The following is a 54420-nucleotide window of genomic DNA, read 5'->3' as shown; positions in this document are numbered from 1 at the left end:
AGGAGAAGCCGGGCCGGGTGTCGACGAGCACGATGTGGTCGCCCAGGTCGCAGTGGGTCAGGCGGCTGCGCGGGTAGGCGTCCGTCCAGGCGGCGACGGCCGCGCGCAGGCGGTCGAGGCAGTCCGCGTCGATGCCACGGCGCGGGGAGTCGAAGACGTAGACGAGGTCGGCGAGCTCGGCTTCGGGCAGATCGTAGATGTGCCGGTACTGCGCGGCCGGGCGGAGCTCCCCGAAACCCAGCTCGGGCCGGTCGAAGTACGGGCTGAAGCGCTCGACCTTCAGCCGGGTGGCGTTCGACGGCGGCATGAGGTGGACCAGGGCGGGCACCTGGTCGATCACGCTGTCGTAGTCGGCCTCGGACTCTTCCGGGAAGCCGTAGAGGTAGTTCCAGTTCAGGTTGATGCCGACGGTCTCCGCGTCACGCAGCAGCCGGACGTTCAGACAGCCGGTCACTCCCTTGTCCATCAGGGTGAGCACCCGGCTGCTGAGGTTCTCGATTCCGGGCTGCATGTAGTCGATGCCGGCCGCGCGCAGGATCTCCAGCTGGTCGCGGCGCAGGTTCGACTTGATCTCGTAGCCGATCCGCAGGTCGTAGCCGAACTCCTGGAGGCGCGGCGCCATCGACGTCAGGTAGGCCATGTCGAGGATGTTGTCGGTCACCCACACGTCGAGGACCCGATGCCGTTCGACCAGGCTGAGGATCTCCGCCACGAACCGGCCGGGATCCTTGCTGCGGAACTGCATGAGCGAGCCGTTCAGCCCGCAGAACGTACAGTGGTGTTTCTCGCCCCACCAGCAGCCGCGCGAGCCTTCGACGGTGAGCCGCGGTTCCACCCAGGTGCCCGCCAGGGACCTGGCGTGCTGTTCGAAGTAGTCGCCGAAGTCGGGCGGGACCAGCGCGTCGGGCGGTAGCGGCCGCGCCTCCACCGCGTTCACGACGGACTCGCCGCTCGGCCCGCGCCAGCACAGTCCGGCGATCTCGCTCACGTCGCCCCCGTCCCCGCCGTCGGCGCCGATCGCGGAGAGCAGTTGCGGGAAGGCCAGCTCGCCCTCGCCGCGTACGACGAAATCGATGAACGGGAAATTGCGGTGCATCGCCGCGCCCTGCGGACCCTCGCAGTTCGCGCCCCCGAACACCGTGACGGCATCCGGCGCCTGTCTCTTGACCGCGCGCGCCGCCGCGAGGGCCGCGGCGTTCTGCGCGAAGGTGGCGGTGAAGCCGACCACGTCCGGTGTCATGGCCGCGATCCGGGCGGCGGTCTCCTCGATGAACAGCGGCGCGAGCTCATGGAGTCGCGTCGCCTTGGCGAGCATCGGCTCCGGCACGCTGCCCCCGAGGAACTCGGCGAACTCCGTCACCTTCCACCGAGGCCGCTCGTTCAGCGCCGCCGAGAAGATCCACTCGCTGTGACCGGAGAAGTAGGAGCTCACGAAGGTGTCGTACTCCTCGAACGTGAAGCCCACGTGCTCGTTCACCCAGTCGATGTAGTCGAGCTTGGCATGGACGACGTCCACCTCGGCGTCCGGGTACACGTCGAGGACCCGGCGCTTGAGCACGCCGAGCGAGAGCGACGGCGCGTCGATCGACGACCACGGCATGTCCACCAACACGATGTGCATGGGTTTATCCCTCATCTCCAGGTCGTACGTCCTACCGGGTCACCACAGGCCGCGCCGGGACAGCGCGCGACGTGCCGCGTCGCTCTCGGCCGTCGGTCCGGCCGCGAACGCCGTGGCCACACGCTCGGAGATCACGCCGCGAGTGACGCCGGCCGGCGTGGCGAAGTACGCGTACGGCACGCTTGCTTGGCCGGCGCCCGGTGTGGCCTCGCCCCAGGAAACGAGGGAGGCCGGCGCGTACCGGCGCAGGGCGGCGTGACCGCGGCCGGTCTCGACGATCCCCTCGCTCTCGATGACGAACGACAGCGGCTGCTCGCACGCCAGCGCCGCGAACAGGGCGATCATCAGCTCGTGGCCCACGGTCTCCCGCAGGATCGCGGCGTCAGCGACCCGCTCCTCTGTCAGGTCGAGCAGGAACGCGGCGAACGCCTCCTCCACCGACACCCCGGCCCCCGAGTACGGGATCAGCCGGAACCTGCTGAAACGCGGCGACCCGAGGAAGCCGTCAAGCAACTCGGCATCGCCGATGCCGGCCGCGGCCAAAGCGGACACGCTGCGCGGGAACGCCGACGCCAGGCTGCCTCCCGCACCGAGCCGCCAGATGGTCGAGCGGAACCGTCGGGCGGCGGCGTCGAGCTCGTCCAGGTCGATGGTCTCCAGGCACTCCAGCTCGCCCGCGTCCGCCGCCACGGCCGCGGCGCCGTCGGCGGCGAGCCGCTCCCGCAGCCGGCTGTCGAGCAGCAGCCGCATGATCAGGTCGGCGAGCTGCTCACCGTCGAGTGACCGCACGACCGGGGTACTCATCGCGCCGCCCCATCCCGATGGGCGGTGCCGTCTCGCCACGCGCCCACCAGCGCCTTCAGGCGGCCGTAGTTCCGCCGCGACTTCTCGACCAGCCGGCCGTCGTCGCGGAACATCGGGTCCTCATAGGTCACGCCGAGCAGGTTGGGGCAGCGCGGCAGCAGGTACTCGGTGAGTTCGAGCTGTTCGTCCAGCAGCACCCCGTGATGCAGGTCGCGGAACTTGCCCTTCACGATCTGGCAGCCGGACAGGTGCAGCTCGCGGCAGCGTTCGAGCGGCAGCGCCTCGATGTCGTCGAACATGTGGCGGCCGGTCCGTCCGCGCAGCCACTGGTAGCTGAGCAGGTGGCCCACGTCCAGCGTGACGTGCGCGTCTGCGTCGTCGGCCAGCCGCGCGAAGTACGCGAAAGCGTCGAGGTGCCCGAGAACGAACGACCCGCCTTCGGTGAACCCGGGGAACTCGACGTGCAGCGGCAGCTCCAGGAGGCGAGCCGTCTCGGCCACGTTCCGCGTGGCGATCTCCAGGCCCGGCTCGGTCAGCGGCGGCGGCAGCGGGTACGGCAGCGGATAGCCCCGGAGGTTCCAGATGCCCAGGTCCTCGACCACCCAGCGAAAACCGTAGCGAGCAGCGAGTTCGTTGGTGAACTCGGCCGCGGGTCGCCGGTCGTAGCGCTCGGGCGTGCCCATGTTGAACTCGGTCTGATGGAAGGCCCGGCCGAGTCCGGCGGGCAGCGCCTGGAAGAAGCGGTCGTAGGTGCGGACGTAGTCGGCCGCTCGCGGGGTCGCGCGTGAGCGGGGCTGGTAGGCGAAGGCGGCGTACGCGAAGTCGTCGCCATGGCGCTCGGCGAAGGCGCGTACCCGTGGCGTGATGTCCCCGCCGTCGTCCGTCTCCACGAACCCGACGCCCCGCCGGCCGAGCGACCCGCCGCCCCACGGCATGTCCATGAGGAGACCGAACCCCAGCCTGGCTGGGCCGGTCTCGCCGGCCCGCATGGTCCCGGTCGTGATATCGGTCGTCATGTCGGCCTCCTCACGGGCTCGCCGCCCGCGACCATCGGCGGCGCCTCCCGATGGTCCTCATCCGCGCGTTCCTCATCCGTGTGCTCTGTGCCTGCCGTCGCCTCGACCAGGCGGGCCAGCAACCGCCCTCCCTGGGAGGTGCGCGCCAAGAGCACGCCGTCGCCGCGCTGCTCGACGTCTCTCCGCGGCAGCGCGTAGAACCGCTCCCAGACCAGATCAGCCACCAGAATCCGGCCGTACGGGTCCGCTTCGCGCTTCGCCCCCGCAAACCCGGCCGCGTCGACGCCCGCCGGCACCGTCCGTACCCATGGATACGGCCTGACAGCCGCGACAGTGGCTCGGGCCCCGGTGGGGCGGGGCAGGATCGCGCTCACCTTGCCCGGCTTGACCGTGTGGAAGACGCGCACCAGGCGGTCGAGCGCTTCCGCCCGAGTGGGTCCGCCGGGCACCGTCAGGGGATGCCCGACCCGCCCGGAAAGGTAGCTCAGCTCCGGATTGCCGGCGAGCGCGCCCGAGGTGTCCAGCGACAGGCCGAAGCCGTCCGGGTCCCGCGCCAGCCTGCTGCCGGGCTCGGACACCATGAGCTCCAGCGCGTCGATGCCGATGCGCTCCTGGTTCGCCGCGAGGAAGCGCAGGGACTCCTCGAACTCGGCGGGCGTCTCGTCGAAGACGTACCCCATCACCGAGAACCGCAGGACGATGCCCGCCGCCGCGACGTTCTCGACGATCCGCTGGTAGTCGGCCGCCCGCACGCCCCGGTCCATCAGGTCGAGCAGCCGCTGGGAGGTCCCCTCGTAGCCGACCGACATCAGCTCGCATCCCACCTCGGCGAGGCTCCGGCAGAAGTCCGGGTCGGCCAGGGTGGCGTCCAGCCTGCTGCGTACGCCGAACCCCACGTTGACGCCGCGCTCGCGTACCTCGCGCATCGCCTTCACGATCAGCCGCAGGTTGGTGTTCTCATCGGAGATCGACACGAAGGCCGCGCCCGTGTCGCGGACCACGCTCTCCACGGCGTCGGCGATCTGGCGCACCGTACCCTGTTGGTAGGCGCCCGGCGCGAGGGACCGATTGCCGTACGAGCAGAACGCGCACCGCCCCCAGTAGCAGCCGACGCACGAGATGATCGCGACCTCCATGGTCTCGTTGAGGTACGACCGGACCGGCAGCCCGGCGAAGTCGGGCGGCCCGAGGTCGTGGAAGCGCAGTGTGACCGGCTGCTGGGCGCGGTGGGCGGGTGCGCCGTGCGGAAGCCAGGTCATGCCGGGGACCGCGTCCGCCGGGATGTTCCCGTCCAGCGCGTCCAGCCAGCGTTCGAGCGGCTGTTCGCCGGCGGTCCAGCACAGCGCGTCCACCGCCGCCTGTACGCCGGGCAGCCGCGCCAGTTCCTCGTGCCGGAGCATCACCTGCTGGCCACCGAGGCAGATCTTGGCGTCCGGCCGCAGCCGCCTGATCCAGGCGGCGATGAGCAGCGCGGGGGCGAGCTGGCTGAAGAACGCCACGGACAGGCCGACCACGCGCGGCCGGTGCCGGGCCAGCAGCGCCTCGACCATGAGGTGCAGCCGATCGAGCGGTATCCCCGACGCGGCGGGCGGCAACCGGGCGGACCGCCGCACCGCGTCGTCGAGCTGGGCCAGATCCTGCCACGTCCGGATCAGGAACGAATCGCGCACCAGCAGCTCGATCGCGTGATGGGCGAGCCTGACCGCACGAGCGGGGCCCAGCTCTCCGGCCGGCTCCTTCCGCAGGACATGCGCACGGAGCTCGTCGACGTATCGGGCCACGACGTCGGCCATCGCCCCTCGGTACCAGGTGCCTGCCCCGTCGTCCGGCTGCTCGCGCACCACGTCGCCCAGCAGTTCCGGATGCTCCAGCAGGTCGTGCAAGAGGGCGATGTTCAGATCGGCCTGGTGGACCCGCCGCCCGTGCCGCCGTAGGTGACCGGTGAGATAAGGCAGGCTCAAATAGGGAAAGAACCTGGCTTCGGTCTGCGGCGGAAACAGGAGCAGAACGTCGGCGTCGCGCGATTCCACCGGACCGGCCGACAGCCTCGTCAGCCCTTGGCGGGTAGGTCGCCGGTGTCCTCCGCCGCCTTGTAGGTGTAGGAGTGGTACGACCCGCTGAGCTTGAGCTCGCTGGATTCGATCACCTCAAGCTGGTCCAGCTCGGTGAATTCGTCGTCGATGACCATTTCGGGTCTCACCGCGACCACGGTGCCTCCTTGTGGGAATCTGCCAGGCAGTCTGGCGGTCCCGGCGGCAGTCAGCGCATGGACCGCACCCTTCTTAACCTGTTCAACGATAGTCACGTCATTCCGCACGTCAATAGCCGTCGAAAAGCGCCGGGATGATACATCTATTCCGGCCGTACATTAAATCGGGCGAACCGCTTCAGAGAGATAAGTATTCGTCACCCGGCGGTGTGGGTCGAGGCGCTGTGGTAGTCGGTATAGGTATACGGATTATCGAGGATGGTCGTCTCGGGAATGTCGGGGTTCATCCCCTTCTGCCATGCCTCCTCGCCCATCGTCGAGCGCAGATACTCGATCGTCCGATCGGCGGCGCGGCGGGCCGCGGCGAGGTCGACGCCGACCAGGCGGTGCTCGTGCTTCACCACCCGGCCGTTGACCAGAACCGTGTGCACGTCCCCGCGCTGAGCCTGGAACGCGACGTGCCCGTACGGGTTGAGCAACGGGAACGACACCGGCGAAGCCTCGTTCTTGATGAGCACCAGGTCGGCCTTCTTCCCGGCGGCGATGACGCCGAGATCGTCGCGGCCGAGGGCGCGGGCGCCGCCGCGGGTGGCCCACTCGACGACCTGGTCGGCGCGCAGACTGCAGTGCGTGACCGTGTCGCCCCTGGCGTGCGCCTCCAGGTGCTGGCGAGAGCGGTCGGCGCCGAGGGTGGCGCGCATGGCGGAGAACAGGTCGCCGCTCCACCAGACACTGGTGTCCATCGACAGCGACACCGGGATGCCATGGGCGCGGATGGCCCAGGTGGGCGGGTAGCCCTGGCCCGCGCTCTGCTCGCTCTCGGTGGAGACCGAGATGGAACCGCCGGTGGCGGCGATGCGGTGGTAGGAGTCGGCCGACAGCGACGCGGCGTGCACGTACACGGTCTCGGGCGTCATGAAGCCGTGCTCGTGCATGAGCCGGATGCCGTCGTCGCCGGTGGCACCCCACACTCCGGCGTGCGTGGTGACCGGGACGCCGAGGTCGCGGGCGACCTCGAAGGCCGGCCGCTCGGGGAAGGCGGGGTCGCCCAGGACGTCGAAGGCGAGCTGGAAGCCGAGCAGGTCGTCCCCGGTAATCCGGCGCCGCACGAAGTCGCGGAACTCCGGTGTGCCCGTCCACGCCGCCGGTGGCTGCTGGATGTTGCCGTACGCGAGGACGTACCGGCCGGGCGCCGACTGGAGCGCGTCCACGGCCGCGTCGGCGTGGTCGACCGTCTGGAGACCGTGCGACCAGTCGACGACGGTCGTGACCCCGGCGTCGACGGCTTCGAGCGCGGCCAGCAGGTTGCCCGCGTGCACGTCCTCGGGCCGGAACAGCTTCCCGTGCTCCAGGTAGTACCAGACGAAGTACTGCGTCAGGGTCCAGTCCGCGCCGTAACCGCGCATGGCGGTCTGCCACATGTGCCGATGGGTGTCGATCATCCCGGGCATGACAATGCCGTCGCTCGCGTCGATCTCGACGGCGTCCTCCGGCGCCTGGAGATCGGGCCCCACGGCCGCGATCCGGTCGCCGGCGACGAGGACGTCCGTGCGGGGGAGCACCTGCCGCCCTTCGTCCATCGGGAGCACGGTGCCGCCGCGCAGCACCACGGGCCGTCCGTCCATCGACTCCATCGCCCTCTCCTTACCGCTTCGCGCCGCATTGGCGAACGAGTGTCCGCTGTACGGTCAGCGCAACTCTAGAAGCGCGGGAGTGGATGTCAAGCAGAGGGTTTCCCGGTTAGAGTGCAACGGACCAATGTCCGTTGAACGGACGACGGAGGGTGAGTCAATGAGTGATGGGCCGCTGTCAGGTGTTCTGGTGGCCGACTTCTCCCGGATCCTGGCCGGCCCGTACGCCACGATGCTGCTCGCGGACATGGGCGCCGACGTGGTCAAGGTCGAGGGCCCGCAGGGGGACGACACGCGTACGTGGATGCCGCCGGTGCGCGAGGGCGTGTCGACGTACTATCTCGGCGTCAACCGCGGCAAACGGTCGATCGCGCTAGACCTGCGTGACCCGGCCGACGCGGCGGTGGCCAGGGAGCTGGCCCGCCGCGCCGACGTGCTGATCGAGAACTTCAAGCCGGGCGGGCTGGCCAAGTTCGGCCTCGACTTCGCGTCCGTACGGGCCGCCAACCCGGGCGTCGTGTACGCCTCGATCACCGGGTTCGGCTCGGGCGCCGGGCGCGACGTGCCAGGCTACGACCTGATGGTCCAGGCCATCTCCGGCCTGATGAGCCTCACTGGCGACGCGGACGGGCCGCCGTACCGGGCCGGGATCTCGGTCTTCGACGTCATGGCGGGTAACCACGCCGTCATCGGCATCCTGGCCGCGCTGCGGCACCGCGACGCCGTGGGGCAGGGGCAGCTGGTCGAGGTCAACCTGCTGTCGTCGGCGCTCACCGGGCTGGTCAACCACAGCTCGGCGTACGTGGCGGGCGGCACCGTGCCGTACCGGATGGGCAACGCGCACCCGAGCGTGTTCCCGTACGAGCCGCTGCCGACCGCGGACAACGACCTGATCATCGCGGCGCCCAACGACGGGTCGTTCCGCCGGCTCTGCGAGGTCCTCGGCATCCCGGACGTCCCGAGCGACCCACGATTCGCGCGCAACGTCGATCGGGTGGCGCACCGCGATGAGTTGCGGCCCATCCTCGTCGAGCGGCTGGTCAAGCGCGGCGCGGTCGAGTGGTTCCAGCTGCTCGTCGAGGCAGGGGTGCCGAGCGGGCCGATCAACACGATCGACGGGGGCTTCGCGATGGCCGAGCGCTTCGGGCTGGACCCGGTCGTGGCCGCCGGGGAGGGTGAGCGCGCGATGCCGACGACACGGCATCCGATCAGGTTCTCCGAGACCCCGGTGAGCTACCGGCTGCCGCCGCCCGACCTCGACGAACACGGCGAGGAGCTGCGCGCATGGCTGACTCCGTGAACGGCGGTTACCCCACGGCGAGGAGCCGCGCGCATGACTGACCTCGTGAACGGTTACCGACGTTGGAGCCGCGCGCATGACTGACGTGAATGGTTACCCAACGGCGCTCGGCGCGTCGACGCCGACGTCGATCACCCTGCTCGGCCAGGACCTGGCCGACGAGGTGATGGGCAAGGTCGGCTTCGGCGAGCTGGCCTTCTGGCTGGCCACCCAGCGGCGGCCGACGCCGGGCGAGACCCGCGTGTTCGAAGCCGTGCTCGCCGCGCTGGCCGACCACGGGTTCACGCCCACGGCGATCGTGACCCGGCTGACGTACCTGTCCGCGCCTGACTCCGTACAGGGCGCGCTGGCGGCCGGGCTGCTCGGCGGCGGGTCCCGTTTTCTCGGGGTCACCGAGGACAGCGGCCGGTTCCTGCACGACGTGCTGACCTCGCTCGACGGCCCGCCGCCCGACGACGACGCGGGGTGGGACGCCGTCGCCCTGGACGTCGTGTCGGCCCAGCGTACGGCGGCGCGGCGCATCCCCGGCCTCGGCCACCACGTGCACAAGGAGGTCGACCCCCGGACGCCGCGGCTGTTCCAGATCGCCGAAGAGGAGGGGCTCCTCGGGCCGCACCTGTCGCTGTTCGCCGCGATCGGCCGCGTCCATCCGCGAGTGCTGGGTCGTACGCTGCCGCTCAACGGGGCCGGGGTCTGCGGCGCGGCGCTCGCCGACCTGGGCCTGCCGCTGGAGCTGCTGCGCGGGTTCGCGTTGCTGGCCAGGACGGCGGGGCTGATCGGGCAGCTGGCCGAGGAGCTGCGTCACCCGGTGGCCAACGAGATCTTCCTGTCGGTCGACCTGAACCACCGCTCCGTCGTACCCGAGCCACATCCCCCAGGAGGTTCGCATGGCTGAACTGGTCGCGGTGATCGCGTCCACCCACCATCCCTTCTTCTACCGGGCCAGCACCGCCACAGGCGAGGACCGCCCGCCGTTCGCGGACGAGTGGGTACGCAAGGTCGAGGCGTTCCGGGAGACGCTGACCCGGGCCCGCCCGGACGTGCTGGTGATGGTCGGCTCGGACCACTTCCACCAGCTGTGGCTGGACAACATGCCGCAGTTCCTGGTCGGCAAGGCCCCCTTCTACGACGCGAACTTCTACAACGAGGAGCGCGAGTTCGGCCTGCCGAGAATGCTGTTCAAGGGCCAGGAGGACCTGTCGGCGTACGTGCTGCGCGAAGGCATGGACGCCGGCTTCGACCTGGCCTTCTCCAACGAGCTGCGGATCGACCACTCGATCACGTGCCCGATCATCACGCTCCGGCCGCAGAACGACCTGCCGATCGTGCCGATCTACACCAACATCTTCGCGCCGCCGTTACCGCGCCCCTCCAGGTTCGTCCAGCTCGGGCGGACGATCCGGCAACTGGTCGAAGCGTGGCCGGCCGACAAGAGGGTCGCGGTCATCGGCACCGGGCACCTGTCGCTCGAACTCGGCGGGCCCCGCCAGTTCGGCCCGCACGGGCCAGACCCGGAGTTCGACCAGAAAGCGGTCGGCTGGATCGCGTCCGGGGACATCGAGGGCTGCCTGGCCGAGGTCACACTGGACAGCCTGTGGACGCCGGGCAACGCCACCCACGGGTTCATGGACTTCATGCTGATGATGGGCGTCGCGGGCGAGGGCAGGAAGGCCGACTACGTCGACACGTACGACCTGTTCCACACCATGGAGGCCTACTTCACCTGGTATCCCAACGGAGGCGGCTCATGAGCAAGTACCTGCTCGACAAGTTCCTGTTCACCGTCGACCGCGATCCCGAACTCGTCGAGCGCTACCGCGAGGACCCGCGCGGCACGGTGGCGATGTGGGAGACCGACTACGCCAACCGCATCCTCAACTGCCACGACGGCGAGTCCTCCACCTGGCTGCGGTTCGACGACGTCGAGCGCGAGGCGCTGGCCACGCACGACTATCCGGCGCTGTTCGGGCTGGGGGCGCACCCCTTCCTCACGCTCACGCTGTTCATCGCGATGTTCGAGCGGGACCACGAGCCTCTGGGATTCCAGCTTGAGTACGCCCAGCGGCTCGCGCACTTCGCCATGCCCTATCCCGACATCGCCACCTGAGCCGCTGCGATGATCATGAGGCGGTGACCTCGGGCACCGTCTCATACCGCACCCAGTCGGCGCTGATCGCGCCGGCCGTGGTGAGCAGCAGCGGCAGGTATTCCTGGGTCAGCTTCCGTACGGAGGTCTCGGCGGCGTGCACGTTGACGTTGACGGACGCGATGACCTCGCCGAGCCCGTTGCGCAGAGGAGCGGCCACCGACCTGATGCCCAGCGAGAGCTCCTCGTCCGTCAGCGCCCAGCCCTTGGCCCGCACCACCCGCAGCGCCGCGTCGCGCTCCTCCGCGTCCGGCTCCCAGCGCGGCTGGATGCCCGAGCGGCTCGGCTCGGCCAGGACCCGGCTCACCTCGGCGGGCGGCAGCGCGGCGAGCAGCACCTTGCCGAGCGAGGTCTGCAGGGCCGGGAACCGCGTCCCGATCTGCACCCGAAGGGCGACGATCTTCGGCACGGCCACCCGGGCGACGTACACGATGTCCGACCCGTCGAGCTGGGCGATCGAGGAGGATTCGTTGGTCTGCTCGACCAGCCGCTCCATATGCGGCCGGGCGACCTCCCACAGACCCATCGAGCGCACGTACGACATGCCGAGCTCCAGCACGCGCGGGGTGAGCGCGAAGCCGCCCTGCTCGGCCCGCGCGTATCCCAGCTCTTGCAGGGTCAGCAGGATGCGCCGGGCCGTCGGACGGGCCAGCCCGGCCGCGGTGGCCACCTCGGTCAGCGACATGCTCGCCCGTCCCGGCTGGAACACTCTGATGACATCGAGGCCACGGGCCAGCGCCTCGATGAAATCGGGTCCGGTCTCGGCGCGCGCCATGGGAGGTCTTCCTCTGCTCGGTTGTCCGCATGGCGGCGGCGTCCCGGCCGTGGCACCTGCGGCGAATCGCCTGATTATACCAGCGGGCGACCGCCAGTCGGACAGTTGTCCGAGAAGACTGGTTCTAGCCGCCGATCATCCCGAAGACGGCGATGGAGACCGCGTAGCAGAGCGCGATCACGACGGCGCCCACCACGTTCGCGCGGGCGGAGGCCGTCCGGCCGGGTACGAGCCATGCCGCGAAGACCCTGTTCACCAGCGGCATGGCCAGCCACGTCAGGACAGCGACACTCAACACGTTGCTGAGGAACATGGCGAGATATCCGGGCAGGTGCGCCATCGCGAACCCACGGCCCGCCGTCAGGTTGAGGATCATCACCGTGGGATAGAGAACGAGCAGCACGGTCATGGCCTGTTTCCAGCTCGGCGGGGCGCCGTCTCCCGCGTCGCGGCCGAACTGGAACCAGCCGCTGAACGCCGACTGGACCTTCCGCACGTCATAGTCGACGAAGTAGTCGCGACCCTCCGCCAGCAGTTTCGCGCGGCTGTCGGACCCGAGCCATTCGTCCAGATGCTCACGCGTGTCGTAGCGAAGCAGCACCACCCAGCGATCCTGGACACCACTCACGGGCTCGAACTCCTCGGTGCCCATGAAGCCCGTGAACCTCTCCTGCGCTTTTCGGACCTTCTCCTGCCAGCGCGCGAACTCGGCCTCGCGCCCCGGCCGCACATTGTGCGAGATCACCGCCGTGACGGCTTCCCGGACCGCCGGCCCCCCGGCGAGAACCTCCTGCGACGCGGGCTCCTCCAGCATCGGGCGAACCTCGTCGAGCAGTTTCCGCCGCACCTCGGAATCAAGCCACGCGGTCAATTGCCCGATGCTGGAGAAGCGAAATACGACCACCCATGAATTCTGCTCGCCGGCGATCGGCGGATAAAGCTCGGTGCCCTCGAACCCAGGAAAACCGCGGGCTATCTCGGTCGTCTTTTCCTGCCACCGCTCATAATCATTGTCGCGGCCTTGGCGAACTATCGAGGAAATAACCACGGTCGCGCCCTGACTGTCGGGACTGTGGCCACCACCAGGCTTCATAAGGCCGAGTGTAGTGCAGCAGCGCCCGGGTAAGGAGCAGGATGCGGCGATTGACCAGGTCGGCGAAGGGCCGAAACTTCAACCGCCTTTTACGGATCGGAGGGTTCGGAATGGACTCCAAGGATTTCATGGCGGAAGCGGTGCGGCTCGCTATCGAGTCCGTAGAGAACGGTTGGGGCGGCCCTTTCGGTGCGGTCCTCACCAACGACGGAGAAATCATCGCCCGCGGGCAGAATCGCGTCCTTCTCACCGGCGACCCCACCGCCCATGCCGAAGTGGAGACCATCCGCAAGGCCATTCAGATCTTGAATTCCCGGGCCCCCTCCATACCGGAGAGCCAGCAGAACGAATCGACCCTGGAGCTCGTGCCACGCCCTGAGGGATCCCCCGATCTCATGCCGGAGCGGGCCCGGATGCTCATGGGATACACGCTCTACAGCAGTGGCGCCCCCTGCCCGATGTGCATGAGCGCCATCTACTGGTCACGTATCGACAGGGTCTACTTCGCCTTCGACCTGGCGGCGACGAAGAAGATCGGCTTCGACGACGAGTTCCAGTACCAGGACTTCACCCGGCCTCTCGACGAGCGAAGGATCCTGATCCAGCAGGCTCAGCCCGAACTCGGCGCCCAGGCCTGTGCGGCGTGGATGAACAAGCCCGACCGGCACCCGTACTGACCGCCATATCGGCAGGCCGCCCTTCCCGGCGCCTTCTTCCTCCGTCAAGATCGCTATGACGGAGGGGGAGACGGTGGACACAGCGGCGCAGTTACCGGCGCTTCGCGGCCATGGAAGCGCGTGGCAATTCCGCGACCTACGACCTGCTGGCGGATCGGATCGCTGACGACGCGATTTTCCGCGGCCTTCGGGTCAGGCTGACTTCCTGGCGTCGTAGTCCAGCCGGGCCTGCTCGACCTTGTCCAAGTTGACCGACCACTCGGCGAGAGTCTCGAACAGGGGTGCCAGGCTGCGTCCCAGCTCGCTGATCTCGTACTCCACCCGCGGCGGAACCTCGGGGTGGTAGGTCCGCACCACGAGTCCGTCGCGCTCCAGTTGCCGCAGTCGTTCGGTCAGCACCTTGGGGGTGATGGTCGTGATGCGGCGTTGCAGCTCCACGAACCGATGCCGCCCGAATTCGTTGAGCACCCACAGGATCGGCGTGGTCCAGCGGCTGAAGACGATGTCGACCACCGGGGTGATCGGGCACGCCTGCTCCGGAGGGACGTCGGCAGGAGGCGGCCAAGGTGTGCTGTTGGTCACAATGAGCCTTCCTCGCCAATACTTTCCTCTAGGTACCTACTATCACAGCGCTAGTAGCTTCCATCGAGTCCACAGAGGACATCGATCAACGGGAGTGAACATGATTGTGGTGACTGGGGCTACGGGCAACGTCGGGCAGCCGCTCGTGCGGGCGCTCGTCGCGTATGGCGAGCAGGTGACGGCGGTCTCACGTGGGATCTCAGAGCTGGACATGCCGGAGGGGGTACGGCATCAGCGAGCCGACCTGGCCGAACCGGAGAGCCTCAAGCCCGCCCTGCATGGAGCCGAAGCGCTGTTCCTGCTGACCTCCCCCGACTTCATGGCGAACGGTGATCTCAGTGACGTCATGAACGTCGTACGAGCGGCCGACGTCCCACGGGTCGTGTTGCTGTCCTCCCACGGCGTGGGCACCCAACGCCACCCATCGCACCTGGAAGACGCCGTCAAGCAGTCGGGCCTGGAGTGGACGATGCTGCGGCCGGGCAACTTCGCCTCCAACACGGCCCAATGGGCCGGCTCGGTCCGTACGCGACGGGTGGTCACGGCGCCGTTCGGCGACGTCGCGGTGCCGGCCATCGACCCGGCCGACATCGCCGAGGTCGCTGCCGTCACACTGCGCGGGCCAGGCCACGAGGGCAAGGTCTACACGCTGACCGGACCGGCACCGATCTCACCCCGGCAGCAGGCCGCGGCGATCGGGGCCGCTCTCGGCGAGTCGGTACGGTTCGTTGAGCAGAGCCGCGCGGAAGCGCGGAACCAGATGCTGGAGTACATGCCCGAGCCAGTCGTGGAGGCCACCCTCGGCGCCCTCGGCGCCCCGTCCGCCGCCGAGCAGCGCGTCAGCCCCGACGTCGCGCGGCTCCTCGGGCGCCCGCCCCGCACCTTCGCCGAGTGGGCGGAGCGCAACGTCGCGGCCTTCAAATAGCAGATCCGGGTCGGTGCTCGTCCGGCCGGACTACCGCAGCGGACTTGAGGCGGCTGGCGCATTGACGGGGATTCGCGTGGGATAGACATGGATCACGTCCGGGCGATCCTCCCGGCCGAGAGTGGCGTGTCCGTGGGAGGCAGCAGGTGTTCGAGAGCCGGCGTCCACTGGTCGGCAGAACCGCCGAACTGGCCCACCTGTCGGGTCTCCTGGACGCCCGGAGGCAGTGGGTCTTCGTGTTGCTGACCGGTGAGCCGGGCATCGGCAAGACCCGGATGCTGGGCGCGTTCGCCGACCTCGCGCGCGAACGGGGCATCATGGCCATCGCCGGACGGGCCACCGAGTTCGAGCGCAGCGCGCCGTACGGGATCGTGCAGGACGCGCTCGCCGACGCCCACCAGCATCCTGACCTCGCCGGACACCTCGATGGGCTGCGCGCGCTGCTGTCGCGGGAGAGCGGGACGGGTGACCTGGCCGGTCTGGACCGTCACCGCCGCTTCCGCGAGATGCGTCAGGGCGTGGAGCGAATGGGCGAGTCGAGCACGCTGGTGGTCCTGATGGACGACGTGCAGTGGGCCGACGACGCCTCGGTGGAGGTGATCGACTATCACATCAGACATCCGCCGAACACGAGCGCCGTGATCGTGCTCGCCTGCCGTACCGGCGAGCTGCCCAGGGGGCTGGTCCGCTCGCTGACCTCGGCGAACGTCGTCAACCTGTCGCTCGGCCCGCTGCCGGCCGCTGAGGCCGACACCATGCTGGCCGGGCAGCCGTCCCGTCCGGGAAAGCGGCAACTGTCCCGTCCGGGAAGGCGGCGGCTGTACGAGCGCAGCGGCGGCAACCCGCTGTTCCTGGAGATCCTGGCCACCTTGCCGGACATCCAGGCCGCCGACCTCGCGGAGGTCACCGGTGCTCTCACGGAGGTCACCAGGACCGATGCCCTTGACCGGTTGATCGTGGCCGAACTCGCCGGGCTGGACCCGGACCGGCAGCTGGTGGCTCAGGCGGCGGCCGTCGCCGGTGATGACGTGGATGTGGCGTTCGTGGCGGCCGTGTCCGGGCTGGATCCCCGTACCGTCGAGTCGGCGCTGGACGAACTGGTGCGCCGCAGGGTGCTCGGCACGGCCGGGCGGGCGCTGGTGTTCAGGCATCCGCTGGTTCGCGCGGCCGCCTACCAGCTGGCCGGGCCCTCCTGGAGGAGGGCGGCGCATCGCCGGGCGGCGGAGCACCTGCTCTCGCGGGGTGCCTCGGACGTCCGCCGCGCGGTGCACATGGAGCACGCAATAGGCGTGGGCGACGCGGATGGGGCCGCGCTCCTCGTCTCGGCGGCGGGAGCGGTGTCGGTCAACGCGCCCGCGACGGCGGCGCGATGGTTCCGCGCCGCGCTGGAGGCGTCGCCCGCTGACGCGACGCCGGAGCTGCGGATGTCGCTCGCCGCGGCGCTCGCCGTGTCCGGGCGGTTGGAGGAGGCCCGGGGGCTGCTGGACGAGCTCGTACGGGAAGGCGACGGCAGCAGGGACCGGGCGGTGGGGCTGCTGTCCGCGATGCAACGGTCGCTGGGCCGGCTGGAAGAGGCCAGGGCGCTGCTGACCGGCGAGCTGGCCCGGGTGGACGACTCCGCGGGCAGGCCGCCCCTCCTGGTGGAGCTGGCGGCGATCGACCTCTTGCAGGGCCAGTGGGACTCGGCGGCGGACAACGCCGCCCAGGCCCTGGATCAGTCGAACCAAGCAAGGTCTGGAACATCGGCCTCGGCCGTCACGCTGCTCGCGGTCGCCGAGCTGTACCGCTGCCACTTCCCCGACGGATATCGCCTGCTCGCCCGCGCCAAGACGCTCATGGACGCCCTGACCGACCGCGAGCTGTGCGACGACCTCGGCTTCGTGGCACCTCTGGCGTGGGGCGAGTTCATCGTCGACCACCACGACGACGCGCTGCGGCACCTGGCTCGCGGGTTGCAGGTCGCCCGTGACCACGGCCGCGACAATGTCGTCCCCCTGTTGCACGCGGCGCGGGCCATGGTCCGTTCCGCGCTGGGCGAGATCGAGGCGGCGCTGGCCGACGCCGAGGAGGCGGAGGAGATCGCCCGTCATCTCGGCAGCGCCGAGATGCTCGCGTTCGCGCACGTGGTCAAGTCCCGGCCGCTGCTGTGGCAGGCGGGTCCTGAGGCCGCCGTGCCCCTGGTGGAGGAGGTGCTGCACGGTCCGGGAATGCGCTCGGCGTGGTGGCGGACCATCGCCGACGACGTGGTGTCGGAGGTGCTGATGGCGGTCGGCCGTACGGAGGACTGCCGGTGGTTCCTGGCCGCCCGCGTCGGCGGCGATCCGTCGGGGCTCGGGCCCGGCGCGGCGAGTGTCTTCGCCCGCCGCGCGCGGGCGGAGGCGGCCTGCGGCGACTTGACGGCGGCCGGGCAGTGGTACGAGCGGGCCGTCGCGGTCGTGGCGTCGGGAGCGCCGCCCGCCCGGTCCGCCGACGTCGAGGCGGCCCGCGCGGCGCTGGCGATGGCCGCGGACCGGCCGCACGAGGCGGACGCGTCGGCGCGCGCGGCCGTGGCGTGTCTCGTCACGGCCAGACTGCCCGTCGGCGAAGGCTTCGCCCGGATGCTGCTGGCGGAGGTGAGCGCGGACGCGGGCGACGTCCGCACGGCGCAGGAGCAGCTCGGCCAGGCCAAGGCCCTGTTCACGCGCGTCGGCGCGCCTTGGCCGGCGGCGCAGGCCGGGCGCAGGCAGCGCGGCGCCGCGGCCCATGGGGCGGGCGGGCGGCTGTCGGAGCGCGAACGCGAGATCGTCGAGCTGGTCGGTGAGGGTCTGACGAACCGGCAGATCGGCGAGCGGCTGTACCTGAGCCCGCGCACGGTCGAGACGCACCTGGCGCGGGTCTTCCGCAAGCTCGGCGTCAACACCCGCGCGGCCCTGGTCCGCCGGTCGGCAGGCCAGGCGTGAGGTCACCTGGACATGGTGGATCGGCGGGCCCGGCCGTGGGATCCGTTGAACGACGTACCCTCTGGCAGGGCGGCATCCGTGAAACGACGGACCTTCCTGATTACGGGTCGGTGGCTCTTCGCCGGTGAATGGCCACGTGGTGAGAATTCGGACGGATCATCCGAGCACCACGAACGGAAAGGCCTCCATGGGCACCCCCAGAAGACTGATCACCGCGTTACTCACCGCCCTCATCGCCTTGACCGGCTTCGTCGTCGCCTCACCGCCAGCCAGCGCCGACAGACTGGTCGCCGAGGCGTCGCTTCACTCCTGGCACGCCAACAACCAGAACAAGACCATCGACACCACGGTCAAGGTCTACGCCAGCGGCAACGTCTACGGGGTCTCGACGGTCGAGTCGGGCGTCTACCTCACTGGCGTCCGGCTGTGCGCCAAGGCCCTGCTCCTCAACATCGACGGCATGGTCATCGGCGAGGTCGGCGGCGACTGCTGGGGTGTCAACGGCACCGCCTTGGGCTACTCCAAGCGTACGGAGAACTGGTCCGGGCAGGTCGCACCGGACATCGCCGAGCAGACGTACGCGGTGTCGATCGTGCACTGGAACAACGGCATCGACTGGGGTCAGGTCCTCGGCTTCGCCAAGTTCATCTGGACCGTGTACAAGACGCTCAGCACCGACGGCTCCGACGCCTCGGCCAACACCGTGGTCCTGCCCAACTACCAGCCCATCCAGTTCGCCGGCAACAACGGCAGCAGCGGTGGAGGTGGCGGCGGCAGCCCGCACAACCCCAAGCCGAACGATCCCTGACCGGAACCCCGGGGTGGCGCGACGACACGCTCGCGCCACCCCTCCGGGCGTCACGTCGCGCGATCACCCGTCCAGGTAGCCCCGGATCGCCGCGTCACGCTACCGCGAGGTGGCCGCCGTCCATGGCCGGAGCTTCTCGGGGTTGCGTACCGCCCAGATGCGCTTGATCCGGCCGTCTTCGACGTCGAACGCGGCCACCGTCACGGCGACGTCGTTCTGCTGAGCCACCAGACCCGGCTGACCGTTGACCGTACGCTCCAGGATGGTCAGGTCGGGTGCCTTGCCGGCGAGGGCGAGGATGTAGCGGGCGATCCGCTCGCTGCCTTCGATCGGGTGGAGTCCGGCGCTGACCAGGCCGCCGCCGTCGATGATCGCCGTGGCGTCGGGGTCGAGAAGACCGATGAGGGCGTCGATGTCCTTGGCTTCCCATGCCTGCTTGAAGTCCCTGACGATGCCGGACTGCCGCGCCGCCGGAGTTGCCGGCGCCTGCGTGGCACCGAGACGGCGGCGGGCCGAGGAGGCCAGCTGGCGACAGGCCCCCGGCGTACGGCCGACGATCTCGGCCACCTCGGCGAAGGAGAAGCGGAAGACGTCATGCAGGACGAGCGCGACGCGCTCGGCGGGGGTCATCGAATCGAGCACGACGAGAAAGGCCATGGTGATCGACTCGTCGAGGGTGACGCGGTCCACCGGGTCGACCGGCCGCCCGGTGATCCACTCCGTGGGGTCGGGCAGCGGCTCGGGGATCCATTCGCCGACGTAGCTCTCGCGCCGGGTCCGTGCCGAGCCGAGCAGGTCCAGGCAGATGCGACTGGCGACCGTGGTCAGCCAGGCGCCGGGGACTTCGATGGCGTCCTGCTGCTGCCGGGTCATGGCGTACCAGCGGGCGTAGGTCTCCTGTACGACATCCTCCGCGTCGGCCAGGGAGCCGAGGAGACGATAGGCGAGGTTGATCAGCTGACGCCGCTCACTCATGATCGCGCTCAGGCCCGGATCGGATGGGGTGGTCATGGTGTCGATGGCTCCCTTGCTCGCGGCTGCCCTCACCCGTTCGACGAGACAGCCCACGGGACTGTGAGGTCGGCGCGTCGCCTGACATTTTCCGCGGTTGTTTCGTCGGACTGCTGGGACCCGGATCGCAGTGATCAACGATGCACGGGCCGGCTTCCTCGACGGAAGTTCTCGCAGCTGACAACCACAAAGGAAAGCTTATGTTCGCCGCTTATGTCGCGGTCACCATCTTCGCCGCGCTCCTGTTCGGCAGCGCCGCCGTCGTCTACCTGATCGGCCACGAATTTCCCAAGGCCCAGGCGGACATGAAGCGCCTGCCACGGTCGTGGGTACCGGTCCTGGGCATGATGCTGGCGGCGGGCTCTTTGGGGCTGCTGGGCGGGTTCGCCGTGCCGATGCTGGGGACACTCGCCGCCTACAGCCTCGTGCTGTACTTCGTCGGCGCGCTCCTCGCACACCTGCGGGTGGGTTCCCGCAAGCTCGTGAACTGGGGCGGATTCTTCCTCACCGCGGTGGCCGCACTGGCCGTGAACCTGGCCTACCACTGGTCGTGACCCGTAGAGATCGAGAAGGGAAACCTCGCCATGTCCACACCCACCACGACCGAGCAGTCACGCCTGCCCGACCCCGCCCAGTTCTTCCCCGAGCTCGGCCAGATCGCCGGAGCCATGCTCAAGGCCACCCTGAACGGCGCGATTCCGCAGACCACCGTCAACCTGCTGCAACTCCGCGCCGGTCAGATCGTCGGCAGCACCTACCACACCGTCCGGCAGACCGGCCTGCTCCGCAAGGCCGGGGAAACGGAGGAGCGCATCACGGCGGTGGCGTCGTGGCAGGACGCCCCCTACTTCACCGACGCCGAACGGGTCGCGCTGGAGCTCGTGGAGGCCGCCCTCACCCCGAACCCGTCCGGGGAGCGCGTCCCCGATGAGCTGTACGCCAAGGCGTCCGCCCACTACGACGACAAGGCGCTCTGGACGCTCACCCTGGCGATCAGCCAGATCTTCTTCTTCATCCCCGTCGCCCTCATCGGCAAGCCGATCCCCGGTAAGCCCCCTGGGAAGAACTACACCGGGTGATGAAGGCGAAGCGTGGCCGTCGCGCCGCCGTCCGGGGCGTTGGCGAAGGCGAGATCGGCGCCGATCACCCGTGCCTGTCCGGCGGCGATGGCCAGGCCCAGACCATGGCCATGGCCACGCTCGGCCCCGCCCGTACGGAACCGCTGGGGTCCCTCCGCCAGCAACCCGTCCGGGAATCCGGGGCCGTGGTCGCGTACGACGATCGTCGTGTCGTTCACGGCGACCTCGACCGGAGCGCGCCCGTGGCGGTGGGCGTTGATGACCAGGTTCGTGATGATCCGGTCAATGCGCCGCGGATCGGTGTCGACCACCGGCTCACCGGTCACCGTCAGCCGGACCGCGAGCTTCGTCCGGGCCACGCACTCCTCGACGACCCGGCCCAGCGGCACCGGACGGCGGTCGGCCCACTCCGCGCCCGCGTCCAGCCGGGAGATCTCCAGCAGGTCCTCCACCAGCGCCCGCAGCACCCGCACCCGGTCACGTACCAGGTCGGTGGCCTCGCTCTCCGGGAGCAGTTCGGCCGAGACGACCAGTCCCATCAGCGGGGTACGCAGCTCGTGGGCCACATCGGCGGTGAAGCGCTGCTCGCTCAACAGCCGGTCCCGCAGGCTGTCGGCCATCGAATCGATGGTGGCCGAGATGTCGGTGATCTCGTCGCCGCCCCGGCCGCCCATCCTGCTCCTGGCCTCTAGGTCGCCGTCCGCGATCCGCCGCGCGGTGCGGGCCACCCGCCTCAGCCGCCGGTTGGACGTCTCGGCGGCCAGCACGGCCAGAGGTACGACGACCGCGAGCGCGACCAGCGACGCTTTCAGGATGTTCCGGTCCAGGGCCCATAGACCGCGTATCTCCGAGCCCATGTCGATCTGCACGGCGAGCACCTGGCCGTCGATCAGCTGCGCCGCCCACATCCAGGGGATGTCCGGTCGGCGGTCGTCGTACCAGGTGCTGAACTCGCCTGTGCTCCTGGCCTGTTGGAGCAGCGCGGGCGGGACCTGAGTGGGCTGCGGCGCCTCGCCCGTACGCCGGTAGGCGTCCACCTCGGCCAGCAGCGCGCTGAAAGCCCTGTCCCTGCCCAGGCTCATGGACCGGTCGAAGGCACTCCGGTGGACCAGCACCCCGACGGCCAGCGCGACCGCGCAGGACGTCACGGCCACCAGCGCGGCGATCTTCCAGCGTAGTGACCGCCAGTTCAGTAGTCCGCGTGCGGCCTTTCCCACGTCAGCGCCGCAGCTTGTAACCGAAGCCGCGGACCGTCTCGATCCGGTCGGCGCCGATCTTCTTACGCAGCCGCTGCACGCACAGGTCGACGACGCGGCTGTCCCCGTCCCAGCCGTAGTCCCAGACGTTGCGCAGCAGTGTCTGCCGGTCCAGCACGATCCCCGGATTCGCGGCGAACTCCAGCAGCAGCCGCAACTCGGTGGGAGCCAGCTCGACCGGCTCCCCGGCGCGGCGCACTTCCAGCCCCTGCGGATCAATGGTCAGGTCCCCGAAGACCAGGCCAGTGGCCTCCTGGAGGTGTTCCGGACCCGGAGCGAAGGAGGCCCGGCGCAGCAGGGAACGGATCCTGGCCACCAGCACGGAGGTGTCGACCGGCTTGACCACGTAGTCGTCGGCCCCCGCCTCCAGCCCCGACACCACGTCGAGAGCGTCACCCCGCGCGGACATCATCAGGATCGGCACCAGGCTCCACTCCCTGACCTGCCGGCACAACCCGATGCCGTCCAGTCCTGGCAGCATCACGTCCAGCAGCAGCACGTCGTGCCGCTGCTCCCTGAACAGTTCGAGGCCGGTCAGACCGTCGCCCGCCGTGCCCACGCGATAGCCGTAGCGCTCCAGCACCATCCCGACGGTCTTGCGGATCACCTCGTCGTCCTCGACGAGCAGCACGGTCACCGGAGCCGACACCGAAAGCGACATTTCTCCCCAAAGGCCTGAGGTAACAGACGATACAAGCCGCCGACATCCGCGACGCCTCAGCCGTGTATCAGCCACGAATCAACCTTCATACGGAGGAGGGGTATAGTCCGCACTCTACAACCCGTACATGGATGTACGAGATAGCGGGGAATGCGGATGCCATCCATACAAGTGCGGCTCTCGGTGAACGGCCGCGAGCACGAGCTGGAGCTGGACACCCGGGTCAGCCTGCTCGACTGCCTGCGCGAGCACCTCGGCCTGACCGGTACCAAGAAGGGCTGCGACCAAGGGGCCTGCGGCGCCTGCACGGTGCTGCTGGACGGTGAGCGGGTCAACTCCTGCCTCGTGCTCGCCGCGCAATGCGCGGACGCGGCGATCACGACCATCGAGGGGCTGGCCTCGTCGGAGGTCGGCCGGGCGATGCAGGAGGCGTTCGTCCGCAACGACGGCCTGCAGTGCGGCTACTGCACCCCGGGCCAGGTCTGCTCGGCCGTGGCCATGCTCACCGAGTACGAGGCCGGGGTGCCGAGCGCCGTGGGCGAGGCCGGGGTGCCCAGTGCCGTAGGTGGCGCCGGTCTGACGGACGCCGAGATCAGGGAACGGCTGGCGGGCAACCTGTGCCGGTGCGGCGCGTACAACGGGATCCTCGCGGCGGTGCGGGAGGTCGTCCGGTGAACCCGTTCTCCTACGTACCGGCCACCGACACCTCCTCAGCCGTCGCCCGCGCCGCAGAAGGGGCGAAATACCTGGCAGGCGGCACCAATCTCGTCGACCTGATGCGCCAGGGCATCGAGACGCCGCACGAGCTCGTGGACATCACCCGGCTGCCGCTGGCCGACATCGAGGAGCACGCGGGCGGCCTGCGGATCGGGGCCCTGACCCGCAACACGCGGGTGGCCACCGACGAGCGGATCCGCGATCGCTACCCGGTGCTCGCCCAGGCCATCCTGAACGGCGCCTCCCCTCAGCTGCGCAACCGCGCCACCGTGGGCGGCAACCTGATGCAGCGCACCCGCTGCGGCTACTTCTACGACCGGCACTCGGCCTGCGGCAAACGTGATCCGGGCGCCGGCTGTGATGCCCTCGACGGGTTCAACCGCACGCACGCCATCCTCGGCACGAGCGAGAGCTGCGTCGCCGTACATCCGTCGGACATGTGCGTGGCCCTGGCCGCCCTGGATGCCGTGGTCAACATCGCGGGCCGCGACCCCGTACCGCTGGTGGACTTCCACCGCCTGCCCGGAGACACGCCGCACCTGGAGACGGCGCTCGCGCCGGGGGAGCTGGTGACCTCCATCGACCTGCCGCCTGCCCAGCTGGGCCGCTCGGTGTATCTCAAGGTGCGCGATCGGGCCAGTTACGCCTTTGCGCTGGTCAGCGTGGCCGCCGTCGTCCGTATGGAAGCGGGCCGCGCCACCGGCGTACGCATCGCGCTGGGCGGGGTCGCCGCCAAACCGTGGCGCGCGTACGAAGCCGAACGGCTCCTGACCGGCACCACTCTCGACGACGAGCTCATCCACCAGGCGGCCGAACAGGCGCTGGCCGGCGCCCGCCCACGCGCGCACAACGCGTTCAAGGCCGAGCTGGCCCGGCGCCTGATCCGGCGAGCATTGCAAGGAGTCAGGTCATGAATCTCGCCGCCCGCGGCTTCACCCTCGCCAGCAAGGCACTGACCAGGCTGGCCAGACTCCTGCCCGACGGCAGGCCCGATCCCCTGGCCCACCGCCGCGCCGAGCTCGGCAGGCCCGCCGACCGGCTGGACGGCCGCGCCAAGGTCACCGGCGCCATCCGTTACACGGCCGAGCGGCGACTTCCCGGCCTCGCCTACGCGGTCGTGGTGGGCAGCACCATCGCCAGGGGCCGGGTCACCGCCGTCCACGTTCCGCGGGCGCCCGGTGTGCTGCTCGTGATGACCCACGACAACGCGCCCGCGATGAAGCGCACCCCCGCGTACGCCACCATGAAGGGCCCGCTCGGCGCCGCCGCGATGAGCCTGCCGGTGCTCAACACCGACGAGATCTTCTGGTACGGCCAGCCCATCGCGGTCGTCGTGGCCGAGTCCCTGGAACAGGCCCGTTACGCGGCGTCGCTGATCCACGCCGACTACGAGCCGTGGCCCGCCAGGCTGTCGATGGCCGACGGGAAACCGTACACGCCCGCCCACGCCGTGCTGGAGGAGCCCGTGACCAGGCGCGGCGATGTCCGCACGGCGCTCGGCGCGGCGGCGGCCACGGTCGAGGCCGAGTACACCACGCCGCTCGAACACCACAACGCCATGGAACCGCACGCCACCGTGGCCGACTGGGAGGGCGACCGCCTCACCGTCTACGACACCGCGCAGTACCCCTATGGCGTCAAGGAGATGCTGGCCAAGAAGTTCTCACTCGCCGAGGAGAACGTCCGCGTGCTGGCGCCGTTCATCGGCGGCGGCTTCGGCGGCAAGACGCCGGCCTGGCCGCACGTCTGGCTCACGGTGGCGGCGGCCAAACTCTCCGGCCGTCCCGTCAAGCTCGTGCTCTCGCGGGCCGACGTGTTCGCCATGACCGGCGGCCGGGCCCCGACCCGCAGCCGCGTCGCGCTCGGCGCCGACGCCACGGGGCGGCTCACCGCGCTCGAACACGACGCCCTGGCCCCGTGCACGAGCGACGAGTTCGCCGAGGCCGCCGTCGTCGCCTCCCGCCATCTGTACGCCTGCCCCAACGTCCATGTCGTCCAGCAGGTGGTCCGCCTGGACCGCATCCAGAACGCCTTCTTCCGTGGCCCAGGCGTCGCCCCCGGATCCTTCGCGCTGGAATCCGCCATGGACGAGCTGGCCTGGCGGCTCGGCCTCGACCCTCTTGAGCTGCGCCTGCGCAACGAACCGGAGCGGGACCCGATGAGCGGAATCAGCTTCACCAGCCGCCACCTGCGCGAGGCGTACGCCCTGGGCGCCGAGGCGTTCGGCTGGTCCCGGCGCCCGCCCGCGCCCCGCGCGACGCGGGACGGCCGCTGGCTCATCGGGTATGGGATGGCCGCGGCGATCAACCCCGACGCCGTGCTCATCGCCGGAGTCAAGCTGCGCCTGTCCGCCGACGGCACCGTCACCATCCGCAGCAGCACCAACGAACTGGGCGCCGGCACCTCGACCGCGCAGAGCCAGGCCACGGCCGACCGTCTTGGGCTGCCTCTCGACCGGATCCGCTTCGAGCAGGGCGATTCCAACGTGGCCAGGACCCGCATCCCCGGTGCCTCGGCCGCGACCACGACGCTCGCCTCGGCCGTCTGGTCCGCCCGCGACAACCTCGTCCGCGAGCTGCTGAAGCTGGTGCGCGACACCGACTCACCGCTGGCTGGACGGTCGTTCGAGGAGGTGGAGACCCGCGACGGTGGCCTGTTCGGGCCCCGTGGGGGTGAGAGCTATGAGCGCATTCTGGCCAGGGCCGAGACGGAGGCCGTGGAGGTGGCGGGGAAGTCGGCGCTGCCGTACCAGACCGTCAAGCGGGGCACCTACTCCTACGGCGCGCACTTCTGCGAGGTGCGGGTCGACGAGGAGACCGGCGAGGCGCGCGTCACGCGCTGGGTCGGCGCGTTCGACGGCGGCAGGATCGTCAACCCCAAGCAGGCCACCAGTCAGATGCGCGGCGGCATCATCATGGGCATCGGCATGGCACTGACCGAGGAGACACTGCTCGACGAGCGCACCGGCCTCATCGTCAACCGCGGCCTGGCCGAGTACCACGTGCCCACGCACGCCGACGTGCCCGACATCGACATCCACTTCGTCGACCAGCCCGACCCGCAGACCCCGCTGGGTGCCAAGGGCATCGGCGAGCTCGGCATCGTGGGCGTGGCCGCCGCCATCGCGAACGCCGTCTATCACGCGACCGGCGAACGCGTCCGCTCCCTCCCCATCACTCCGGACAAACTCATGTAGCCGGATTGGAATACGGTAGGGGGGTATAGTACGTTGAGGAAGTCGAAAGATCGCGCGACCCACGCGTTCCCGATGACCTCGCCGAGGAGGCGGTACGACATGAACACCGCGAGCAAGCTAGGTGCCTACGCTGTGGGGCTGGCCGTCGTCTTCGGCGGCGCCCTGGGCGTCGGAAACGCGTTCGGGGAGGGCACCCCCGCACCGGCGCCCCCGAGCCATGGGAGCGCCCACACCACTCCCACTCAGGCCGGCGCAAAACCGCAGGACGATACCCCCGGGGGGCTGCAGGTGTCCCAGAACGGCTACACCCTCAATCCGTTGACCACTGTCAAGACCGGCGAGCCCACCGATTTCCGGTTCACTGTGACAGGGCCCGATGGCAAGCCGGTGACCGACTATCAGGTTCAGCATGACAAGAAGCTCCATTTCATCGTGGTCTCTCGTGACCTGGCGACGTTCCAGCACCTGCACCCCGAACAGGCCGGCGACGGGGTGTGGTCGGTGAAGCTGACGCTGGACGCCCCTGGCGCCTACCGGGCCTTCGCCGACTTCGCCCCCGCGGGCGGAAGTGGCCTGACACTTGGTATGGATGTGCCGGTCGCGGGCGAGTACGCGCCGCGGGCCCTGCCTGCGGTCAGTCGTACGGCGCAGGTGGACGGCTACACGGTTACCCTGACGGGCGACCTGGTTCCCGGCCAGGCGAGCAAGCTCACGCTGAGCGTGAGCAAGGACGGCAAGCCGGTGACGGATCTGCAGCCATACCTGGGGGCGTACGGCCACCTGGTGGCGTTGCGGGCCGGTGACCTGGCCTACCTCCACGTACATCCGGAAGAAAGCGACAAGGCCGGGCCCGAGATCACCTTCTACGCCGAAGTGCCCAGCGGCGGCGACTACCGGCTGTTCCTGGACTTCCAGCACGCCGGCAAGGTACGCACCGCCGATTTCACCGCCCGAGCAGGGGCCGGACAGCCCAAGCCCGCGGCGGAGCCGAGTGTCAGCCCGTCCCACGGCGACGACCACAAGCACTGAGCAGAAAGGGGGAGTGATGTCTTCCCTCACCGAAGGCAGAGCTGTCGAACTCACCATCGGCGGCATGACGTGCGCATCCTGCGCCAACCGCATCGAACGCAAACTGAACAAGCTTGAAGGCGTGACCGCGACCGTCAACTACGCGACGGAGAAGGCGAAGGTCACCTTCCCCGAGGGCATTGATCCGCAGCAGTTGATCACTGAGGTGGAGAAGGTGGGCTACACCGCCGCCCTGCCCGCCCCGCCCAAGACGGAGGCGCAGCGGCAGGAGGAGCCGGAGGACGAGCTGCGGCCGCTGCGTCAGCGCCTGCGCACCTCGTTGGTGCTGAGCGTGCCGGTGGTGGCGATGGCGATGGTCCCGGCGCTGCAGTTCACCAACTGGCAGTGGCTGTCGCTGGTGCTGGCCGCGCCGGTGGTGGTGTACGCGGGCTGGCCCTTCCACAAGGCCGCCTGGACCAACCTCCGGCACGGCGCCGCGACCATGGACACGTTGATCTCGCTGGGCACGCTGGCCGCGCTCGGCTGGTCGCTGTGGGCCCTGTTCTTCGGCACCGCCGGCACGCCCGGCATGACGCATCCCTTCACGTTCACCATCGAGCGCTCCGACGGTTCGGGCAACATCTACCTCGAGACGGCGGCGGCGGTGACCGCGTTCATCCTGGCCGGTCGCTACTTCGAGGCCCGCGCCAAACGCCGCGCCGGCGCGGCACTGAAGGCGCTGCTGGAACTGGGCGCCAAAGAGGTCGAACTGGCCGACGGCCGCCGCATCCCCACCGAGCAACTGCAGGTCGGCGACACCTTCGTCGTCCGGCCGGGCGAGAAGATCGCCACGGACGGCGTGATCACCGAGGGCAGCTCCGCGGTGGACGCCTCGATGCTGACCGGCGAATCCGTGCCCGTCGAGGTGAAGCCCGGCGACGCGGTCACCGGCGCGACGGTGAACGCGGGCGGCCGCCTGATCGTCAAGGCCACCCGAGTGGGCGCGGACACCCAGCTGGCGCAGATGGCCAGACTGGTCGAGGAGGCGCAGACCGGCAAGGCGCAGGTGCAGCGGCTGGCCGACCGCATCTCCGGGATCTTCGTACCGATCGTGATCGCGTTGGCGGTCGGGACACTCGGATACTGGCTCGGCACGGGCAACGGCGCGGCGGCGGCGTTCACCGCGGCGGTCGCCGTGCTGATCATCGCCTGCCCCTGCGCGCTGGGCCTGGCCACGCCGACCGCGCTGCTGGTCGGCACCGGGCGGGGCGCACAGCTGGGCATCCTGATCAAGGGCCCGGAAGTGCTGGAGTCGACCCGCAAGGTCGACACGATCGTGCTGGACAAGACCGGCACGGTCACCGAGGGCAAGATGACCCTGGTCGCCGTCCACCTCGCCGAGGGGGAGAACCGCGAAGAGGTCCTCAGGCTGGCCGGCGCGCTGGAGCACGCCTCCGAGCACCCGATCGCCCAGGCCATCGCCCGCGAGGCCCGATCCGACGCCACGGTGGAGGACTTCGCCAACGTCGAAGGGCTCGGCGTACAGGGCATCGTCGACGGCCACGCGGTGCTGGTAGGCCGTCCCCGGCTGCTGGCGGAGTGGTCCCAGCACCTGCCCGTCGACCTGGAACGCGAGCTCGCCGACGAGCAGGCCAAGGGTCGCACCGCGGTCGCGGTCGGCTGGGACGGCCAGGCCCGCGCGGTGCTGGTGGTGGCCGACGTGGTCAAGCCGACCAGCAAGCAAGCCATCGCCGACCTGCGGGCACTCGGCCTGACGCCGGTGCTGCTGACCGGCGACAACGAGGCCGTGGCCCGTACGGTGGCGGCCGAGGTGGGCATCGACGAAGTCATAGCCGAGGTGCTGCCCGCCGACAAGGTCGACGCGGTCAAGAAGCTGCAGGCCGAGGGCAAGGTCGTGGCCATGGTGGGTGACGGGGTCAACGACGCCGCCGCGCTCGCCCAGGCCGACCTGGGCCTGGCGATGGGCACCGGCACCGACGCGGCCATCGAGGCGTCCGACCTGACCCTGGTCAGGGGCGATCTGCGGGTGGCGGCCGACGCGCTGCGCCTGTCCCGCCGCACGCTGTCGACCATCAAGGGCAACCTGTTCTGGGCGTTCGCCTACAACGTGGCCGCCCTGCCGCTGGCCGCGATCGGCCTGCTCAACCCGATGATCGCCGGAGCCGCGATGGCGTTCTCCAGCGTGTTCGTGGTGAGCAACAGCCTGCGCCTGCGCCGCTTCAAGTAATCCATTCGCGTGGCCGAAGGCGCTCACCGCCTTCGGCCACTCAGTGGTGGTACTGGTGCACCACCGCATGGCCCTTGCCCCGGGAGATCAGCCACTTGTTCACCGGCGTCGTCACCACGAAGGCCACCACCAACGACCCGGCCAGCGACGCCCAGAACAGCCAGCTGGTCAGACCCGCGTCCATGGCACCGGGCACGGCCACGACCACCGCGTTGTCCATGATCTCCATCACCACGATGGAGACGGTGTCCGCGGCCAGCGCCACCTTCAACGCGTCGCGAAAGCCGAGTCCGGCCCGCAGCACGCCACGCATGGTCAGCCCGTAGCCGAACACGAAGGCCAACACCACCGACAGCACCACGGTGGTGAAGTTGGACAGGCCGGCGGCGGTGCCGATGACCATGCCCAGCACCTCGCCGATGGCGCATCCGGTCAGGCAGTGCAGGGTCGCCTGCGCGGCCACCGTCCACGTGGCCGCGGGCGGGGCGTGGTGACCAGTAGCCGGGTGATCGCTGTGGTCCATGATGTTGCTCCTTAGCCGGCGTCGAGCCTTGAGCATACTCATAGGGGGTATCTCGCCGCATTTGTCGGGTACGGCGGCGTGTATCCAGCTCGCCGATTCGTAAACTGGCCGGGTGCCGAAGCTGTGGAACGAGACGATCGAGACGCACCGCCGTACCGTGCATGACGCGATCCTGGACGCCACTGTCGAGCTGGTGCGCGAGCGTGGGCTCCTGGCGGTGACGATGTCGCAGATCGCCGAGAAAACCGGCATCGGCCGCGCGACGCTCTACAAATACTTTCCCGACGTCCAGACTATCCTGCTGGCCTGGCACGGCCGCATGGTCGCCGGGCATCTGGAGCACCTCGCCCAGGCGGTGGAGCGCGAGGGCGACGCCCGGCTGCGGCTCGAAGCCATGCTGGAGACGTACGCCCTGATGCATCGGCGAATGGCGCGGCATGGCTTCAGCCCCGATCTCGTCATGCTCCTGCACCGGTCCGAGGACGCCGGCCGCGCCCAGCGGCGGCTGCATGACATGCTGCGCGACGCGCTGACAGCCGCCGCGCGGGCCGGTGACGTACGTGACGACATGGCGGCGGACGAGCTCGCCGCCTTCTGCACCCACGCGCTGCAGGCAGCCGTCGACCTGTCCTCGGAGGCCGCGGTCAAGCGCCTCGTCTCCCTTACCTTGACCGGGCTGCGACCGCGCTGAGCTTGCCTTCAGCGGGATTCAGTGAGGGCCTGCGGAAGACCGGCGGCGGCGCCGGAGATGGCCGATGATCAGGACGGCTTTCGCCAGAGCCATCACCAGGATGATCCCCAGGACGGCGTCCGAACCCAGTCCCGCCCGCTGCGGGATCGCCAGCGCTCCGGCGGCCAGCCCCACGTGCACGGCCACGGCCAGGACGGCGGCCAGCGTGAGGCCGAGCGTCAGGTAACGGCTCCGGCGCGGCGGGGCCGTGGCCGGGACGGGGCTCGTGGTTCCGTCGGGGCGGCGCCAGTCCACGCTCAGGTGGTCACGCCTGCCCATCCTGGTGATGTTCCTGGTGAGAAGGGCTTGCACACGCTGTAACCGGTCCTCGTCCACGGCTTCGACACGCACCGTCAATCCTTCCGGGGTGGCCCGCAGGGTGCAGGTGCCCCAGTCGAGGTTGATTGTGCCGTCTGTCTCGGACCAGTCTGCTTTGACGCTTTTGGGTCTTTCGCCGCCTATGTGCGGGCCGTGGCCGGGGCCGGTGGGCAAGCCGCGGCTCATCTGGTCGGCATGGCGGCAGAGCTGGACGAGGTAGCGACTGGCGCGATCGGTCGTGATGTGAGCTTCGGCGCGTTGCATGGCTGTCCTTTCAAGGTTTCAGTACAGCATGCCTATGATATATACACTATGTCTCGAAAAATCGTGAGGAGCGCGGAACGGCGGGTCGTAGGCTGGTCGTATGGTGAAGACCGCAGCACGGCAGCCGGTACCCGCCCGGCGTGCGGACGCCGAGCGCAACATCGCCGCGATCCTCCAAGCGGGCACCCGGCTGCTCAGCGCCGACCACACGGCCAGCGTGGCCGACATCGCCAAGGCCGCCGGGGTGGGCAGAGTCACCCTTTACGGCCACTTCCCGTCGCGGGAGGCGCTGGTGGACGCGGTGCTCGACCACGCGGTCGGCGTGGCGGAGGCGGTGCTAGCGGACGATTCGATCGACACGGCACCCGCGCCCGAGGCCATGGCCAAGCTCCTGCGGTCGTCCTGGGAGATCCTCGACCGGCACCGCCGCCTGTTCCTGGCCGCCGACCGGACACTGGCCACGGAGCGGATCAGGGAGCACCACGACCGGCCGCTGCAGCGGGTGGAGCGGCTCATCGCGCGCGGTCAGCGCGCGGGCGACTTCCGCACCGACCTGCCGCTGGCCTGGTTGGTGACGACGTTCTTCTCGATCATCCACAGCGCGGCGCAGGAGCGTGAGACCGGGCGGCTGGCGGCCGAGGAGGTCGAGCCGGTGCTGATCAAGACGATGCTGGCGCTGCTCTCCAAGCCCGCCTGACCCCGGCCTGCCTCCGCAGGCTCCGCGTCCCGAAAAAAACCCTACCTGTGTATGGTTCACGGGTGCTAACTTGAACATCAGTGTTCGAGTTAAGGAGACTTCGGATGAGTCTTGGCACGCCTTCCGCCCAGACACGCACGAGCGGGTGGGGCCTGCTCGTGCTGCTGTGCCTGGCCCAGTTCATGTTGATCGTCGACATCACGGTGGTGCAGGTGGCGCTGCCCACCATCGGTACGGACCTCGCGCTCGACCGCGAGTCGCTGACCTGGGTGGTGACCACGTACACGCTCTGCTTCGGCGGCCTCATGGTGCTCGGCGGGCGGCTCGCCGACGCGTGGGGCGCCCGTCGCACGCTCATGATGGGGCTGGGACTGTTCACGGCGGCCTCGCTGGTGTGCGGGCTGGCCGGGAGCGGCGTGATGCTCATCGCCGGGCGGGCGCTCCAGGGCATCGGAGCGGCGCTGCTCTCCCCGGCGGCCCTGGCCGTCATCACCAGCACCTACCAGGGCGAACGGCGCGGCCGGGCGCTCGGCGTCTGGGCGGCCATCGGCGGTACGGGGGCGGCCCTGGGCGTGCTGCTCGGCGGCGTGCTGACCGCCGGGCCGGGCTGGACCTGGGTGTTCATCGTCAACGTACCGATCGGGCTGGTGGTGCTCGCCACCGTGCCCGCCGTCGTACCGCCCACGCCCGGGCGGAGCGAGCGGGTCGACGTACCCGGCGCCCTGGTCGTCACACTGGCGACGGCACTGCTGATCTACGGGCTGGTGACAGCGGGCGACGCGGGCTGGGGCGCGGTGGGCACGGTGCTGCCGCTGGTGGGGGCCGTGCTGCTGTACGCGCTGTTCGTGGTCGTCGAGCGGTCGGTACGCGCACCGCTCATGCGCGCCGAGACCCTGGCCAGGCGGCCGGTGATCTCGGGGACGTTCGTCATGCTGATGGCCACCGGGCTGATGCTGGGATTGTTCTTCCTCAGCTCGCTCTACCTCCAGAACGTGCTGCGGTTCAGCGCGCTGGAGACCGGGCTGCTGTTCCTGCCCGTGGCCATCGCGATCACGATCGGCGCACAGCTCGGCGGGCATCTCATCGGCCGGATCGGCGGCCGGCCGGTGGCGGTGGCGTCCTTCGTGGTGACGGCGGCCGGGGCGGCGCTGATGACCCGCATCTCGCCCGACGCGAGCGCGTACACCACGCTGCTACCCGGCTTCGTGCTGGCCGCTTTGGGGATCGGGCCGGCGTTCGTGACGGCCACCACCACGACCATGGCGAACATCCCGCCCGGCGAGAACGGCGTCGCCTCCGGCGTCATCAACACCTTCCACGAACTCGGCGGCTCGATCGGGGTGGCTGTCGTCTCCACGGTCGCCGCGTCCAGCCTCGTACCCGGCTCGACGGCGGGCATCGGCGGCTTCGTCTCGGGGCTCACGCTGTGCGTCGTCGCCGCGGGCGCCGCGGCGGCCATCGCGCTGTGGCTGGTGCCGCCGGGCAAGCCCGCGGCGGCGTTCGTCGGCCACGGCCACGGACACGGCCACTGACGGGTACGACGCGCGTGGGCCGGGGGGCCAGGCCGTCGAGGCCGGCGCCCAGCTCGCGGGCCTGATGAACCCCGAGGGCCGCTAATCGTCCTCGCGGAGCCGCTCCAGCCGAGTCTGGGCGAACGAGCGGATCGCCTCATCCCTGGCCATGGCCGCGTGCGCCAGGAGGTCCGTGTCGTCCTTGTGGGACAGGCTCGCGGCGGCCGCCCCGGCGAACAGCCGGGTCAGCGGGTCGCCTTCTTCCATTCGGATGACGATGCCGGTCCGGTCAGACTCCTCTTCGTCCTGGAGGATCAGCCACTCCACCAGTTCCTTGAGCTGACCCGGGGGCAGACATGACGCCCCTGCCTCAAGCTGCTCGATCGAGGCCTCGGTCAGGAACTCGAGGATCTTCCAGCGGATGGCGCGATCGGGGTCGAGGCTCAGGTTGATGACCTGCGCGAGGATGGGCCCGTGCCGCCCGTCAGTGCTCGCCAGCGCGACGGTGATCGCGTTGTACCGGGTGTTGCGGACCGGGCTGGACAGCAGGGCCGGGAGCTCGTCCATCATCGGGGCCGCGAGCTCGGCCAGCTCGGAGAGCAGCCAGGAGGCCACGCCGACGACCACCTCTTCGCCGCTGTGAAGGAGCCTTGCGAGGTTCTCGACGGGGTATCCCGCGTACAACTCGCTCAGCAGGTCATTGGCGGCCTCGCCCATGATCTCGTCGTCGGCCGGATGCGTACGAATACGCTCGATCAGATCGTCGCCTGTTTGCGTCTGCATCGACTACTCCCAGTATTCGCCGTTCCAGTACGGCTTCCGGCCCATAGTTCTCTCGAACTCGCTGGCATCCGGGCTCCCCCCGGCGCTGGGTCCGCTCCCGGAATCCTGGTGGAACTCCCGCCGTTGGATGCTCTCCTCTAATTTCTTGATATTTTTTTCTTCCCTTTCGATTCGCTGCGCGTGCCCGACCTCATAACCCTTGACCTCCTCTTCTTTCTTTCTGACCTTGAGGCTTCTCTTCATCTCGGACAGGGCCTTCCTCGCCTCCGCCTCTGTCATGCCCCTGGCGCTGGTCGGGGTCTCCTCATGGATTCTTCCGTCTCTCTCCACGCGGTAGCTCTTGTTGCTTCTTCCTCTGCCGAGAAAGCCGCGGCCTCTACCTCGGTTGCCCCCGTTCCCTCGATTGTTGTTGCGGGGAGACATCCGGGCGATGCCGTTCTCGGCCGAGCGGGGGCCGGACGACGCCCTCATGCCGGCGGGCCGCACGGGCACTCCGCCGCGCGGGCCGGCCAAGGCCAGGCGCCCGCCGGACCCGCCGCCGCGGCGCGGGAGATCGTCCAGGATGCGGCGCATCGGCTCCTTCAGCCTCCTGATGACCACCTCCCCCACTCGCTTGCCCGTGATTTCCATGCCCTCGGCCTGGGCTCTCCTGAGCTGGGCCCGGGCCAGTCTCATCCGTACCAGGGCCAACGAGACTCCGGTCACGCCCCCGACCGCCAGCAGCTTCGCCACGGTGACCGCCGTGGCCGCCGCCTGCATGCCTGAGACGACCTTCACCGCCGAGACCACGGAGGCGGCGCCGTCCAGGGTCGCGGGCGCCACGGATAAGGCCTGACTGGCCTGCGCGAGGGATCCGCCGTTGACGCCGAGCCTGTTCCACTGGGTCTGCATGGCTTCGGCGGAGCCGCCGTGGTAGTTCTGCTGCGCGCCGCGGACCGCTGTCTCCGCCTGTGTCGCCGATGTGAGCGCGGTCGCGGCGGTGCCGCGCATGGCGTTGGCCTCGGCCCGCATCTCGTCTTCGTTGATGTTCGGCCAGTGGCCGATCATCTGCATCATCCCGGCGGCGGCCGGGTCGAGCATCACCGCCATATGTCACCGGCGTTCCGCGCGTTCGCGGCCTCGGCTTCGGAGTTGTTCCTGACCACGCGGTGGAGTCCGTCGCCGGTTTCGCCGAGCGCCGTGGACAGGGCGGTGAGCGCGGCCATCGAGGTCTCGCGGGCATCGGCGTAAATGCCGGCGAACATGCCGAACATGCCGTCGTCCCCCCAGGACGAAACGCCGTCCCCTCGCTGTACGAGAGGGTTGAGCGCGGCATCGTGCTCTTCTGCGTGGGTTCTGAGCCGGGAAGCGTCTTGTCCCACTGCCCCCAGGCTGATCTCCAATCCCGTCATGCCGGATGACCATACCTCGACATTTTTCCCAAATGCGCGCGGCGCTGAAAGTTTTCATCGGTCATCGGTACGGAAGAAGAGCGGAAGAAAAACGGAAGAGCGATCTCTTAATATTCTCCGACGTCGGTCACGACCAGTTAGGAAAGCGATAACCGAGTGCCCGCGCTTTGTGCCATCGCGGCGGGCCCCTTCACCGAACCCGCACGGAGTCGACGTGTCTGTACCCACCCCAGAGCAGGACGCGGCGTTCCTGGCCGAGTACGTGGACCGCTGCCGGGAGGTCATTCGTGGCCTGTACGCCGCGCAGACGGCCATCGGACGGCTCGAAGGCCAGGCGGAGAGCGCCGACGGTCTGGTGTGGGCGACCGCTGACGGCCAGGCCCGGGTGACACGGCTGAGCATCAACCCGCGGGCGCTGCGAAAGAACGAGCGGGAGCTCGGCCGCGAGGTGACCGAGGTGCTCCAGGCGGCCCAGAACGACGCCGCGCGGCAGGCGCGGGAGGTCGTGGACAAGGCGTCGAGCCGTGCCGACGCCCTGCCGGAGCCGCTCGACGAGACCTTCGTCCGCGCACGGGGCGAGCAGGCCATCCGCGATCTCATCTAGCTCATCCAGGAGGCACAGCGTGTACTTTCCGGAGAACGACTTCGGCGTCCGGGACGTGGACGGGCCCGCCCGCGAGGGCGCGCGGATGATGGCCGCCCTGGAGGCGGCCCAGGAGGACCTCGACAAGATCGTCGGTACGGCCAAGAGCCGGTCGGGCCACGTCGAGGCATCCGTGAACCCCGAAGGCCGCGTGCTGAACGTCTCCTTCGGCCCCCGCGCTCTGCGCATGGGCAGCCAGGACCTGGCGGAAGAGGTCATGGCGACCCTCGACCTGGCGGGCGCCGACGCCCAGCGCCAGGCCGACGCCCTCCTGCGCGACACCCTTCCCGGGTACGACCTGGAGCAGGCCGCGGCCGACCTCCGGCGCGTCATCGGCGACTGGCGCTGACCTACGACGCCGGCGGCGTGACCTCGACACGAGCGGGGTCAGGCCGCCCACACTCTGTGGGTTCAGTAGGTGATGAATCCGTACAGCGCCATATGGTTCGACTTCGTGCCGCTCACCGTGTGATCGATGCTCGACGGCTGCACGGCGCCCTTGACGAACAGATAGTCGATCTTTCTGGAGCCGGACGTCACCTTCGCCCCATAGCCGGTCATGCCGAAGCCGCTGAGCGTCGTGGGGGCGATGTTCGTACGATTCGCGTCGATCCCGATCACCCGGATCGTCGAGGCGTTCATCAGACTGGTGGCGTCCGCGCCGACGTGGATGCCGGAGTTGGCGATGCCCGTGTCGCCGGCGCCCGCGCAGGCGTTCGCTCCGTTCTGTTCCGGAAGGTGCATGGTCGCGGCGAAAACCGTGGTGCCCGTTTCCTTGATCGTGAACTTCGCCGCGATGGCGCTCGTACGCTTCCATTTGTAGGCGTTGGTGCTGCCGTCGTCGTTGCTCGGCGGCTTGTACAGCGTGCATCCGGCTCCGCCACCGTACGATGTCCCGGGCTTTAACCAGCCCGCACTCCAATACGCGGAAGTGTCGCCCGTCGCCAGGCTCAGCGTTCTGGTGTTGTAGACGATGCCGTTGGTCTGCTTCTTCTTCAGGTCGCCCAGCGCCTGCTGCGAGCACTTGTGCGTGGAGCCCCACACCTCGGGGTCGTCCCAGGCCACGATCGCCTTGTAGGTGCCCGCCGGATATCCGAACTTGGCCGAGAGCTGGTCGGCGTAGGCCGTGGCCTGTCCGGTGCCGCGTACCTGCTGCACGATCAGGAGATCGGGAGCCTGCACGCCGGAGGTGCCCGTCTTGCCGTTGTCGTCGACCAGCATCGACGTGAGGTGGTCCGGCCCGGAGATCCGGGTGCAGGAGCCGTCGGCGTTGTTCCGCACCAGGTTCTCGATGTTGTTGTTGTAGACGCGCAGGACCCGGTCGGCCGCGGCCGTGGGCGCCGCTTGCGCCTGCGCGATGGAGGTCGTGGTGGTGGCCAGTGCGGCGGCGGCCGCGAGCGCGAGCGCGCCGGATGATCGATAAATGAACGACATGATCGCAGGGTAACGATCGACGCTGAGAGCACCCCGCGACCGTCAGGCAAACCCGGATCATTCCATGCTGGGGAGATCGATAGGTGGGAAGAGCGGGGGGTCGTTGGCCAGGTCGAACGCGGCGGCGAGGATGCTGACGACCTGCGGCATGGCCTGAGGCGCCAGCTCGTACTCGCCGCGCCGCCGTTGCGTGATCAGCCTGGCGCTCTGCAGCGCGCGGAGGTGGTGATAGAGCTGGCCACTGGTGGTCTGCTCACCGTTTCCGGCAAGGGACTCTTGGAGATCGGTGCTGGTCCGCCGCCCCTGTCTTAGGAGCGCGGCGAGCAGGGCCAGCCGCGGCTGACTGCCGAGGGTCTCCAGGATGTGGGCCACGGGCGCCCAATCGGCCGACAGCAAATCGGCGAGGGAGAGCTGCCGGTCCCAGAGAGTTTCGCCGGCGGCCAGCCGTGAGGCTCCGATGTAGCCCACTGTCCCGAGCTTGTCCTCTTTCTTCGCCTGCCGAAGCATGCCGGTGGCCGCCGCGCTGAGGGACGGCGACTCCGGCGAGCGTCGCGATGGGCCTGTGGTGTCGAGCCGACTCTCCAGGTGGGCGATCCGGCGTTCGAGTGCGGCGAGTCTGTCCTCGCTCATCGGGCTCTCCTACGTTATTCCATTATTACGGAGTAGCGTAGATTGTTGGCTCGGGCATGGCAAGGGTGAAGTCCGGTCCCGCGGTCGCGGCCTTGACGACCTATGAGAACGCCGCGACTGTAACCAGAAGCCCGGAGTATCGACGATGGGCTGGTCGGCATGGAGCGGGGACAGGGAGCGGCTCGATGGCGACAGGTAGGCCCTTACGCTCGCGACAGGAACATCAGGGCGAGCGAGCCGGACGGTCGCGGGCAGGAACCGCGGCAACCGGTCCCGGTCTACATTCCCCGCGATGTGCGTCCTGTGGCTCGACGACGCCGAGACCCATCTTGGCAGCGGCGGGCTCCGCCGCAACGATGTGCTGCGGTTGATCAACGGAAAGGATCACCACCGCGTCGTCATCGCCACTCTGCGTGCGGCCGAGGAGGCGCGCCTGACGGCACGAACCACAGAGGAAGGCCGCCAGGCCGTCAAAGACGTCACCGAGACCCTCGCGCAGGCGCGCAGGATCTATCTCCGCCGCATGTTCAGTGGTTCAGAACAGGAGCGCGCCCGCGCCAGGGCCTGGGACCGGCGCATCGCCGACGCTCTCGACCATGCCGCCGACTACGGCATAGCGGAATACCTGGCCGCCGGACCGGAGCTCCTCCGGGACTGGCAGAACGCCTGGAGTCCCAATACCGATCCCAGAGCTCCAAGCCACCCGTGGGCTGCGGCCCTCATCACCGCGGCGATCGACTTGCGACGTGCCGGGCACTCCGCCGTGGTCCCATGCACCCTGCTCGATCAGCTCCACGGGCACTACCTGTCGATCAGAGGAGGAACACGGTTGCGTCCCGAACCCCTTCAGGATGCCTGGGAGTGGGCGACACAGCCGCGCCGCGCCACCACCGCGCTGCTGCAGCCAATCGGAGGTGAACATGTCGAGGTCTTCGACTACCTCGTCGACGTCGTACAGCGTGACGCCCGCCCCGGACGCGAGGTCGACGCCGACGTCTTGCCGGCCGCGCTGCCTCACTGTGGACCCTCCGATGCGGACGCCATCGCCATCACCGCCTACAGCCGGGGCCGATTCGACATCGCGGTGGCCGGCTGGCGGGCTGCGGGCGCCCTAGCCGGAGAAACCCCCGCCGACACGCTTACACGACGCAACAACGTCGCCCGCGCGCTGCGCAAACTCGGGCAGCCTGAACAAGCCGCCGCTGAGCACCGCGCGGTGATCGCGGAGCGTACTCGCCTCCTCGGGCCCCGGCATCCCGACACCCTGATCAGCCGGGACAACCTCGCCAACGTCATGCGTGACCTGGGGCAGATCGAGGAGGCGGAGGCCGAGTACGAAGCGGTTCTGGCGAGCAGGACGAGCCTCCTCGGGGAGGCTCACCCGTACACCGTGGCCACACGGGAGCGACTCGCGACGCTGAGGGCGCAGCGCACAAAGGACAACTCAGGCCATTGAGGTTCCTGGATGCGTGGTGGTCAGCAGGCTGAGAGCCATCTGACGGACACGGCCCTGGACGGGATGCCGTTCGGCACCACCACGACGTGGTCCCATTCGTAGACGACGCTCGGTCCCTCGTCGCCTGAGGCGGGCACCATGTCGGGCGAGTCCAGGGGGCTCGTGCCCGTGCTGCCCACGCTGGCCACCACCCGCTGCTGGGCGTCCATGAAGACGAGCTGGCTGTGCCAGACGTCGGCGTGCCTGGTGAAGTCGGTATCGCTCACGGCGTGCACGTGCACACGAGTAGTGCCGCTCTCGATATAGACGTAACTGGGAAACTCCAGATGGCAGTCCCCGACCTTCCACGGGCTGCCGAACGCCCCTCGCGCGAAGAGTGAGCTCGATGTGAGCGACAGAATCCTGGAGTCCGTGGCGGCGTCGGCGGAGGCTGGGGTTGGGATGCCGAGCATGGCCGTGAGTGAGACGATCGCGGCGACGGTGAAGAGACGCGGTCTTGAGATGCGCATGGATCCCCCTGAAAGGCAGTCTTGCCCTTTAGGCGTTCCACGCCGTTCCTTCGTGACTCGGGTACTGTGCTGCGGCAGACTTGCCTAAGAACCGGTCGAAATGAGCCATGACGCAGCCAACCGCAACGAACTGGCCGGGCCGCCAGGAGGACGAGCTTCCCCCCGATACCTGGGGGCGTAGACAGTCGGCCGACTCTCCGTTTCCGTGGGCGTTCATCGTCTTGGTCGGGCTGTTGGTGGCGGGGCGGTTCCTGCTGGCGCCGTACCTGACGGCTCCGGCGTTGCAGACGTGGGCGACCGTGTTCGTGGCGGTGTGCGTGCAGGCGTTGCCGTTCCTGGTGTTCGGGGTGGCGTTGTCGGCGGCGATCACCGCGTTCGTGCCCGCCTCGTTCTGGACGAGGGCACTGCCGCGGCGTACGTACGCCGCGGTGCCGGTGGCCGGGGTGGCCGGAGCGGTGCTGCCGGGGTGTGAGTGCGCGTCGGTGCCGGTGGCTTCGGGGCTTATGTCGCGGGGTGTGCCGCCGGCCGCGGCGCTGGCGTTCCTGCTGGCCTCACCCGCCATCAACCCGGTGGTGATGGTGGCGACCGCGGTGGCCTTTCCCGCCAATCCTGAGATGGTGCTGGCCCGGTTCGGCGCCTCGCTGGCGGTGGCGGTGCTGGTGGGCTGGGTGTGGGCGCGGTTCGGGCGCGGGGAGTGGTTGCGGACGCCTCGCCGTACGAGCTCGCCGGGGCAGGGCCGGTGGAGCGCGTTCGTGGACGCGATGTGCCACGATCTGTTGCACGCCGGCGGCTTCCTGGTCGTTGGCGCGCTGGCCGCGGCGGCGCTGAACGTGCTGGTGCCCAAGCCCTGGCTGACGACTGTGGCGGGGGTGCCGGTCGTGTCGGTGCTGGTGCTGGCGCTGCTGGCGGTGTTGCTGTCGATCTGCTCGGAGGCGGACGCGTTCGTGGCGGCGTCGCTGACGGCGTTCTCACCGACGGCCAAGCTGGCGTTCCTCGTGGTGGGGCCCATGGTGGACCTGAAACTGATCGCCTTGCAGACCGGAACGTTCGGGCGGGCGTTCACCTTGCGCTTCGTGCCACTCACGCTGACGCTGGCCATCGGGGTCAGCTTCGTCACCGGATGGGTGCTGCTGTGAACCGCCAGACGCAGAGCCTGCTCCTGCTGATACTCGGCGGGGCGCTGCTGAACATCTCCGCCTTTTCCACGGATTACGTCAACTACGTCAAGCCGGGCTTCCGGCCGCTGCTCATCGGGGCCGGCGCGGTCCTGGTGGTGCTGGCCCTGGTGTCGCTCGTCCGGGCGGTGCGCGGGCGCGCCACAACCCACGATCACGCACACGAAGCCGCGCACGAGGACGAGGGCGGGCATGATCACGGGCGTGGGCCGCGGGTGGCGTGGTTGCTGGCCGTGCCGGTGTTCGCGATAGTGACGATCGCGCCGCCCGCACTGGGATCGTTCGCGGCCGGGCGCGAGGACTCCCCGTCCGCGCCGCCCCCGGCCAAGGCCGTTCCCTACCGCCCGCTGGCCGCCGGCGGGGTGGCCCCGCTGGCGATGGGCGAGTTCATCGGGCGCGCCTACGACCCGTCCGACACCTCGCTGGCCGGCCAGAAGGTCAAACTGACCGGCTTCGTGGTGACTTCGGCGAAGAAGAAACGCTGGTACGTCGCCAGGATGCAGATGAGCTGCTGCGCCGCCGACGCGCTCGCCCTGAAGGTGGCCGTCGAAGGCGTGCCCGCCCCCAGGGAGAACAGCTGGGTGGAGGTCACCGGCACCTGGATCCCGTGGAAGGGCAAGATCCCCAACGGCTACGTGATCCCCGCCATGACCGTTACTGACGTCACGAAGATCGACCAACCGGCCGAGCCGTACGAGTGAACCGGCGGCCGCGCAGGAGCGACCTCGGGAACGCCAGAGTCACCGATGCCCGGCCTGGGCGACCGCGTCCCTGCCACGAGGCGATCGGTGGCAGGGACGCTTTCCGGTCGAATGCGTCGACCGGCGTCCTGCCGCTAGCTCTTCGCCTTGATGCAGTACGGGCAGAAGGGTTCAGGGTCGACGCAGACCTTGACGCTGTCGGAGTCGTTGGCGGGATCGAGATCCAGTTCCTTGCCGTCGGCCGTGGCCGCGTTGGTCGTCTCTCCGACCGCTGTGGCCTTGGCCTGGATGGTCAACGTGGCCGAGGCGCCGCTGGCCAGCGTGCCGACGGTCCACATCCCGCTCGCCGGCGCGTAGGTCCCGTTGGAGGCCATGGCGGACACGAAGGTGAGGTTGGCCGGCAGCATGTCCTTGACCGTGACCCCCGTCGCGTCGTTCGGGCCGGCGTTGCGTACGGTGACGCGGTAGGTGACGGTCTGGCCCACGGTCACCTTGGTCGAATCGGCGGACTTGACCACACTCAGGTCCACGGCCGGGTTGACCTTGGTAACGGCGTCGCCGCTGGTGGAGGTCAGCAGCTCCGGCTCCGGGCCGAGCCGGTTCTCGTAGCCGACCGTTCCCTGGTTGGTCACCTCCCCGCCCGCGGCGTCCCGGCCGACCTTGACCTTGAACTCCACGGTGGTGCCGCCGGGTAGGCTCGCGGCGTTGGGCAGCGAGCCGCCGCCCGCGGCGGTGGCGCCGTTCCCGAGGGCGAAGGAGACCTTGCCGGCCGCGGCGTTGAAGTCGCCCTGGTCGTCGCCCGCCTGATCGGTCTTGTCCCCGCTGCCGGGGCCGTCGACCACCCGGAGCGAGCCGGGCACGTAAGTGGTCCCCGGCGGGACGGTGTCGGTGAGGCGCACGTTCTCCGCCGGGGCGCCGCCCCTGTTGACCGCGGTGAGCCGGTAGGTGATCACGTCGCCGACGTCGACCGGCCCCTGCGGGCTCGCGGATTTGCTGACGACGACGCACGGCGCGGTCGCGAAGGAGATGTCGTCGAGCAGGTTGCCGAAGGTAGCGTTCCCTCCGGCCGCCGAGACGGAACGGAAGGCGAACCTGGTGGTCGTCTGGCCCGCGGGCACGATGTAGATGCCGGAGTAGGTGCCCCAGCTCCCGGTGCCGTCCGACATGACCTTCTGTTGCACCGGGGACGCCGGATCGCCGATGTCCAAGGCCATCGTGTCGACCCCCAGCCGGCCGCGGTGGGACAGCCGCCAGTACAGCTTCGCCCCCGGGGTGGTCGCGTGCTCCTGGTACAGGGTCGAGACCTGGTTGGCGTTCAGCTCGGCGAGCTGCCTGCCCTCCTTGGGCGGGGTGTTGGCCGGGTTCGGCGGGCTGGCCCACAGCTCGATCATGTGGTCGGTGGCGGTGGTGAGCCAGCCGGGCACGTGGTTCGGCGCTCCGGTCTGCGAGGCGTCGGGGAACGAGGCCCACGTCCCGCGGCTGACGACCGGCTGCTCGAAACCGCCGTTGACCAGCGACACCTGGTCGGGGCATGAGGCGGGATCCGGCGCGACCCGCGAAAGCGCCGGGGCGGTGACGGCAGGTGCGGCCTCGGCCGGGACCGCACCGAACAGAGTCAGCGGAAGGGCCGCCGCCGCGAGGGCGGCGACCGGGTAACACATCCCTCGGATGCGCCTCATCGTGATGTTCCTCTCGTCGCAGAGCACTGCCTTCATCCACCGGGCCGGGGAAACCGGCACCGGCGCCGGATGGCAGCCTCGCCCGACGAGGGCACGCGGCGGCACGCGACACGTACGGTCGCACCAACAGTTGGCTTGATCTTGTTCAGCGCGTACACGACCCTCGGCGCCGCTGGGCGCCTGGGGCGGGTCACGCGCCCATCAAGTGTTCCCGCCGCGTTCGGGATGGATGGCGTCGGTGTGCTCGGTGTGGGCGAGCGCCAGGTCGAGCAGCATGCGTACGTGCGGGTCTTCCAGACGGTAGTAGGCCATCCGGCCGGAGCGGCGCGCGGCGACGATGCGGTGGGCGCGCAGCAGCCGCAGGGCGTGGGAGACGGCGGACTCGCTCTGGCCGGTCACGGCGGCCAGGTCGCACACGCACAGTTCGCCGTCCAGCAAGGCGACCAGGAGCCGCAGCCGGTTCGGGTCCGACAGCAGCCCGAAGATGTCGGCGGTGTCGGTGAGATCCTCGGCGGCCGGCATCCGCTCACAGACGGCGGCTACGCGATCGGCGTCGACCACTTTGGCGGCACAACCGTCCACCGCCATCACACCATCATCTGAAGAAGCATTCATATGAGCAAGATAGGGCGTCGCCTGGACGGCATGTCAAGCGTGCGGTCTTTGTCGGCATATGTCGCACAGCGCGGCCGTGAAGAGCAGTGCCGGTACTCTTCTACTTTGAGTAGAACACGGGCAGGAGGGGTGACGGTGCAGCTCGGCAACCTGGAGCGATCGGTCATGGAAGCCCTGTGGGAGCATCCCGAGGGCATGTTCGCCCACGTCCTCGCCGCGGAGCTACCGTCCCGGCCCGCCACCACGACGGTGTTGACCGTCTTGATGCGGCTCTCGAACAAGGGCATGGTCTCCCGCGAGCGCATCGGACGAGCGCACCTGTACAGGGCTACCGCGGACAAGGACGCCTTCGTCGCCGAGGCCATGCGCGCCGCCCTGAACGAGGCCGGCGACGTCGCGGCAGCCGTGCAGCGCTTCGTCGGAACGGTGACGCCGGAGGTGGCCGCCGCCTTGCGTGCGGCCCTGGGCGAGCGGGGCGGATCGGCGCGATGATCGCCTGGCTGGTCGCGGCCGGGATCGCGCTGCTGCCGGTGGCGCTCGGCGACCGGGCCGCGCGCAGGCTGGCCGGGGCGGCGTGGACGCACCGCTGCCCCCGCGCGGCGCTGGCGCTGTGGCAGGCGATCGGGCTGGCCGCCGGTCTGGGCGCGGTCGGTCTCGGATTGGTCGGCGCCGTCGCGCCGCTGGCCGCGGTGTTTCCGCACGGAGCGCACACCCTGGTCAGCCAGATCGTCAGCGGGCATGGCCTCGACGGGCTCGGGCCGGTGCATCTGCTGGCCCTGGCCTGGTCGGCGGGCCTGATGGGCTGGCTCGTCATCCACACGGTGCGCGTCGCCACCAAGACGATCCGGGAGCGAGGCCGGCAGCGCCTGCTGGTCGACGTGGTCGCCGATCATTCACCGGCGCATGACGTCTATGTGCTGCCTGTCGCCGAACATGTCGCCTACTGCGTACCGGGCAGAGACCGGCGGATCGTGCTGAGCCGGGGCACTCTGGAGCTGCTGAGTCCGAAGGAGCTGCAGGCCGTTCTCGGGCATGAGCGTGCGCATGCCCGAGGCCACCACGATCTGGCGCTGCTGCCTTTCGCCGCGCTGGCGCACGCGTTCCCGTGGCTGACCTCCGCCCAGACGGCGCGGCAAGCGGTCGCGGTGCTGGTGGAGATGATCGCCGACGATCACGCGTGCCGGGCGCACGGCGCGCTGCCTCTGGCGCGCGCTCTTGTCCGCATGGCGACCACCTCCGCATCTGGCCCGGGTCTCGCCACACTCTCCCTGGCCGACGCGGGAGTCGTCGAGCGCCTGCAACGGCTGCTCGGCGAACGCGCGCAGCCTCGCTGGGTGCCCGCGGCGGCGTACTCGACCGCCGGCCTCCTGCTCAGCGGCCCGGTGACCGTGCTGGTCGCGCCGCTGGTGTGCATCACGCTCTGACCGCGTCTCGCCTTATGACCCCTATATTCGACGTACGGTAGAAGTTCTACAAAGCGTAGAATCTAGCGGCCCGCGGCGCCGCGGAAACCCGCACCGTCCCGAAGAGCGGAAGATGACGAAGAACCTGAAGGTAACCCTCGGCATGGGCGCGGTCACGGCTTTGATCGTGACCCTGATCGTGGGAGCGGTCGCGATGTTCGGTCCCGAGCCCGCCAACACACCGACGTCCGCATCCGGTACGGATACCGTCCCGGCGCGGTTCCTGGTACGAGACGACAGCCACCGGCTCTCAACGGCCCCCGACGGCAAGGTCACGCTGGTCGAGTTCCTCGACTTCGAGTGCGAGGCCTGCGGCGCGGTCTTTCCGCACATGGAACGCATCCGTGCCGAGTACGCCGGGCGGATCAACCTGGTCGTCCGCTACTTCCCGATGCCCGGCCACCGCAATGGCGAACTGGCGGCACGCGTCGCCGAGGCCGCGGCCCAGCAGGGCAAGCTCGAGGTGATGTACGCCAAGCTGTTCCAAACCCAGGCGCAGTGGGGTGAGGCAAGCGCATCGAAGGAGGCGTTCTTCCTCGATCTGGCGAAACAGGCCGGCCTCGACATGACTGTCTTCAAGCGCGACCTCGATGCCGCGAAGACCGCCGAACGGGTGAAGAAGGACCAGGGTGACGGACTCGCGCTCGGCGTCCAGGCCACGCCGACGATCTTCTTCAACGGCGCGCCGCTGGATGTCGAGCCCAGCTACGACAACCTCAAGGCCAAGATCGACGCGGCCCTGACGTCATGACGGCGGTTTCCCGGCTCGATCGTCATGCGCTCGCTGCCGTACGTTCTCGTCCTGGGCGGGGCGCTGGGATTCGGCGCGGCGTTCCTGCTCACCGTCGAGCGGCTCAAACTGGCGGCGAACGCCGACTATGTCCCGGCCTGCAGCATCAATCCGATCATCAGCTGCGGCTCGGTGATGAGAACCGAGCAGGCCTCGGTCTTCGGCTTCCCCAACCCGCTGATCGGCATCGCCGCGTTCGCCTGGGTCCTCGCCGTCGGCATGGCCCTCCTGGCCGGTGCCCGCTTCCACGCCTGGTTCTGGCAAGGCCTGCACCTCGGCACCGGGGCGGGCGTCGTCTTCGTGCACTGGCTGATCTTCCAATCGCTGTACCGGATCGGCGCGCTGTGTCCGTACTGCATGCTCGTCTGGGTGGCCACAGTCGTCGTCTTCTGGTACATAAGCCTGGCCAACGTCGAGGCGGGCCGGATCCGGCTTCCCTCCGCCATGCACAACCTCGCGGCGGCGGCCGCGCGCTATCACACGGTCGTGGTGATGGCTTGGGGGCTCGTCATCGCCGGGCTCATTCTCCAGCGATTCTGGATGTACTGGACACTGTGGGCAGGCGGCCTTTGACAGGGTGCACGCATGAACTTCTATAGCTTGTAGAAAATTATGCTCAGGCGCCGAACTGGCGATCGTCCCTCGACGTATCTCCCATCGATCGCAGTTTGGGAGGCTACGTCATGTCTGCTCCGTTGAAATGCGCTATCACCACTCCGCCGAGCTTCGCCAGGGGATCTGCAAGACGGCCGACGGGAACTACGCGGTCACCAGCTTCACGACGGAAAAGGGGCGGAAAGACTGGCTGGATTATGCGCTGATGTACAAAGGCACCCATCTCGTCGGACGCCAGTGGGTCGTCACAGCCGAGTCTCCCGTGCTGGAGACCTTGCGCAAGAAACTGGGCGGCGAGCTCCAGAGCGGTGACGGCAGCGGCTCCAGCCGCGCTTCGGGCACGTGATCTCTCTTCCGGGTAAGGGCCGGGATCGCGTCGCCGCCCCGACCGTGCCCGGTTCTTCAGTGACCGGCGTGGCCGTCCGCGTTCGCCACCGGTCCGGGCGTCAGCCTGTGGTGGGTGGGGCCGTGCGGGTCGGCGCAGTGCTCGACGAGGCGGCGCAGGGCTCCGTCGTCGTCGAAGGCGTGGGTGTCGGGTGTGGCGTGGTCGATCTGCAGGGTCGTGTGCTCGATGCCGTGCTCGTCGTTGAGGTAGCCCTCGACGGCCATGCGGGCGGCGTGACAGTCGGCTCCCGGCGTCACCAGCACGTGGGCCGACAGGGAGAGGTATCCGGAGGTGACCTCCCAGATGTGCAGATCGTGGACCTCGACCACGGCGTCCAGGGCGACGATCTGGCGGCCGACCTCGGCCGGGTCGAGTTCGGGCGGTGCGGCCTCCATGAACACCCGTCCTGAGTCGCGGACCAGCCCCCAGCCGGCCTTGAGCATCAGGGCGGCGACCACCAGGGCGGCGATGGCGTCGGCGCGGGTCCAGCCGGTCAGCCAGACGACGAGCCCGGCCAGGGTGGTGGCGATGAAGGCGTACAGGTCGTTGAGGATGTGCTGGAAGGCGCCCTCGACATTGAGGCTGGAGCGGTTGGCCTTGGACAGCAGCCAGGTGGCTGCCACGTTGACGGCGATGCCGGCCAGCCCGGTGACCACCACGAACAGGCCCTCGACCTGGCCCGGTTCGATCAGGCGGCGGATGCCCTCGAAGGTGAAGTAGGCCGCGAGCAGCAGCAGGGTGATGCCGTTGACCTGGGCGGAGACGATCTCGGCGCGCTTGAGGCCGTAGGTGAAGCCGCCGCGGGGTGGGCGGGCCGCGATCCGCATCGCGATCAGCGCGAACATGAGCGCCATCGCGTCGGTGAGCATGTGACCGGCATCGGAGATCAGCGCCAGGGAGCCGGCGATCACGCCGATCACCACCTCGACGGCCATGAACCCGACGATCAGGGCGAGCGCACCGCTCAGATAGCGCCGGTCCGCTTGCGCGCTGACCGCATGCCCATGCCCATGCCCATGCCCATGGGTTCGGTCGTGCGTGTGTTGATCAGACATGCGCTGAGCTCCTTGTGCTGACATCTGCCCAAGTGTTCATATGTGCACATGATTGCGACTCCAGAGATCCCCGTCAATACGTCAGGGCGCCAAACTGTCTCGCTTCTACATATGAACATCACATCAGATGTATAACTACTTCGTAGCGTTTCAACTACTCTCCGTAGAAGTCGGCATGGGTCATGGTCACCGGCGTGCTGCTACGCACCGCGGTGATCGGGCTGACGATAGCCAGGGACAGCCGACGGCTCTCGCGCCGCCACTTCATCGTCACCGCCACCGCCGTGGTGGCGATCGGAGGCGTGCTGGTCATGGCCGAAACGCTTTTCGCCGACGATCTGCCCCAGTCGGCCGTACCCGTCGCCGCGGCCCAGGGGCGGCTGCCCACTCAGCACCCTCGCCCCGCCAAGCCCTCACCTTCTACCTCGCTGGAACCGACTACCACCGCGCAGTTGCGCGCCGCGCTGGCGACCGGGCGACTCGGCCTGGAGGCGCTGTTGTCGCGCAGGGAGGCGACCACCATCCGCGCCGACCTGGAGCCGATGCTGCGCGCTCTGCCCGGGCGCACGCCCGCCGAGATCGACCGAACACTACGGCAGGCCAAGATCGACGCTGATGCCAGCATCGGCGACCTCACGCTGCGCCAGCGCCACCTTCTTCTCACCGCTCTCGGCGAGGCCCCGGCGAACCCGAGCCGATGACTTCCGCACGGCGCGCCATGACGTACGGGAGCCCAGGGTGGAAGCCGAGTCAGTCCGGCCGGGAGGCCGCCACGGTGGAGGCGAAGTGCCCGCGTCGTGTCCGTGATCGGCGTCTCCGGCCGGGTCAGGCGCTCTGGAGCAGCTCGGCCAGGTCGGCGGGCATCGGCATGGGCTGGGTCAGTCCCACTGTGGCGCGCCCGGTGTTGCCCTCGGGGTAGCGGCCCAGCGCCGAGCCTGGCGCGGCCACGATGATGCGCGCGACCTGCCCGAGGGCTTCGCGCCGGTCGCGCAGGCGGACGGCCAGGGCGAACATGGCGATGTGGTTGGCCGTGTGCGGCCAGGGCCAGGGCTGGGAGACGATGTGCGCCCGTTCCAAGTGCCGCCACCTGGCTTCGGGGTCGGTGGTGGTGCGGGCGGCGCGCATCTCGGCGCGGTAGGCGGCCCGCACGCGGACGGGCATCGGACGGCCGATCATCGGGATTCCTCCTGCGTAGACGAGCAGCAGCCACCGGCGCAGCCGCCGGGCTCGGCGACGTCGGCGGCCGGGGTGAGCATGGTGGTGGCGGGGATGGCGCAGCAGGTATCGCCGCGCCAGGCCTCGCGGCCCTCTTTGACCGCGACCGCGGCGATGACCAGAGCGGCGATCGGATCGGCCCAGGACCAGCCGAACAGACTGTTGAGCGCCAGCCCCACGAGCAACACCGCGGACAGGTAGGTGCACAGCAGGGTCTGCTTGGAGTCGGCAACGGCCGAGGCCGAGCCGAGCTCGCGGCCGGCGCGGCGCTGGGCGTACGACAGGAACGGCATGACCGCCAGAGAGAGCGCGGCCAGGATGAGGCCGGGCGTGGAGTGCTCGGCCTCGCCGACGCCGAGCAGCGCCCGGACGGCGTCGAAGCTCACGTACGCGGCCAGCGCGAAGAACGAGACCGCGATGACCCGCAGAGCCACCTTCTCCCGCCGCTCGTGGTCGGTGACGGAGAACTGCCAGGCCACCGCGGCAGCCGAGGCGACCTCCACGATCGAGTCCAGGCCGAACCCGATGAGCGCGGCGGAGGAGGCGATGGTGCCCGCGGTGATCGCCACGACGGCTTCGATCACGTTGTAGGTGATGGTCGCCGCGACCAGCAGCCGGATTCGGCGCCGCAGCACGGCGCGCCGGGCCATGCCGATGCCGGGCAGGTTCACCGCGCTCATGACATCGGTTCCAGTTCGGCGTCCCCGTCGCCGGTTTCCACCCCATAGGTCGGGCACAGCGCCACGGCGTGGCCGGTGGCGCCCAGCAGGTGCTCGGCCGAGGCCAGCAGATCCATCAGCTCGGGCCGGGTCAAGCTGTAGAACGACTGCCGTCCTTCGGCCCGGTAGTCGACCAGGCCGCAGTCGCGCAGGCAGGCCAGATGCTTGGACACCGTGGACTGGGCCAGCCCGAGCCGGCTGGTCAGATCCACGACGCGGGCCTCGCCGCGCGCGAGCCGCTGCACGATGCGCAGCCGGGTCTCATCGGCAAGGGAGTGGAACAGCGCCGCCGCCGGGGAGATGCCGGCGGCGATGTCAGCGCTGACGCACCGGCCACCTTCAGAATCAATCGCCATATGGCGATGATAGCCCGATGTAGGCATGCCAGCGCAAGGGGACTGGTTTCGGATGTCCGGCCGACAATCCCCGCCCCGGCGCCAACTCCTGCCCCTGGTTCACCGTTCGCCCCCTGCGCCATCGCCCCGGCGGCGACGGGATGCCGCCTTGCGCGCCCACCACACCGCGCCCGACCACACGAGCCGGCACAACGCCAACGCCGTCACGATGCCGACCAGGACCACAACAGCGATCCAGGCGACACCCCCACGTGAGCCCCTGCTCCACCTCGGGCAGCAACAACAAATCCATGCCAAGCCCAGACGCCGATCGCTCGCCGCTCGCCTGTTCTGGGGCGTTCCTCCTTGAGCCGAATGCCTGCTCCACGCGCACGACGGCGTCGGTGGGTCCGATCAGCCGTGTATTGGGAGTGTCCTCCCACGATCGGTTTGCGGAATTGCTGACTTTGGGACCAATGGCATTGGTATTCGGGACTTCGTCCTCCGGTGGTCGGCCGCCTGTTTCGCGAGGCTGGAGCTGGGGTGTTCCAGTTCGGGAATGGGACCGTTGAGGGATGGAACCGTTCAGGGATGGGACCGTTCAGGGATGGGACCGTTCAGGGATGGGACCGTTCAGGGAGGGGATACGTGATGACCAGACGGATCGTGGTCGGCGTGGACGGGTCCGAGCCGGCGACAGCGGCGGTGCGGTGGGCCGCCGCCGACGCGCGGCGCAGGGGACTGGCTCTGCGGATCGTGCACGTCTGTGAGCAGTGGCCGCACGGGCTCGCCGCGTTCAGCGCGGAGTACTGCGCGGGTGCGCTCGAGGCGGCCGCAGACCGGGCGCGTGAGCTGGCAGGCGGCGTGGAGGTGACGACGGAATTGTGCGCCGGGAACGTGATCGACGAGCTGATCGGCGAGTCGGCGTCGGCCGACAGCCTGGTGCTGGGCAGCAGAGGACTCGGCGGTTTCAGCGGCCTGCTGCTCGGCTCGGTCAGTACGGCCGTCGCGGGCCACGCGCGGGGCCCGGTGGTGATCGTCCGCGGGCCCGGCCAGGAAGAGCACGGCCAGGAAGAGCCCGGTCAGGAAGAGCACGGCCGGATCGTCGTCGGCTACGACGGGTCCGAGCAGTCGGAAGCCGCCATGGAGTACGCCATCGAGCAGGCCCGCGCTCGCCACGCGCGGCTGCATGTCCTGTATGCCTGGCAACTGCCGATGTTCTCCCCGTACGCGGCCGCCTACGGCAGCCTGCTGGAGAAGGCATTCCAGCACGAGGTCCGGATAGCCGGCGAGCGGGTGATCCCCTGGCGCGAGAAGTACCCCGACATCGAGATCAGCGACGAGCAACTGTGCGAGCACCCGGCCGGCGCTCTGATCAAGGCGGCGACCACGGCCGACCTGGTCGTCGTCGGGTCGCGTGGGCTGGGCGGCTTCGCCTCCGCGGTGCTGGGCTCGGTCAGCCGCGCCGTGCTGCACCACGCCACCTGCCCGGTCGCGGTCGTACGGCCCCACCAGGAGAGGCCATGAAACTGCGGCTCGGCCGTATCTCCGATCATCCCGAGTCTTACGGCTTCCCTTCCGGGCACCCGCCGATGGGGACCTTCCTCGGTGCGCCGGTACGGGCGCCCGCCAGATGAGCGACGCCGACCTGGTGCCGCACCACCGACGCTACGCACCGCGTCACCAGGGAAAACAGGGTCCTTCGGTTCCTGTCCGACGGACTTCCGGCCCTACGACAACGCTCTGTGAGCGGGTCGAATGGAGATGACGAAGGAGGACGGATCATGATCATCGTAGGTGTGGATGGCTCGACGACCGCGCGCGCTGCGGTGGAGTGGGCGGCCAACGACGCTCTCCGGATGAAGGAGCCGCTGCGGATCGTGCACGCCGTGGACCGCTCGCCGTACCAGATCGGCAAGTTCCCCAACGCCGCGCTGCCCGACCCGCTGCTGCGCGAGGGGCAGCGGATCCTGCGCGAAGGGTTGGCCCTGGCCAACGAGCGTCAGCCCGATGTCGAGGTCACGACGCGGGACATCGAGGGCGCGCCCGCTGAGGTGCTGCGCGAACAGGCCAAGGAAGCTAGCGAGATCGTGCTCGGCAGCCGCGGTCTCGGCGGGTTCGCCGGAGCGCTGCTGGGTTCGGTCAGCACGCATGTGGCGGGTCATGTGGACTGCCCCGTCGTGGTCGTACGCGGCGATCACCAACCGGTCCACGGGGAGATCGTGGTCGGCGTGGACGACTCGCCCGCATGCGAGCCCGCGCTGGCCTACGCCTTCCGGCAGGCCAAGCTGCGCGGAGCCGTGCTGAGGGTGGTGCACGCCTGGCAGCCGGTGCACGTGTTCGCCTCCGGGGTGCCGTACGACATGGACGACGTCCGCATCGCGCAGCACCAGATCGTCCAGGATCGGGTGGGGGCGTTCGCGAAGGAGTACCCACAGGTGACGGTCGTCGAGGAAGTCCAGCCGGCGCAGCCGGTGGAAGCACTCACCGACGCCTCCGCCCGAGCCGACCTGCTGGTGGTGGGCTCGCACGGCCACGGCACGGTGGGCGCGATGCTGCTCGGCTCGGTCAGCCGCGGCGTCTTGCACCATGCACACTGCACTGTCGCCGTGGTGCGCGCCCAGGACGCGCCCACCCCGGCGTGACTCGGATGCTGATGCCCAGGATGGCAGCGGCCAAAGCGTACCCAATCACGGCCTGGTCGCCGGCCGACCCGCTGACGCCGACGATCACCTCATTGCGGGGCTGCACGGGCTGGCCTGCGAGCCGTCGAACTCCCACCACAATCATGATGTCCTCGGTCCAAGCGGCAGGGACAGCTCTGAAGATCTCTACTCAGGACCTTCAGCTATCACGGAGGCGGAGCACATTCCGGTTCGTGGTCGACGCGCCAACGGCCCAAAGCTGCAACCGCGACGTGCGACGGATATCAACGGATTCGTTCGCGAGCCAAGCTGGTGCTGGACATCGACGGGTAATCCACGCTCCATAGAGATGGCGGGTGCGAACCGCTATCACGGTCTCTCTCAGACAACTGCATAGTTACTCGCAGTGGGCCGCACGACTGGGACAGGGCTTCGAT

General features: G+C 69.4%; 57 protein-coding genes (1 of these 57 only partly in view). 31 read left to right on the top strand and 26 right to left on the bottom strand.

Annotated elements, in window-relative coordinates:
- From ACIBO2_RS18090 to ACIBO2_RS18065, 6 genes are all read right to left on the bottom strand, one after another.
- Positions 1-1621 carry the 5' portion of a RiPP maturation radical SAM C-methyltransferase gene (locus tag ACIBO2_RS18090; protein ID WP_397297976.1) on the bottom strand. 314 nt of this gene lie to the left of the window's left edge, so the window shows 1621 of its 1935 coding nt (coding positions 1-1621); it begins with the start codon at positions 1619-1621; its stop codon lies off the left edge, out of view.
- 39 nt (positions 1622-1660) lie between these two features.
- Positions 1661-2425 carry a hypothetical protein gene (locus ACIBO2_RS18085; RefSeq protein WP_397297974.1) on the bottom strand — a complete coding sequence of 255 codons (765 nt, stop codon included), beginning with the start codon at positions 2423-2425 and terminating at the stop codon, positions 1661-1663.
- Positions 2422-3441 (bottom strand): DUF692 family multinuclear iron-containing protein, encoded by a 1020-nt coding sequence (locus ACIBO2_RS18080; protein ID WP_397297972.1) that lies wholly within the window; start codon positions 3439-3441, stop codon positions 2422-2424. Before ACIBO2_RS18080 ends, ACIBO2_RS18085 begins: the two co-directional genes overlap by 4 nt.
- Entirely contained in the window at positions 3438-5471 is a 2034-nt protein-coding gene (locus ACIBO2_RS18075) for a B12-binding domain-containing radical SAM protein (RefSeq protein WP_397297970.1), read from the bottom strand. Before ACIBO2_RS18075 ends, ACIBO2_RS18080 begins: the two co-directional genes overlap by 4 nt.
- A 20-nt stretch (positions 5472-5491) precedes the next feature.
- Complete coding sequence (locus ACIBO2_RS18070; protein ID WP_358533909.1) at positions 5492-5650, bottom strand: hypothetical protein; 159 nt, start codon at positions 5648-5650, stop codon at positions 5492-5494.
- 197 nt (positions 5651-5847) lie between these two features.
- On the bottom strand, positions 5848-7284 hold the full coding sequence (locus tag ACIBO2_RS18065) for an amidohydrolase family protein (protein ID WP_397297967.1): 1437 nt from the start codon (positions 7282-7284) through the stop codon (positions 5848-5850).
- A 157-nt stretch (positions 7285-7441) separates the two neighbouring features.
- Between ACIBO2_RS18065 and ACIBO2_RS18060 the strand changes: the two genes are divergently transcribed.
- From ACIBO2_RS18060 to ACIBO2_RS18045, 4 genes are all read left to right on the top strand, one after another.
- Positions 7442-8581, top strand: a complete 1140-nt coding sequence (locus tag ACIBO2_RS18060; protein WP_397297965.1) for a CaiB/BaiF CoA transferase family protein — start codon at positions 7442-7444, stop codon at positions 8579-8581.
- A gap of 76 nt (positions 8582-8657) precedes the next feature.
- Positions 8658-9476 (top strand): citryl-CoA lyase, encoded by an 819-nt coding sequence (locus ACIBO2_RS18055; protein ID WP_358533900.1) that lies wholly within the window; start codon positions 8658-8660, stop codon positions 9474-9476.
- Positions 9469-10332 carry an extradiol ring-cleavage dioxygenase gene (locus ACIBO2_RS18050; RefSeq protein WP_358533898.1) on the top strand — a complete coding sequence of 288 codons (864 nt, stop codon included), beginning with the start codon at positions 9469-9471 and terminating at the stop codon, positions 10330-10332. The genes ACIBO2_RS18055 and ACIBO2_RS18050 overlap by 8 nt, the downstream gene beginning before the upstream one ends.
- Positions 10329-10688: a hypothetical protein gene (locus ACIBO2_RS18045; protein ID WP_357938508.1), complete on the top strand. Its 360-nt coding sequence runs from the start codon at positions 10329-10331 to the stop codon at positions 10686-10688. Before ACIBO2_RS18050 ends, ACIBO2_RS18045 begins: the two co-directional genes overlap by 4 nt.
- 13 nt (positions 10689-10701) lie before the next feature.
- On the opposite strand, the gene ACIBO2_RS18040 is transcribed toward ACIBO2_RS18045, so the two are convergent.
- Positions 10702-11502 carry an IclR family transcriptional regulator C-terminal domain-containing protein gene (locus ACIBO2_RS18040; RefSeq protein ID WP_358533895.1) on the bottom strand — a complete coding sequence of 267 codons (801 nt, stop codon included), beginning with the start codon at positions 11500-11502 and terminating at the stop codon, positions 10702-10704.
- 124 nt (positions 11503-11626) lie between these two features.
- The gene (locus tag ACIBO2_RS18035) at positions 11627-12595 is read right to left on the bottom strand and encodes an antibiotic biosynthesis monooxygenase (protein WP_358533892.1); all 969 of its coding nucleotides are present in this window, start codon (positions 12593-12595) and stop codon (positions 11627-11629) included.
- 41 nt (positions 12596-12636) lie between these two features.
- Between ACIBO2_RS18035 and ACIBO2_RS18030 the strand changes: the two genes are divergently transcribed.
- Positions 12637-13272 carry a nucleoside deaminase gene (locus ACIBO2_RS18030; protein WP_358533890.1) on the top strand — a complete coding sequence of 212 codons (636 nt, stop codon included), beginning with the start codon at positions 12637-12639 and terminating at the stop codon, positions 13270-13272.
- Between the two features lie 192 nt (positions 13273-13464).
- Here the strand turns inward: ACIBO2_RS18030 and ACIBO2_RS18025 are convergent, their stop codons facing one another.
- Complete coding sequence (locus ACIBO2_RS18025) at positions 13465-13854, bottom strand: helix-turn-helix domain-containing protein (protein WP_358533887.1); 390 nt, start codon at positions 13852-13854, stop codon at positions 13465-13467.
- 100 nt (positions 13855-13954) lie between these two features.
- Between ACIBO2_RS18025 and ACIBO2_RS18020 the strand changes: the two genes are divergently transcribed.
- The 3 genes from ACIBO2_RS18020 (at position 13955) to ACIBO2_RS18010 (ending at position 18526) form a co-directional block, all read left to right on the top strand.
- The gene (locus ACIBO2_RS18020; protein WP_358533884.1) at positions 13955-14779 is read left to right on the top strand and encodes an NAD(P)H-binding protein; all 825 of its coding nucleotides are present in this window, start codon (positions 13955-13957) and stop codon (positions 14777-14779) included.
- Positions 14780-14925: 146 nt separating this feature from the next.
- Positions 14926-17718, top strand: coding sequence for an ATP-binding protein (locus ACIBO2_RS18015; RefSeq protein ID WP_397297961.1), 2793 nt, complete (start codon positions 14926-14928; stop codon positions 17716-17718).
- A gap of 187 nt (positions 17719-17905) precedes the next feature.
- Positions 17906-18526 carry a hypothetical protein gene (locus tag ACIBO2_RS18010; RefSeq protein ID WP_358533880.1) on the top strand — a complete coding sequence of 207 codons (621 nt, stop codon included), beginning with the start codon at positions 17906-17908 and terminating at the stop codon, positions 18524-18526.
- 99 nt (positions 18527-18625) lie between these two features.
- Here ACIBO2_RS18010 and sigJ read toward each other — a convergent pair whose 3' ends face one another.
- Entirely contained in the window at positions 18626-19537 is a 912-nt protein-coding gene (gene sigJ / locus ACIBO2_RS18005; protein WP_397297958.1) for an RNA polymerase sigma factor SigJ, read from the bottom strand.
- A gap of 200 nt (positions 19538-19737) precedes the next feature.
- Here sigJ and ACIBO2_RS18000 point away from each other — a divergent pair, with 200 nt between their 5' ends.
- Both ACIBO2_RS18000 and ACIBO2_RS17995 read left to right on the top strand, forming a co-directional pair.
- Positions 19738-20091 (top strand): DoxX family protein, encoded by a 354-nt coding sequence (locus tag ACIBO2_RS18000; RefSeq protein WP_358533875.1) that lies wholly within the window; start codon positions 19738-19740, stop codon positions 20089-20091.
- Between the two features lie 30 nt (positions 20092-20121).
- Positions 20122-20616 (top strand): carboxymuconolactone decarboxylase family protein, encoded by a 495-nt coding sequence (locus ACIBO2_RS17995; protein WP_397297956.1) that lies wholly within the window; start codon positions 20122-20124, stop codon positions 20614-20616.
- Here the strand turns inward: ACIBO2_RS17995 and ACIBO2_RS17990 are convergent.
- Positions 20604-21833: an ATP-binding protein gene (locus ACIBO2_RS17990; RefSeq protein ID WP_397297954.1), complete on the bottom strand. Its 1230-nt coding sequence runs from the start codon at positions 21831-21833 to the stop codon at positions 20604-20606. The two genes, ACIBO2_RS17995 and ACIBO2_RS17990, sit on opposite strands and share 13 nt — an antisense overlap.
- A 1-nt stretch (position 21834) precedes the next feature.
- Entirely contained in the window at positions 21835-22533 is a 699-nt protein-coding gene (gene cseB / locus ACIBO2_RS17985; protein ID WP_358533866.1) for a two-component system response regulator CseB, read from the bottom strand.
- A gap of 156 nt (positions 22534-22689) precedes the next feature.
- Between cseB and ACIBO2_RS17980 the strand changes: the two genes are divergently transcribed.
- The 5 genes from ACIBO2_RS17980 to ACIBO2_RS17960 all read left to right on the top strand — a co-directional run bounded on the left by ACIBO2_RS17980 (position 22690) and on the right by ACIBO2_RS17960 (position 29702).
- Positions 22690-23208, top strand: a complete 519-nt coding sequence (locus ACIBO2_RS17980) for a (2Fe-2S)-binding protein (protein WP_397297952.1) — start codon at positions 22690-22692, stop codon at positions 23206-23208.
- The gene (locus tag ACIBO2_RS17975) at positions 23205-24164 is read left to right on the top strand and encodes a xanthine dehydrogenase family protein subunit M (RefSeq protein ID WP_358533861.1); all 960 of its coding nucleotides are present in this window, start codon (positions 23205-23207) and stop codon (positions 24162-24164) included. The genes ACIBO2_RS17980 and ACIBO2_RS17975 overlap by 4 nt, the downstream gene beginning before the upstream one ends.
- Complete coding sequence (locus ACIBO2_RS17970) at positions 24161-26446, top strand: xanthine dehydrogenase family protein molybdopterin-binding subunit (RefSeq protein ID WP_397297950.1); 2286 nt, start codon at positions 24161-24163, stop codon at positions 26444-26446. The genes ACIBO2_RS17975 and ACIBO2_RS17970 overlap by 4 nt, the downstream gene beginning before the upstream one ends.
- A 99-nt stretch (positions 26447-26545) precedes the next feature.
- Complete coding sequence (locus ACIBO2_RS17965) at positions 26546-27475, top strand: hypothetical protein (RefSeq protein WP_397297948.1); 930 nt, start codon at positions 26546-26548, stop codon at positions 27473-27475.
- A gap of 16 nt (positions 27476-27491) precedes the next feature.
- Complete coding sequence (locus tag ACIBO2_RS17960) at positions 27492-29702, top strand: heavy metal translocating P-type ATPase (protein WP_397297946.1); 2211 nt, start codon at positions 27492-27494, stop codon at positions 29700-29702.
- A gap of 40 nt (positions 29703-29742) precedes the next feature.
- On the opposite strand, the gene ACIBO2_RS17955 is transcribed toward ACIBO2_RS17960, so the two are convergent.
- The gene (locus ACIBO2_RS17955; protein ID WP_358533851.1) at positions 29743-30225 is read right to left on the bottom strand and encodes a DUF4396 domain-containing protein; all 483 of its coding nucleotides are present in this window, start codon (positions 30223-30225) and stop codon (positions 29743-29745) included.
- A 112-nt stretch (positions 30226-30337) separates the two neighbouring features.
- On the opposite strand from ACIBO2_RS17955, the gene ACIBO2_RS17950 reads away from it, so the two are divergent.
- On the top strand, positions 30338-30916 hold the full coding sequence (locus tag ACIBO2_RS17950) for a TetR/AcrR family transcriptional regulator (RefSeq protein WP_358533848.1): 579 nt from the start codon (positions 30338-30340) through the stop codon (positions 30914-30916).
- A gap of 18 nt (positions 30917-30934) precedes the next feature.
- On the opposite strand, the gene ACIBO2_RS17945 is transcribed toward ACIBO2_RS17950, so the two are convergent.
- The gene (locus ACIBO2_RS17945; RefSeq protein ID WP_397298579.1) at positions 30935-31459 is read right to left on the bottom strand and encodes a DUF2218 domain-containing protein; all 525 of its coding nucleotides are present in this window, start codon (positions 31457-31459) and stop codon (positions 30935-30937) included.
- A 178-nt stretch (positions 31460-31637) separates the two neighbouring features.
- On the opposite strand from ACIBO2_RS17945, the gene ACIBO2_RS17940 reads away from it, so the two are divergent.
- Together ACIBO2_RS17940 and ACIBO2_RS17935 are read left to right on the top strand one after the other, a co-directional pair.
- The gene (locus tag ACIBO2_RS17940) at positions 31638-32234 is read left to right on the top strand and encodes a TetR/AcrR family transcriptional regulator (protein WP_397297943.1); all 597 of its coding nucleotides are present in this window, start codon (positions 31638-31640) and stop codon (positions 32232-32234) included.
- Positions 32235-32338: 104 nt separating this feature from the next.
- Positions 32339-33766 carry a DHA2 family efflux MFS transporter permease subunit gene (locus ACIBO2_RS17935; protein WP_358533839.1) on the top strand — a complete coding sequence of 476 codons (1428 nt, stop codon included), beginning with the start codon at positions 32339-32341 and terminating at the stop codon, positions 33764-33766.
- 81 nt (positions 33767-33847) lie between these two features.
- On the opposite strand, the gene ACIBO2_RS17930 is transcribed toward ACIBO2_RS17935, so the two are convergent.
- The 3 genes from ACIBO2_RS17930 to ACIBO2_RS17920 are packed head-to-tail and all read right to left on the bottom strand — an operon-like array spanning position 33848 to position 35919.
- Positions 33848-34528 carry a hypothetical protein gene (locus ACIBO2_RS17930; RefSeq protein WP_358533836.1) on the bottom strand — a complete coding sequence of 227 codons (681 nt, stop codon included), beginning with the start codon at positions 34526-34528 and terminating at the stop codon, positions 33848-33850.
- 3 nt (positions 34529-34531) lie between these two features.
- Entirely contained in the window at positions 34532-35611 is a 1080-nt protein-coding gene (locus ACIBO2_RS17925; protein ID WP_397297941.1) for a hypothetical protein, read from the bottom strand.
- The gene (locus tag ACIBO2_RS17920) at positions 35608-35919 is read right to left on the bottom strand and encodes a hypothetical protein (protein ID WP_358533830.1); all 312 of its coding nucleotides are present in this window, start codon (positions 35917-35919) and stop codon (positions 35608-35610) included. Before ACIBO2_RS17920 ends, ACIBO2_RS17925 begins: the two co-directional genes overlap by 4 nt.
- 214 nt (positions 35920-36133) lie before the next feature.
- Between ACIBO2_RS17920 and ACIBO2_RS17915 the strand changes: the two genes are divergently transcribed.
- Together ACIBO2_RS17915 and ACIBO2_RS17910 are read left to right on the top strand one after the other, a co-directional pair.
- Positions 36134-36523: a YbaB/EbfC family nucleoid-associated protein gene (locus tag ACIBO2_RS17915; protein WP_397297939.1), complete on the top strand. Its 390-nt coding sequence runs from the start codon at positions 36134-36136 to the stop codon at positions 36521-36523.
- A 19-nt stretch (positions 36524-36542) separates the two neighbouring features.
- On the top strand, positions 36543-36911 hold the full coding sequence (locus tag ACIBO2_RS17910) for a YbaB/EbfC family nucleoid-associated protein (RefSeq protein WP_358533824.1): 369 nt from the start codon (positions 36543-36545) through the stop codon (positions 36909-36911).
- Positions 36912-36973: 62 nt separating this feature from the next.
- On the opposite strand, the gene ACIBO2_RS17905 is transcribed toward ACIBO2_RS17910, so the two are convergent.
- A complete protein-coding gene (locus ACIBO2_RS17905; RefSeq protein WP_358533821.1) occupies positions 36974-37996 on the bottom strand; it encodes a hypothetical protein in 1023 nt (340 codons plus the stop codon).
- 57 nt (positions 37997-38053) lie between these two features.
- Positions 38054-38626 carry a helix-turn-helix domain-containing protein gene (locus ACIBO2_RS17900; protein WP_358533818.1) on the bottom strand — a complete coding sequence of 191 codons (573 nt, stop codon included), beginning with the start codon at positions 38624-38626 and terminating at the stop codon, positions 38054-38056.
- Between the two features lie 292 nt (positions 38627-38918).
- Between ACIBO2_RS17900 and ACIBO2_RS17895 the strand changes: the two genes are divergently transcribed.
- Positions 38919-40082 carry a tetratricopeptide repeat protein gene (locus ACIBO2_RS17895; protein ID WP_397297936.1) on the top strand — a complete coding sequence of 388 codons (1164 nt, stop codon included), beginning with the start codon at positions 38919-38921 and terminating at the stop codon, positions 40080-40082.
- 20 nt (positions 40083-40102) lie between these two features.
- Here ACIBO2_RS17895 and ACIBO2_RS17890 read toward each other — a convergent pair whose 3' ends face one another.
- On the bottom strand, positions 40103-40591 hold the full coding sequence (locus tag ACIBO2_RS17890) for a hypothetical protein (RefSeq protein ID WP_358533812.1): 489 nt from the start codon (positions 40589-40591) through the stop codon (positions 40103-40105).
- A gap of 107 nt (positions 40592-40698) precedes the next feature.
- On the opposite strand from ACIBO2_RS17890, the gene ACIBO2_RS17885 reads away from it, so the two are divergent.
- Both ACIBO2_RS17885 and ACIBO2_RS17880 read left to right on the top strand, forming a co-directional pair.
- Positions 40699-41727 carry a permease gene (locus ACIBO2_RS17885; RefSeq protein ID WP_397297933.1) on the top strand — a complete coding sequence of 343 codons (1029 nt, stop codon included), beginning with the start codon at positions 40699-40701 and terminating at the stop codon, positions 41725-41727.
- The gene (locus ACIBO2_RS17880; protein WP_358533806.1) at positions 41724-42467 is read left to right on the top strand and encodes a TIGR03943 family putative permease subunit; all 744 of its coding nucleotides are present in this window, start codon (positions 41724-41726) and stop codon (positions 42465-42467) included. Before ACIBO2_RS17885 ends, ACIBO2_RS17880 begins: the two co-directional genes overlap by 4 nt.
- A gap of 134 nt (positions 42468-42601) precedes the next feature.
- On the opposite strand, the gene ACIBO2_RS17875 is transcribed toward ACIBO2_RS17880, so the two are convergent.
- Both ACIBO2_RS17875 and ACIBO2_RS17870 read right to left on the bottom strand, forming a co-directional pair.
- Positions 42602-44146 carry a CARDB domain-containing protein gene (locus ACIBO2_RS17875; RefSeq protein WP_397297931.1) on the bottom strand — a complete coding sequence of 515 codons (1545 nt, stop codon included), beginning with the start codon at positions 44144-44146 and terminating at the stop codon, positions 42602-42604.
- A 201-nt stretch (positions 44147-44347) separates the two neighbouring features.
- A complete protein-coding gene (locus ACIBO2_RS17870; RefSeq protein ID WP_358533800.1) occupies positions 44348-44761 on the bottom strand; it encodes a metalloregulator ArsR/SmtB family transcription factor in 414 nt (137 codons plus the stop codon).
- A 105-nt stretch (positions 44762-44866) separates the two neighbouring features.
- On the opposite strand from ACIBO2_RS17870, the gene ACIBO2_RS17865 reads away from it, so the two are divergent.
- The 5 genes from ACIBO2_RS17865 to ACIBO2_RS17845 all read left to right on the top strand — a co-directional run bounded on the left by ACIBO2_RS17865 (position 44867) and on the right by ACIBO2_RS17845 (position 47975).
- Positions 44867-45253 carry a BlaI/MecI/CopY family transcriptional regulator gene (locus ACIBO2_RS17865; protein ID WP_397297929.1) on the top strand — a complete coding sequence of 129 codons (387 nt, stop codon included), beginning with the start codon at positions 44867-44869 and terminating at the stop codon, positions 45251-45253.
- The gene (locus ACIBO2_RS17860; protein WP_397297927.1) at positions 45250-46185 is read left to right on the top strand and encodes a M56 family metallopeptidase; all 936 of its coding nucleotides are present in this window, start codon (positions 45250-45252) and stop codon (positions 46183-46185) included. The genes ACIBO2_RS17865 and ACIBO2_RS17860 overlap by 4 nt, the downstream gene beginning before the upstream one ends.
- 112 nt (positions 46186-46297) lie before the next feature.
- Positions 46298-46975, top strand: coding sequence for a DsbA family protein (locus ACIBO2_RS17855; protein ID WP_358533794.1), 678 nt, complete (start codon positions 46298-46300; stop codon positions 46973-46975).
- 24 nt (positions 46976-46999) lie between these two features.
- Positions 47000-47587, top strand: coding sequence for a vitamin K epoxide reductase family protein (locus ACIBO2_RS17850; protein WP_397297925.1), 588 nt, complete (start codon positions 47000-47002; stop codon positions 47585-47587).
- 127 nt (positions 47588-47714) lie between these two features.
- Complete coding sequence (locus ACIBO2_RS17845; protein ID WP_397297923.1) at positions 47715-47975, top strand: hypothetical protein; 261 nt, start codon at positions 47715-47717, stop codon at positions 47973-47975.
- A gap of 56 nt (positions 47976-48031) precedes the next feature.
- Here ACIBO2_RS17845 and ACIBO2_RS17840 read toward each other — a convergent pair whose 3' ends face one another.
- Positions 48032-49069: a cation diffusion facilitator family transporter gene (locus tag ACIBO2_RS17840; protein WP_397297921.1), complete on the bottom strand. Its 1038-nt coding sequence runs from the start codon at positions 49067-49069 to the stop codon at positions 48032-48034.
- Positions 49070-49263: 194 nt separating this feature from the next.
- Here ACIBO2_RS17840 and ACIBO2_RS17835 point away from each other — a divergent pair, with 194 nt between their 5' ends.
- Positions 49264-49770, top strand: a complete 507-nt coding sequence (locus ACIBO2_RS17835) for a hypothetical protein (RefSeq protein WP_358533781.1) — start codon at positions 49264-49266, stop codon at positions 49768-49770.
- A 124-nt stretch (positions 49771-49894) separates the two neighbouring features.
- Here the strand turns inward: ACIBO2_RS17835 and ACIBO2_RS17830 are convergent, their stop codons facing one another.
- From ACIBO2_RS17830 to ACIBO2_RS17820, 3 genes are read right to left on the bottom strand one after another with little or no spacing between them, the layout of a single operon-like run.
- Positions 49895-50245, bottom strand: coding sequence for a DUF3703 domain-containing protein (locus ACIBO2_RS17830; protein WP_358533778.1), 351 nt, complete (start codon positions 50243-50245; stop codon positions 49895-49897).
- A complete protein-coding gene (locus ACIBO2_RS17825; protein WP_358533775.1) occupies positions 50242-50964 on the bottom strand; it encodes a cation transporter in 723 nt (240 codons plus the stop codon). Before ACIBO2_RS17825 ends, ACIBO2_RS17830 begins: the two co-directional genes overlap by 4 nt.
- Positions 50961-51359, bottom strand: coding sequence for a metalloregulator ArsR/SmtB family transcription factor (locus ACIBO2_RS17820; protein ID WP_358533772.1), 399 nt, complete (start codon positions 51357-51359; stop codon positions 50961-50963). Before ACIBO2_RS17820 ends, ACIBO2_RS17825 begins: the two co-directional genes overlap by 4 nt.
- Before the next feature lie 630 nt (positions 51360-51989).
- Between ACIBO2_RS17820 and ACIBO2_RS17815 the strand changes: the two genes are divergently transcribed.
- The gene (locus ACIBO2_RS17815; protein WP_358533769.1) at positions 51990-52865 is read left to right on the top strand and encodes a universal stress protein; all 876 of its coding nucleotides are present in this window, start codon (positions 51990-51992) and stop codon (positions 52863-52865) included.
- Positions 52866-53122: 257 nt separating this feature from the next.
- On the top strand, positions 53123-53983 hold the full coding sequence (locus tag ACIBO2_RS17810) for a universal stress protein (RefSeq protein WP_358533766.1): 861 nt from the start codon (positions 53123-53125) through the stop codon (positions 53981-53983).
- Positions 53984-54420: the final 437 nt, after the last annotated feature.

Origin of the sequence: Nonomuraea sp. NPDC050022, from assembly GCF_044460705.1 — a bacterium.
Lineage (GTDB): Bacteria > Actinomycetota > Actinomycetes > Streptosporangiales > Streptosporangiaceae > Nonomuraea.
The sequence above is the reverse complement of the archived record's forward strand: the minus strand, read 5'-3'. Positions and strand labels throughout refer to the sequence as shown.

Excerpts from the sequence above, each read along its gene's own strand:
- ACIBO2_RS17840 (WP_397297921.1), bottom strand. The coding sequence starts at position 49,069 with ATGTCTGATCAACACACGCACGACCGAACCCATGGGCATGGGCATGGG.
- ACIBO2_RS17860 (WP_397297927.1), top strand. The coding sequence starts at position 45,250 with ATGATCGCCTGGCTGGTCGCGGCCGGGATCGCGCTGCTGCCGGTGGCG.
- ACIBO2_RS17850 (WP_397297925.1), top strand. The coding sequence starts at position 47,000 with ATGCGCTCGCTGCCGTACGTTCTCGTCCTGGGCGGGGCGCTGGGATTC.
- ACIBO2_RS18035 (WP_358533892.1), bottom strand. The coding sequence starts at position 12,595 with ATGAAGCCTGGTGGTGGCCACAGTCCCGACAGTCAGGGCGCGACCGTG.
- ACIBO2_RS18045 (WP_357938508.1), top strand. The coding sequence starts at position 10,329 with ATGAGCAAGTACCTGCTCGACAAGTTCCTGTTCACCGTCGACCGCGAT.
- ACIBO2_RS17895 (WP_397297936.1), top strand. The coding sequence starts at position 38,919 with ATGTGCGTCCTGTGGCTCGACGACGCCGAGACCCATCTTGGCAGCGGC.
- ACIBO2_RS18050 (WP_358533898.1), top strand. The coding sequence starts at position 9,469 with ATGGCTGAACTGGTCGCGGTGATCGCGTCCACCCACCATCCCTTCTTC.
- ACIBO2_RS18060 (WP_397297965.1), top strand. The coding sequence starts at position 7,442 with ATGAGTGATGGGCCGCTGTCAGGTGTTCTGGTGGCCGACTTCTCCCGG.
- ACIBO2_RS17820 (WP_358533772.1), bottom strand. The coding sequence starts at position 51,359 with ATGGCGATTGATTCTGAAGGTGGCCGGTGCGTCAGCGCTGACATCGCC.
- ACIBO2_RS17995 (WP_397297956.1), top strand. The coding sequence starts at position 20,122 with ATGTCCACACCCACCACGACCGAGCAGTCACGCCTGCCCGACCCCGCC.
- ACIBO2_RS18000 (WP_358533875.1), top strand. The coding sequence starts at position 19,738 with ATGTTCGCCGCTTATGTCGCGGTCACCATCTTCGCCGCGCTCCTGTTC.
- ACIBO2_RS17830 (WP_358533778.1), bottom strand. The coding sequence starts at position 50,245 with ATGATCGGCCGTCCGATGCCCGTCCGCGTGCGGGCCGCCTACCGCGCC.
- ACIBO2_RS17965 (WP_397297948.1), top strand. The coding sequence starts at position 26,546 with ATGAACACCGCGAGCAAGCTAGGTGCCTACGCTGTGGGGCTGGCCGTC.
- ACIBO2_RS17970 (WP_397297950.1), top strand. The coding sequence starts at position 24,161 with ATGAATCTCGCCGCCCGCGGCTTCACCCTCGCCAGCAAGGCACTGACC.
- ACIBO2_RS18010 (WP_358533880.1), top strand. The coding sequence starts at position 17,906 with ATGGGCACCCCCAGAAGACTGATCACCGCGTTACTCACCGCCCTCATC.
- sigJ (WP_397297958.1), bottom strand. The coding sequence starts at position 19,537 with ATGACCACCCCATCCGATCCGGGCCTGAGCGCGATCATGAGTGAGCGG.
- ACIBO2_RS17955 (WP_358533851.1), bottom strand. The coding sequence starts at position 30,225 with ATGGACCACAGCGATCACCCGGCTACTGGTCACCACGCCCCGCCCGCG.
- ACIBO2_RS18040 (WP_358533895.1), bottom strand. The coding sequence starts at position 11,502 with ATGGCGCGCGCCGAGACCGGACCCGATTTCATCGAGGCGCTGGCCCGT.
- ACIBO2_RS17885 (WP_397297933.1), top strand. The coding sequence starts at position 40,699 with ATGACGCAGCCAACCGCAACGAACTGGCCGGGCCGCCAGGAGGACGAG.
- ACIBO2_RS17900 (WP_358533818.1), bottom strand. The coding sequence starts at position 38,626 with ATGAGCGAGGACAGACTCGCCGCACTCGAACGCCGGATCGCCCACCTG.
- ACIBO2_RS17930 (WP_358533836.1), bottom strand. The coding sequence starts at position 34,528 with ATGCAGACGCAAACAGGCGACGATCTGATCGAGCGTATTCGTACGCAT.
- ACIBO2_RS17935 (WP_358533839.1), top strand. The coding sequence starts at position 32,339 with ATGAGTCTTGGCACGCCTTCCGCCCAGACACGCACGAGCGGGTGGGGC.
- ACIBO2_RS18030 (WP_358533890.1), top strand. The coding sequence starts at position 12,637 with ATGCGGCGATTGACCAGGTCGGCGAAGGGCCGAAACTTCAACCGCCTT.
- ACIBO2_RS17855 (WP_358533794.1), top strand. The coding sequence starts at position 46,298 with ATGACGAAGAACCTGAAGGTAACCCTCGGCATGGGCGCGGTCACGGCT.
- ACIBO2_RS17945 (WP_397298579.1), bottom strand. The coding sequence starts at position 31,459 with ATGAGCCGCGGCTTGCCCACCGGCCCCGGCCACGGCCCGCACATAGGC.
- ACIBO2_RS17960 (WP_397297946.1), top strand. The coding sequence starts at position 27,492 with ATGTCTTCCCTCACCGAAGGCAGAGCTGTCGAACTCACCATCGGCGGC.
- ACIBO2_RS17815 (WP_358533769.1), top strand. The coding sequence starts at position 51,990 with ATGACCAGACGGATCGTGGTCGGCGTGGACGGGTCCGAGCCGGCGACA.
- ACIBO2_RS17890 (WP_358533812.1), bottom strand. The coding sequence starts at position 40,591 with ATGCGCATCTCAAGACCGCGTCTCTTCACCGTCGCCGCGATCGTCTCA.
- ACIBO2_RS18020 (WP_358533884.1), top strand. The coding sequence starts at position 13,955 with ATGATTGTGGTGACTGGGGCTACGGGCAACGTCGGGCAGCCGCTCGTG.
- cseB (WP_358533866.1), bottom strand. The coding sequence starts at position 22,533 with ATGTCGCTTTCGGTGTCGGCTCCGGTGACCGTGCTGCTCGTCGAGGAC.
- ACIBO2_RS18080 (WP_397297972.1), bottom strand. The coding sequence starts at position 3,441 with ATGACGACCGATATCACGACCGGGACCATGCGGGCCGGCGAGACCGGC.
- ACIBO2_RS18085 (WP_397297974.1), bottom strand. The coding sequence starts at position 2,425 with ATGAGTACCCCGGTCGTGCGGTCACTCGACGGTGAGCAGCTCGCCGAC.
- ACIBO2_RS17870 (WP_358533800.1), bottom strand. The coding sequence starts at position 44,761 with ATGAATGCTTCTTCAGATGATGGTGTGATGGCGGTGGACGGTTGTGCC.
- ACIBO2_RS17905 (WP_358533821.1), bottom strand. The coding sequence starts at position 37,996 with ATGTCGTTCATTTATCGATCATCCGGCGCGCTCGCGCTCGCGGCCGCC.
- ACIBO2_RS18065 (WP_397297967.1), bottom strand. The coding sequence starts at position 7,284 with ATGGAGTCGATGGACGGACGGCCCGTGGTGCTGCGCGGCGGCACCGTG.
- ACIBO2_RS17825 (WP_358533775.1), bottom strand. The coding sequence starts at position 50,964 with ATGAGCGCGGTGAACCTGCCCGGCATCGGCATGGCCCGGCGCGCCGTG.
- ACIBO2_RS18055 (WP_358533900.1), top strand. The coding sequence starts at position 8,658 with ATGACTGACGTGAATGGTTACCCAACGGCGCTCGGCGCGTCGACGCCG.
- ACIBO2_RS17845 (WP_397297923.1), top strand. The coding sequence starts at position 47,715 with ATGCGCTATCACCACTCCGCCGAGCTTCGCCAGGGGATCTGCAAGACG.
- ACIBO2_RS17940 (WP_397297943.1), top strand. The coding sequence starts at position 31,638 with ATGGTGAAGACCGCAGCACGGCAGCCGGTACCCGCCCGGCGTGCGGAC.
- ACIBO2_RS17810 (WP_358533766.1), top strand. The coding sequence starts at position 53,123 with ATGATCATCGTAGGTGTGGATGGCTCGACGACCGCGCGCGCTGCGGTG.
- ACIBO2_RS17980 (WP_397297952.1), top strand. The coding sequence starts at position 22,690 with ATGCCATCCATACAAGTGCGGCTCTCGGTGAACGGCCGCGAGCACGAG.
- ACIBO2_RS17920 (WP_358533830.1), bottom strand. The coding sequence starts at position 35,919 with ATGACGGGATTGGAGATCAGCCTGGGGGCAGTGGGACAAGACGCTTCC.
- ACIBO2_RS17875 (WP_397297931.1), bottom strand. The coding sequence starts at position 44,146 with ATGAGGCGCATCCGAGGGATGTGTTACCCGGTCGCCGCCCTCGCGGCG.